Raw genomic sequence first — 57,671 nt, forward strand, 5'->3', positions numbered from 1 at the left:
CGGCGAAGGTCAGCCAGGTGAGGGCGGCGTCCATACTGGGCACCAGCGAGAAGTACATCTCGATGCTGGAGAGGGGCCAAAGGGAGCTCAAGCCCATAAGGAGGGCCTACGAGGCATGGGTCGAGGCGGGGCTCCCGCTCGATTGGGACAGGCAGGCCTTCGAGGCCGAGCGCAAAATGGATTCTAAAAAACACCTTGCCAAATAGGAGCGTCAGCGCGAGGCCCGCCTTTCCGTTGCTCCGTAGGAGCAGGAAAGACGGGCCTCATGCGCGAGGACGTTTTCAAAACCAAGCCCGGTCCCGGCCGGACAGCCCACGAACGCTACAGGTTCTTGACCCCCATCGCGCGCATGGCGTTCAGGATGGCGATGATTGCCACGCCTACGTCGCCGAACACGGCAAGCCACATATTGGCGATGCCCAGCGCCGCCAGCACAAGGATCAGCAGCTTAATGCCCAGCGCAAAGATGATGTTCTGCCAGACGATCGTCATGGTCTTGCGTGCCACGCGGATCGCGCGGGAAATGTTGGACGGCTTGTCGTCCATGAGCACGACATCGGCGGCCTCGATCGCAGCGTCAGAACCCATAGCGCCCATGGCAATGCCAACATCGGCGCGCGTAAGCACGGGCGCGTCGTTGATACCGTCGCCGACAAAGGCGAGCTTGCCCTTGCCCGATTCGGCTGCCAGCAGCGCTTCAACACGCTCGACCTTGTCGCCCGGCAGCAGCTGCGCGTGGAACTTGTCGAGCCCCAGCCGCTTGGCCACCGCAGCAGCCACTTCCTCGCGGTCGCCCGTGAGCATGACGGTGCGCTTGACGCCGGCGGCGTGCAGGTCGCGGATCGTCTGCTCGGCATCGGCCTTTATGGTGTCGGCAATTACAATGTGGCCGGCATAGATGCCATCGACTAGCACGTGGAGGATGGTGCCGACGACCTCGCAATCGGGCGCTTCGACTCCGGCCGCGGCGAGCATCTTTGCGTTGCCAACGACGACGTGCTTGCCGTCGATGGTTGCCGTCACGCCATGGCCCGCGTCGTTGGTGGAGTCGCTTACGCGCTTGGGGTCGACCTCGCCCTGGTAGGCGACACGTACGGACTGCGCGATGGGGTGATCGGAGAACGACTCAGCAAGGGCTGCGACTTCGAGCAACGACTGCTCGGTATAGCCGGCCTCGGGGTGTACCGCAACCACCGAGAACGTGCCGTTGGTGAGGGTGCCCGTCTTGTCAAAGACGACGGTGTCCACGTCGGCGAGCGTCTCGAGGTAGTTAGAACCCTTGATGAGAACGCCCAGCTTGGACGCGCCGCCGATGCCGCCAAAGAAGCTCAGCGGCACGCTGATCACGAGCGCGCACGGGCAGCTGACGACCAGGAAGGTCAGGCCGCGCAGGATCCAGTCGGACCAGGCGCCGGTGACCAAGCCGCCGCCGAGCGCGAGTACCGCGGCAGCGCCGGTGACGGCGGGCGTGTAGATGCGGGCAAAGCGCGTGATGAAGTTCTCGGTGCGCGCCTTCTTTTCGCTGGCGTTTTCTACGAGCTCCAGGACGCGCGCGACGGTGGACTCGCCAAAGGGCTTGGTGGTGCGCACGTGGATGAGCCCCGTCATGTTGATGCAGCCGCTGATGATATCGTCTCCGGTTTTGGCCGGGCGGGGGACCGACTCACCGGTAAGGGCGGCGGTGTCGAGCTGGGTTTCGCCTTCGACGATGACGCCGTCGATGGGCACGCGCTCGCCGGGCTTGACCACGATGACGATGCCGACGGCGATGTCATCGGGGAAGACCTGTTCGAGTGTGCCGTCGGGTTGTTCGACGTTGGCGTAGTCGGGTGCGATGTCCATCATGGCGCTGATCGATTTACGGCTCTTGCCCACGGCGTATGCCTGGAACAGCTCGCCGACCTGGTAGAACAGCATGACGGCGGCGCCTTCGGCCATGTGCGGATCGGTGTCGGGGAAGAGCACCATGGCAAACGCGCCGATGGTCGCGACGGCCATGAGGAAGCTCTCGTCGAAGGCCTTGCCGCGGCGGATGTTATTGAATGCCTTTTGCAGTACGTCGTAGCCGGCAATCAAAAACGGCACGAGGAACAGCACAAAGCTGGCGTAGATGTCGCCCGGGGTGCCGAATGCGGCAGTGAGGGTGCCGAGCTCATCGAGGGCGTACACCACGGCAAAAATGCCCAGCGCTACCAGGATGCGGTTGCGCTTATGCTCGAGTGACTCTTTTTTCTTGCGCTTCTTCTTTTTCTTCTTTGGGTCGGCGGTGGCCATGACTCGTATCCTCCCATTTGAATGTATGAACACTCGCTCATACAATTTCGCGAGCAAAGGCCGCGGTAAGCGCGGCCTTGCGGGTTGGCGTAAACCTGGGCTAGAGAATGATCTCGCAGTCCGGCTCGGCGTCGGCGGTGAACTCCACAACGCGGTCGAGGACCTCGTCGAACTCGGCTTCATCGGCCTCGAGCGTTAGCTTCTGGGTCATAAAGTTGACCGAAACGGACTTGACGCCCTCGAGCTTGGCCAGCTCGTCCTGAAGCTTACGCGCGCAGTTGGCGCAGTCGATCTCGTCGAGCTTGAACTGCTTTTTCATGGTGGGTTCCTTTCTCTGTATTTGCGGCTTGGGTGCAGGCCGCGCTGGTACCGTGGTTGGTCGCTATTCGCAGATGTGGCTCATGCCTTGGTTGAGCATGGTGTAGACGTGGTCGTCGGCGAGCGAGTAGAGGATATTGCGCCCGTCGCGCCGGAATTTAACCAGGTGCGACTGCTTGAGTGTGCGCAGCTGGTGCGACACCGCGGACTGCGAGGTTTCGGTCGCTTCGGCGATGTCTGCCACGCAGAGCTCGCGGCCCATGAGGGCATAGAGGATCTTGATGCGCGTGGTGTCGCTGAAGACCTTGAACAGGTCGGCGAGGTCGTAGAGAAGCTCCTCGTCGGGAAGGTCCTCGGGCGAGCAGGTGGTCGGGATCGCGGGTTCGGTGGCCTCGATGTCGAGTTTCGTTTCATCAACGCGGATGCTCATTGCAATATCCTTTCATATGAACATGCGCTCATATAATTTACTTTCGATTATATGAGTGCATGTTCATATGTCAATACAATTTGCGATAATTTCGATGACTGCTTTCCGCCTCTGCGATTTTCTGTGGGTTGGGAGACATCGACGCAATGCTCGCCAACATATTTCGAGATGTTCGGCCAGCATGCTAAGAAAGCCACCTTGAGAAGCATTAGAACTGTTCATATTTGTACTTTATCGTGTTAAATACCGCGAGAATCAGTCCTTCCTCTACGGGAGTTCCTGCAGAATCAGTTTTATCTAAAGTTATATTGAGCATTGCTGCAGCCAATCTGGCACATCGGTGGCCGAATAAGTCGAAAAATGTAGGTGGACATCCGCAGAGATTGCCTTTAGAAGAGCGAATTCTCAATTAGATTAATAATCGTGTCGTCTTCCGTGCGGTTTTCATCGATTTTTGCGGACATGTCGCATTCCCAAGGCCCATTGATTTCCTCAGCAAGGGCCCCGACGTGTTGCATGTCGTCGGGTTCGGGCACATCGTTGATGCTCGGGTCATCAGCTTGCGGATATTGGCTTGCAATTTCGCGCTTGGCGGCCTCTTCTTCTTTGAGTGTCTCCAGGACGCGGCGACCGTATTCGAAGTAGCGCCGCAAGACAAATTGATGAAGAGTTTCTTGCAGGATGGCGAAGTTATCCGGGAGTCGACCGGGCCATATCTTCTCGCGAATGCGAATTGCTTCCATGACCCGTCTAAAAGCGGACTGCTTGAAAAACGAATGACGATTAACTGTGATAACGGCATATCCCATGTTTCGCAGCGTGTTTCGGCGCTCCTCGTCAATTGACTGCTGCCCGGGCTCGTCGTGGTAAAAGCCGTTGTATTCGATATCGGTCATCGAATTTTCGAGCAGCGCGTCGAGGTAGAAAACCGTCCGTCGCGTTAGGGCGGCGTATCTTTTGGGGACTGGGATCGGATAATCCGTTTTGATAGCGCGTATGGCTAAGCCGCCCATTGACTTGGGCATTGTCAGCATCATGACAAACGCCGTTTCGAGTGGGGAGCGACAGCCTTCGCGTACATAAGAAAGTGCCTTAAGCGCTTTATTAGATCCACGATACCCCGATGCCTCTGAAAAGAAGGCTCTGAGCTCTTCAACGCTGGTTAGGGCTGGGCGCTCGCGATATTGAGTTTCGTCGGACGTTCCAAGCGCGTAGGAGCCGCAGATTTCAAAGTAATACTCAACGAGCTCCGAAAGGTTGAGGTCGGCTGTTGCTTCTAACGCGCACAGCTTGATATCGACGATGTAGACGTTCGGCTCGAGTTCTAGGTAGCTTTCTGCATCAAACGCATAGCGCGTGCAGTGGCAGATGCAGCCCTTGCGGTGCCTTTTGGCATTATTGGAAAACGTCAGCACATGGATGCGTTCAGAATCGACATTCTTTCTGTTGAGCCATGCTCGTGCTGCTTCCAGGTCGGACGTGGTCGGCGCAGACACCCTGATCTTTTCCATAGGTATGGGACCGGTCGCGTAGCTTGCGAGCGAGTTGGCTGTTTGGTATACGGCGCGTGCCGTGGTATGTGACAGAATGATTCCCATACGCGCATGATGGCATAGCGGACGCAGCATACGCCCGAAACTTCGGGCAACGGTATTGGGGCGCGGCTTATCTTCTGCGAACGGTGGGTTTTTGAGCTGTCGTATTGAGGGAGCAGCTTTGGCTGGGGAGGTTTCTGCCGGCTGCCCCTTTTTGATGAACTTTAGTTGCGGATTCGTAGCCCTAAGCGTTTTTGCCGACCGCTCAGATGCCTCACCAACATAATTTGAGTTATTCGGCCTTATCCTATACAAATGGTGCGATCGCAACGTCCTATTCGAATTGATTCAGGTAGATTTATGGGGCTTGGTTGCGAAATTAAGGCGATTTTAGCTTCGATTGCGGTTCAAGGGGCCTTGACTAGTGGTTCAGCTGGCCGAACAACTCAAAAAATGTAGGTGGGCCAACCTGCCGACTATGTGAAGCACGCGTATTTGCTCGTTTTGATGAAAACTAGGGTGCAGCCATAAGGCTGCGCCCTAGTTTACTGCGTGTCGGTGTGCCCAGACGGATTGCGCTGTGCCTGGCAGGCGCTCCCGCAGATGGATCGGTTATTTCGCGAATAGGTTCTTGAGGTTGAACTCGGCTTGAACGGTGCGGAGCATGAGGTCGGTGTCGTCCAGACCCAGATGCTGCTCGCTGGCGTCGGCGGCGAGGGTTCCACGGCGGCGCGCCCAGTTCTCGAGCGCGGCGGGGGCGGACTCGCGGGGGAGCGAGCGGACGTCGGCATCCAGGCTGCGGCAGATCTGGCGCGAGTCGATGACGATGATCTTGCCGGCACGGCGTGCCTCGGCGTAACCGTCCAGGTTGATCTTGAACCAGCTGTCCTCAAAGGCGGCGTTGTGCGCCATGTACGGGTACTTCTTCATAAGCTTGAGCAGCTGCTTCTGCAGTTCCTTGTTCTCGCGGAACGGCTTTTTGCCGTCGATGTCGTCCCAGGTGATGTGGTGGATATTCGACAACGGCACATCCTCGCCGCGGTAGATGTCAGGCAGGCCGCAGTAGTGCGCCTCGGCGTCGTGCGGAATGGCGTCGCTGGTGAGGTCCATGATCTCCCAGCCAACGTTGATGATGTAGCCGCGCTCGGGTGCACGGCCGGTGGTCTCGATGTCGATGCCGAGCACTGTGCCTTGGATAGGCTTGCGGGCGTACGCCACGCCGAGCGCGTCGCGGTCGCCGCGGATCTCGCGCATGACGGACGCGGCGGTGCGTTTTTGCATCTTGCCGATGGCGGCGCAGGTGTCGGCATCGGACAGGCCGCGCGAAAGCGTCGCGGGCGTCACGTTGCGCAGGCGTGCCTCGCCAATCTGGTCGCACAGGTCGCGGTTGCGGTCAGCCAGGTCGCGCACGGTGGCAAAGTCGAAGCTGGGGTCGCCCTCGGCGGTAAAGTACTCGGTTTCGAGCACCTTAAGGGCCTCTTCGCCCTTCTGGCGCTCGGACTCCATGGCGCCGTGATCGCCATAGATAAACATGGGAATAAACGGCTGGCGCTCGTATTCGAGTGCTTGTGAAACGTTCATATAACTGCTCCTTGGATGGGCCGCGTCGTGCGGCTCAGGGTCATTAAGATGTGGCGAGATGATAGTTTACCATGGGCAACTATTGGCATCGCGCCTAGGACAACTACAATACCCTAGTTGACCGCTAGGACTTTTACAATGCTGCCGAAAGACACGAAAGGTTCCATCCGTCATGGATTTGCTGATTGATATTCTGCTCGACGCCGGCAAGGACACGCTCTCGCTGGTACCGTTCTTATTGGTGACATATTTGGCCCTCGAGACCCTAGAGCACGTCGCGGGCGACAGCGTTAACGGCGCCATCAAGCGCGCCGGTGCCGCGGGCCCCGTGGTTGGCTCGTTGCTGGGTATGGTGCCGCAGTGCGGCTTTTCGGCCATGGCGGCAACGCTGTACGCCGGTCGCGTCGTGACCTTGGGCACGTTGGTGGCGGTGTTCCTTTCGACCTCCGACGAGATGCTGCCGCTGCTACTTGCCGAGCAGGTTCCCGTGCAGACCATGGCGATGCTTTTGGCTTCGAAGGCACTGATCGCGCTGGTCACGGGCTTTATCGTGGACGCGGCTATCCGCGGCCTTCGTCGTAACGCTCGCGCGCATGCGGCGATTCGCCGTACCGTGCTGGGGACCGCTTCCAATCCGGCTCATGTGAACTGCGCGCACGACGACCATACCGGGGGCGACATCATTGATGAAGTGGCCGAGGCGGGCGTGAGCGCCGATCACATCCATGAGCTGTGCGAGCGCGACCATTGCGGTTGCGATGAAGACGAGGACGAGTACGAACACGGACATGGACACGATCACGGTCATGGGGGCGAGCATGAACACCATGATGGCCACGGTCACTCCCACTCTCACGAGAGCGCGCCCCTCCTGTCGATTATTCGCAGCGCCATCTCGCACACCGTGCAGGTATCGGTATTCATTTTTCTGGTGACGCTGATTCTGGTCGCCGTGCTCGAGACCTTCGGCGAGTCCGCGATCGAGCAGTTCCTGCGTGGCAACGAGACGCTCGCCGTCCTGGGTTCGGCGCTTGTCGGCCTGATCCCCAACTGCTCGGCCAGCGTCGTCATTACGCAGCTGTACCTGGAGGGCGCGCTACAGCTGGCGCCGATGCTCGCCGGCACGCTCATCTCTGCCGGTGTGGGCTACCTGGTGCTGTTCCGCACCAACCGCAGCGCTCGCGAAAACGCCGTGTTCCTGGTCATGATGTACGTCATCGGCGCTGGCTGGGGCCTCGTCCTATCTGCCTTTGGCCTCTAAGTAGGCCTAACAAAACGGGCTTCAAAATAGCCATGCACGGCGCTTGCACAATGCGGCGACGCATGGCATTTTGAAGCTCGTTTTTTTGTTGAGCCATGGATCCTGAGCGCTCACACAGCCCAAAACAAAAAGGTAGATTTTTAGGCATGTCCCAAAAATCTACCTTGGTTAGCGCAGCAGCTCGGTGAGGTTGCGCTTAAAACGAGCGCGGTCTTCGCTGGTAAATGCCGCCGGTCCGCGAGTGCGTCCGCCGGCGCGGCGCACCTTCTTTTCCTCGTGGCGAATAAACAGCTGCATGTCGATGGTCGCTTTGTCGTAGACGCGCCCGCGCACACCGATGGCGGCAGCATCGCGGCCGAGCACCATGCTCGCCAGGCCAATGTCCTGCGTCACGACCACGTCGCCCGCCTGCAGGCGTTCGACAATGGCAAAGTCGGCGCTGTCGGCGCCCACACTCACGTCGAGCGTCGTGACCCAAAAGCCGCGTCGCGCGTGCTCGGCATCGCGCGGGTCGTCGCGGCGAATGTGCCGTTCCAGGTTTTGCGTGCTGTTGCCGGCGATAACAACGGCGACGCCCGCCCGCCGTGCGCAGTCAATCGACTCGCGCGTGACCGGGCAGGCGTCTGTATCAATAAAAAGCGTTCGTGGCATCTAGTGCACCAGTTTGCCAAATTGAATAGCGCGAACAATCAATGTTACGCCAAACACCAGCAGCGCGGCGCCGCTAAAGATAACGAGCATCTTGGCCGACCACAGCGGATAGATAAACACGAACATGCCGGCGATGATGGAAAGTGCGCCGCTCAGGATGGCGAGGGCACGGTTGGACGAAAGCTCGGACTCCAGAATGGACATGACACCTTCGACAATCCAGCCAAAGCCGGCCACGATAACCACCATCGTGGTGAGCGTCGCGGTCGAGAAGGCCTGGTTGCGCAGGAGTATGACGCCGCCCAAGATAATGAGTAGGTTGGAGATGATGCTCGTCACGCGCCAGCCGGTGGGCAGCAGCGGCTCAAAAATGGCAGTGAACAGCCTAATGGCAGCAGTGATTACAAAGTAAAAACCCAGGACGGTCGTCAAAAAGACGAGGGACTTGGCGGGTGCAAAAAGCAGCGCGATACCAGCAATGAACGCCACGACGCCCGTGATGGCGTAGATCCAGCGCACGGCCTTGACGGCTTTGCCCGCCATGCTTTTCTCGTCAAATCCAAACTGGCTCGATTTTTGGTCATCGTTCTTAAAGATGCCCATAATGTCTCCTTTCCGTGCTGTGCACGTCGCGTTCATTGCTCTCCGTGCGGCGTACGCCAAAAGTGTTGCAACAAGTATCGCCCAAGGGCGCCGATGCATGGGGCGGGAAGGACGAATTGCCGCCCCACATTCCCGAATTGTTACTTTTGTTCCCGCTCCAGTGAGGATTAATCAACAATTGTAGAACATTGCAGCCCTGTTCGTTATTGCCTACGTTTTAGGTTAGATTTTCCTAAGGACAATTGGCTCGTATTGGGGGGTCCTATGAACGAAGCAGTTCCCGCGGCGCCGGTAAGCGCCGAGTCGATGGCAAAGCAGGGTTGCGAAAAGCTCGGCTTGAACGCGTTTGATGCGTTGGTTCGCCGCGCCCGTACGTGCCGTCGCTTTGACGAGTCCATGCGCGTGCCGCGTGAGCTTTTGCTTGAGCTGGCGGAGCTGGCGCACCTGACTCCCTGTGGTGCCAATGCTCAGCGTCTTCGTTTTCATGTGGTGAGCGGTGCCGAGGATTGCGCGCGCGTATTTGATGAGCTCGCGTGGGCCGGTGCGCTTAAGGATTGGCCGGGTCCTGCCGAGGGTGAGCGCCCGACCGGCTACATCGCGATTTTGGCCGAGCGCGCCGTTCCGGGTAAGCCCGCCGCTCCCATTACCGAGGCCGACACGGGCATTGCCGCGCAGACGATGATGCTCGCCGCCCGCAGCGCCACGCCCGAGGTGGCAGCCTGCATGTTCAAGGCCTTTACGCCCCACGCGATCGATGCCATGGGGCTCGATAACGACAAGTATGAGCTCAAGCTGATCATGGCGTTTGGCGTTCCGGCCGAGACGCAGGTGATCGATGCGATCGATTCCAACCCCGACGGCTCAATTAATTACTGGCGCGACGAGGCACAGGTGCACCACGTACCCAAGCGCCCGCTTGCTGACGTACTGGTGTAGCTGAGCGTCGCCGCGGTGTGATCCGGCGGTGAACCACCACAAAGGTGCCTGTCCCCTTTGTGGTGGTACGAGAGGAGGACATGTGGCCGATCTGTATTTGGTGCGGCATGGGCAGACTGAGTTCAATGTGCAGAACATTTTGCAGGGCTGGCACGATTCGCCGCTTACGGCGCGCGGGCGCGAGCAGGCGCTGGCGACGCGCGCGGCGTTCGAGGACCGCGGCGTGACCTTTGACCATGTGTATTCGTCTCCGTTGGGGCGGGCGCGGTGTACGGCAGAGCTAATTGCTGGTGAGGGCCGCTCGATAGAGCTGGTCGATGACCTGCGCGAGTGGCATTTGGGCACGCTGGAGGGTACATCAAATCGCGAGATGCCGCCGCAGCCCTGGGGCGATTATCCGGTGGCCTTTGGCGGCGAGTCGGAAGTGCAGCTCCGAGCGCGCATGGTCGCGGCGCTGTCCCGCATCATGGCCAGGCCGCAGCACGACTGCGTGCTGGCGGTTTCCCACGGCTCAGCCTGCCAGGAGTTTCTTGAGTATGTGACTGGCAGGGGAGAGCTACCCGACAACGGTGCCGTGCTTCATTTTGGCTATTGCGACGGGGCGTTTTCGCTCTTGGGTTGGTAACAAACGAAAGGACCCCCTATGAATAAAGACCTGTATCTGGTTCGTCATGGACAGACGATATTTAATCTCAAGCGCATTATTCAGGGCTGGAGTGACTCGCCGCTTACGCAGTTGGGATGCGACCAGGCGGCGCGTGCCGGCATGTTTTTACGTGCGCGCGGCATTGAGCCCGATCATGCCTACACCTCCACACTTCATCGCACCGAGCAGACTATCGCCAACTTGTGGCCGGGCTTGGCGTACGAGCGCCTGGACGGCCTGCGCGAATGGTTCTTTGGCGACTTTGAGGCCGAGCGCGTGATGCTTATGCCCGAGCGCCCGTGGCGCGATTTCTATCGTCAGTTTGGCGGCGAGGGCCAGATGCAGGTGCGCGACCGCATGGTGACGACGCTGACCGAGCTTATGCAGCGTCCGGACCATACGTGCGTGCTTGCGGTAAGCCACGGATCGGCCATCAAGGAGTTCATGGACCACGTGAAGGGCGCGGCGGCAGACGAGCGCGACCGTGTGCCGGGCAACTGCTCGGTGCTGCACTTTGCGTTTGACGACGAATCCGACACGTTTGAGCTGATTGAGATTTTTACGCAGGAGGATTACGCACGCGAGCTGGGCCTTGAACCGCTTGTGGCTACTGCAGGTCCGCAGCGCGGATAACGCGAGCGTGTCGGCTCGGGTCGCCGGCATAACTTCTCGACGCAAAAGGGGCGGAGATGCATGTACCTGCTGCATCTCCGCCCCCTGTTTGTTGAGCTGCCGATTTTTGTGCTGGGCGGTCTGGTCTTGCTAGAACCGCGCGACCTGGTGCGTGAGCAGACCTGTCGGAACCTGCGGCGCGCCGCCGCTGACCTGCGCAGCGGGGAAGAGCACGGCAACGGTAAAGTTGAACGGCTCCTTGCCGGTGTACGTTCCGGCGGAACGGGCCTCATCGGCCAGCAGCTGCGACGCCCCGGTCAGCGCGGCAGCGTAGGCGGGGTCGTCGGCCAGTGCCGGCTCCGGTGCTTGGTCGAGCATAGCGCGGATGGCCCCGACGGCGTCCTCGCGCTTGACCTCCCACGCGCGGTGCGTAATGCCCGCGGGGTCGGTGACGGCGTAGAGCGACGCGCCCTCTTTGGCGGCGCCCAGGATGATATCCATGACGGGCGAGGCCTCGTAGGCGAGCGACACGGGGCGCGGCTGCACCTTGAGCTCGGCGATCGCGCGCGCGGCGGCGGCCACGTCAGCGCTGACATCGCCCTTGCCACCCGCAAGTACACTCGTCGGGCAGATCGCCACGACACCCGTCACACGTCCCGGCTCGCCCGAGCATTCGTACACGTAATACGCCGCACCCGGGTCCTTGAGCATCAGGCCATCGGCAATGGCTCCGCGCAGAGCATCGTTGCCGCTCAGGATGCTGCCCATTGCGGGCAACGCCTCGAGCACGCGGTCCTGAGCCGGGCGGATGCAGGGAAACGGAAGTGCTTTCATGGGCGGTCCTAACGCACGAGTCGGTTTGTTCGCGGCTTATTATGCCCCAACTTGGCCGCTCGCGTCCCAGAGCACGTTATCGGCGAGCGCGATTAGCACCTGCTGACAACGAACGATATCGGCGTGGGGCACATATTCGTTGGGCTTGTGGGCGAGTGCGAGCGAGCCTGGGCCATAGCTCATGCAGCTACGGTTACCCGTCTTGCCGGCAATGACGGCAGTGTCGGTGTAGCCGGTAAAGAAGCCGACGGTCGTGTCCGCGTCCGTCACGTCATCGGCGGCACGCTTGAGCGCTGCTAGAAGGGGAGAGTTCGGGTCGCGCTCGATGGCGGGGCGGTCGCCCGTCACGGTGTAGCTGCCATGGCAGCCGGGAACGGCGGCTTCGGCGACGGCGATGGCCTGCTCTACCATGCGCGTCGCGGCGGCCGTATCGGTCGGCGGGGTCAGGCGCATGTCGACCCAGACTTTGGCGCGGTCGGGTACGACATAGGGACGGTAGCCACCTTCGATCTGTCCAAACGTGATGGTCGAAGGCCCCAGCTCATCGTGCGCGGGCAGCGCCACAAACGCGCGACGGAGCGAACACACGACCTCGGCCATGGCGGCGACGGCATCCGCGCCCTTCCAGGGCTGGCTCGCATGCGCCGTCACGCCAGCCATTTCAATCTCGAACCACGTACGCCCCTTGTGCGCCACCTGGATCTGTCCGTCGGTGGGCTCGGTGTCCAGCACCCATTCACGCGAGCCGACCCAGCCAGCATCGATCGCGGCTTCTGAGCCGCGCATAAAATCTTCCTCGTCGACCGAGCAAATGAGAGAAAAGCCGCGGTGGGGCAGCGCGCCATCCGCCACCACGCGCTCGAGCGTATGGACCAGAGCGGCAATGGCGCAGGCCAGGCCACCCTTCATGTCGCAGGCGCCACGGCCATAGAGTTTGTCGTTACGCACAACCGTCCCGAGCGGCGGAATGTCCGCGTCCCAGCCATCGCCCAAGGTAACGGTATCCATGTGGCAGATGTAGACGAGCCGTGGCTCGTCGCTTTGGCCCGGCACGGTGACCATAAGGTTGCGGCGCCCGGGGAGTACTTCGAGCTCTGCAATTTGCACGGCATCGAGTACCGGATGGCTCAGCTGCGCTAACCGTTCCTCAACCAACGCTTTGATATAGCGTTCAATCTCGCCCTCATACGCACCTGGGTCGGAACTGTCGATCCGCACGAGTCCTTGCGTAAGCCGCCAAGCAAAATCTGTATCAACCATAGGCACCTCACATATAGTTAGGTCAACATACAGATTGTATGCCAAGAAGCGGCTCGGTGCATTTAATGGAGCGCTCACAAAAACGGGGGCGCCTCTCGTGCGAAAGGCGCCCCCGTGGGCATTCAATGTCAGTGACGGGCAGGCCACATGGGAAACTGCCCGTCAGATCAGCCGGCGCTACTTGATCACGCGTACGCGATACATCGACGGAATCCGCTTGAGCGCCTCGATGGTGCTGCTGTCCAGGTGCTCGTCCGTGTCGAACATGGTGTAGGCGTTCTCGCCGGCGGACTCGTTGGTCATACGCTGCACGTTGGCATTGTCCTTGGCCAGGATCGCCGTGATCTGGCCGATCATGTTGGGCACGTTGGCATGCAGGCAGGCGATGCGGCTCGCGGCGCGCGCCTTGCCCATGCTGCAGGCAGGGTAGTTGACGCTGTGCGCGATGTTGCCGTTCTCCAGGTAATCCTTGAGCTCGCTGATGGCCATGTCGGCGCAGTTGGCCTCGGCCTCGCCGGTGCCGGCGCCCGAGTGCGTGGTGATAAACGTATTGGGCATCTTGACGGTCTTGGGCGTGGCAAAGTCGCAGCTAAACCAGCTGAGCTTGCCCTCGCGCAGGGCAGCGTCGACGGCGTCCTCGTCAATGATGGTTTCGCGCGCGTAGTTGATGAGGACGGCGTTGGGTGCCAGCAGGTTAATCTGCTCTGTGCTGATCATGCCGATGGTGTCTGCCTTGCTGGGCACGTGCACGGTGAGGTAGTCGCAGCCGCGGCACAGATCCTCGAGCGTGCCCACGCGCTGCACCTCGCGGCTCAGCACCCACGCGTGCTCAACGGAAATGAACGGATCGTAGCCGTAGACGTTCATGCCCAGATCGACGCAGGCGTTGGCGACCTTGGAGCCCACGTTGCCCAGGCCGATGACGCCGATGCGCTTGCCCTTGAGCTCGCGGCCCACAAAGGCCTTCTTGGCCTTCTCGGCATCGACCTGAATCTCGGGATCGTCGGCGTTGTCGCGCACCCAGTTCATCGACTGCACCACGCCGCGGCTCGAGAGCACCAGCATGCCCAGGACGAGCTCCTTGACGGCGTTGCTGTTGGCGCCGGGGGAGTTAAAGACGACGACGCCCTTCTTGGCGTACTCCTCGACGGGGATGTTGTTGACGCCGGCGCCGCAGCGGGCGATGGCGCGGATGCCCTCGGGCAGCTCGTAGCCGTGCAGGTCGGTCGAGCGCATCAGGATCGCGTCGGCCTCCTCGGCGGTGCCCACAAACTCGTAGCCCTCGCCAAACTCGACTTTGCCGTCTTTAGTGATGTCGTCGATGGTCTTAATCTTGCGCATGGAAAAACTCCTTAGCAGGTTTTGATCTAAACAGGTTGGTCTGAGGTGGCTGGTCGGCCCGCGTGCTGCGGGCTAGTTAGATCGCGGACTCAAACTATGCTGCGCTTCGAAGTCCTTCATGTACGTGGCCAGCGCCTGTACGTCCTCCATGGTGACGGCGTTGTACACGCTGGCGCGCATGCCGCCGACGAGGCGATGGCCCTTGACGTTTTGAATCTGGTGCTCTGCCGCGCCTGCGACAAAGGCCGCGTCGAGGTCGGTATCGCCGGTACGGAACGTGACGTTGGCGATGGAGCGGCTGCCGGCCTGTGCAGTGCCATGGAACAGCACACTGTGCTCGAGCAGGTCGTAGAGCAGGTTGGCCTTGGCCCAGTTGCGCTCGGCCATGGCGGCAAGTCCGCCGGTCTGCTCAACCCAACGGAACACCTTGCCGCATACGTAGATGCCAAAGGTGTTGGGCGTGTTGAGCATGGAGCCCTTGGCGGCCTGGGTCTTAAGGTCCATGTACTGCGGCGTCTGCGCAAAGGCGGGGCCTTCGGCGATCAGGTCGTCGCGCACGATAACCACGGTGACGCCCGCGGCGCCGGCGTTTTTCTGAGCGCCGGCGTAAATGAGCCCGTAGCGCTCGACGTCGAGCGGCTGCGACAGAAAGCAGCTCGAGACATCGGCGACCAGCGGCACGTCGCCGCAATCGGGCAGCTCGTGGAACATGGTGCCAAAGATGGTGTTGTTCTGGCAGATGTAGACGTAGTCGAGCCCGTCGCCCGCGGCCTCGGCGGCAATGCGCGCGTTGAGGCCAGCCATGGTGGGTATGCGGTCGAAGTTGGTGTCCTCGGAGCTCGCGAGCAGCACGGCCTCGCCGTACTTGGCGGCCTCTTTGTACGCCTTGTTGGCAAAGTTGCCGGTCACGACGTAGCCGGCGCGGCCGCGGCGCATGAGGTTCATCGGGATGCCCGCAAACTGTAGCGTGGCGCCGCCCTGCAAAAACAGGACGCGGTAGTTGTCGGGGATGCTCAGCAGACGGCGCAGGGTTGCCTCGGTGTCGTCGAAGATCTGCTGGTACATGCTAGATCGATGGCTCATCTCGAGCACGGACATGCCGCAACCGCGGTAGTCCATCATCTCGTCGGCGATCTCGGCGAGCACGCTTGTAGGCAGTGCGGCCGGGCCAGCTGAGAAGTTGTGCACACGTGCCATCTTCTAGTTCCCCTCGTAGTCGTTTGAACGTTCGGGATACTTTAGCACAGTGGAGCGCAAGGCGCGACCGTATCACGGTAAAACTCGACTGCGCCGCTATGATTTACAGGATGGTTACATGGGGGAGGGGTGACCTTACCTGATGGCTCGCATCCGATCCGCCTCGGCCTTCGCCTGCTTCCAAGGACGCACGCGGCCGTTGGTGAGGTCGTCGTAGCCACGAGCGATGGTACGTTGAATGTGATCTTCGCGTTCCTGAATGGTAGTTAGCGCGCGTCTGCTCGTCATAGGCCTCGGCATCCATGACGACAAGCGATGCGGACCCGTTTTTGGTTAGGTAGACGGGCTCTTTGGTTTTGTGGCAGCTATCTGCAATAGCGCCAGAGTTGCGCTGCAGATCGGAAATAGGCTTTACGACAGGCATATGAAACTCCTTACATAGAATCATATGTATAACTCTATGTTGAGTGTAGCGGAGGGTGGCGTTAGGCGCGTGCGTGCCTGCATTCGTAAGCGCGGTTGTCTGGCAAGTGTGATTTGGGGCGACCTCGTCAAAGCTTCTGAGCTGCGAAAATGACCGTTAACCGGATTAAATTTTGTTGCTCAACATTTGACACTCTGGGCGTGGTAACTTTTTTATCAACAGGTATGATTATTGTCATGTGCGCCGCGCCTGCCTGCCGGGTTGCGGCGCACTTGTGACAGCCTTTGACACCCTTGGAGCGTGTACTGTGGATGTAACCACAAAAAGCGTTCGGGGGGGGGGTGCTCACTCGCGAGCAATTCCTCCCGCATGAGATGCGCATCGTCGCTGCCCTTCGTATGCAGGGCGCAAGCGACGAGCAGGTCATTGTACGCGTAAAGAGCGAGAACCTCTTTCAATATCCCACGGAGCGCATGGTCGCCAACCGCGCAACCGTGTGCCTTCGCCGCCTTGACGCCATGGTGCCCACGGACGCCGTATGCGCCGCGCGCGGCATCGACCCCAAAACCGCCGTCGAGGCTGCGTCATCCCTAACCAGGCTCATGGCATCCGGCACTCCCACGCAGGCGGACCAGGCCATCTTCTACAGCATGATCTGCCGCTACGATATCGTGCGCGAGCTCGTGCTCGTCGAGATGGGGGAGCGCCTACAAAACTTCGATTATGCCTTTACGGCGGTTGACCTCAACGCCTTTATGACACGCTTTACCACGGAGTATCCGGACGCGGCCCGCTGGACTGAGGCCACGGTCAAGCGCATTAAGGGCTCGCTCCGCCAGACGCTCCGCCATGCCGGTCTTATCGGCGAGGGCCAGGGCCCGGAGTCCGAGCGCCTGTCACCACTCTTCCTCGATTCCGATGTCGAGCGAGCCTTGGTTCAGCTGGGCGAGCAGTCGCTTATCGCGGCCCTTACCGGCAGGGTGGTGATGTAGCGTGGCTCCCGTCAAAAGCGCCGTCGACCCTGTTATCACCCCGGCGACCGATCTCACCACCAATATCGGCATCCATTCCCGCAAGAGCGTCGTGGCGGCGCATGCCCGCTCCGAGCGCGCCTGTCAGGAATTTGAGCGCCGTGCGCAGCTTCTGCGCGAGTGCCTGTGCAGCGAGGACTTTTTGGCCAACAAGGGCATAGGCAATGAGATCGGCTTCCACACTTTTTGCTATGACCCCGCGCTGGAGTTTGAGGCGCGTGCATTATTTGACACCCTTTCACGCGATGCCGAGGCCGACAAGCTTCCATGCACGCTCAAGGTCGTGAACCTTTACGACGCCGTGCTGGCAATTCTCGAAAAGCGCCGTGTCCTCAAGGCTATCCCGCACCAAGAGGAGCGCCGCGGTACCCAGCGCGTGCTCGAGGACGTGGCCAAGTTCGCCTCGCCCGAGAAAGTCGCCGCGTACATCCTTGAGCAGACCGAGCCGCACGCGCCTGGAGACGTCGTTCTCCTCACCGGCGCGGGCGAGGTTTTCCCGTTCTTTCGCATACACACGCTTCTCCACTGCATGCTTGCGGATTTTGATGAGGTGCCTGTGGTCGCCGCCTATCCGGGCAGTTTCAACGGCTCTTCTTTCCAGCTCTTTAACCGTCTGCCGGCCGACAACTACTACCGCGCCATCGATATCTCGTAAGCACGGCTCCCCGCAGGCAAGTCCCTGCCGCTGGTAACAACCCTTTGCCATAACGTTCCCAAACCCAAAGGAGCACCCATGGACAACACGATCATTCGCGACCTCTTTGCAAAAGACATCAACCGCTCCATCAACGGCGTGGTCAAGGTCCAGGATTCAAAAGATGGGTCCATCCGCCAGGAGCTTGACGAGTACGTGGTGACGCGCGAGTTGCAGAGGCACTTTGCCACGTTCTTCAAGGCCTACGGCGATGCTATCGATGCGCGCACCGACAAGATCGGCGTGTGGATCAGTGGTTTCTTCGGTTCCGGTAAATCGCACTTCCTCAAGATGCTGAGCTACCTGCTCGAGAATCGCCAGATCGGCGGCAAGAGCGCCATCCGCTACTTTGACGGCAAGATCGTCGACCCCATGGTCGCGGCTGCCATGGAGCGCGCCTGCTCGGTGCCCACGCAGGCCATCCTCTTTAACATCGATAGCAAGGCGGGCCAGTGGAAGCAGGGCGATACGGCTCCCACGGCGCTGCTTCGCGGCTTTGAGCGCATGTTCTACGAGGCGCGCGGCTTCTACGGCGAGGACCTCAAGCTTGCAAAGCTCGAGGACTACATCGATTCCCTGGGCAAGACCCAGGAGTTCCGCGAGGCCTTTGAGCGCGTCAACGGCGAGTCCTGGCTCCAGGCCCGCGACACCTACAGCTACTTTGAGGACGACGTCGTCGAGGTGCTGCAGAGCGTGCTCGGCATGAGCGAAAAGGCCGCATGGAACTGGCTTGAGGGTTCTGAGGACGAGGTTTTGGCCCCCGATGTCTTTGCCAAAAAGGTCAAGGACTACGTGGACGCTCAGACGGCGGGCCACGGCGGCAACTTCCGTTTGCTCTTTATGGTCGACGAGGTGGGTCAGTTTATTACAAACGACAAGGACCCAAGCCTTATGCTGAGCCTTCAGACCATCGTCGAGGAGCTGGGTACTGCCTGCGGTGGCCGCGTGTGGGTGATGGTCACGAGCCAGGAGGCCATCGACAACCTGAGCCTGCCCGTGGGCAACGACTTTTCAAAGATCCAGGGCCGTTTCAATACCCGCCTTTCGCTCTCCAGCTCCAGCGTGGACGAGGTCATCCAGCGCCGTGTGCTCGAGAAGACCGCGCCGGCGGCCGATATGCTTGCACGGGTCTACGAGCAAGACACCGCCGTGCTCAAAAACAACTTTACCTTTGAGGGTGGCTCGCGCTCCGACCTTGCCGGCTACGCCAACTCCAAGGATTTTGTGGCCAGCTACCCGTTTGTGGGCTATCAGTTTAAGCTCCTGCCCGACGTGATGACCGAGGTGCGCAAACACGGTGTCAAGGCCAAACACATGTCCACAGGCGAGCGCTCCATGCTGAGCGCGTTCCAGGAGAGCACTCAGGCCATCCAGCATGACCAGACCGGTGCACTCGTGCCGTTCTGGCGCTTCTTCAACACTATCTCCAAAGACCTTGAGCACGGCATCATCCAGGTGGTCGATCGCGCGGTCCGCGCGGCCGAGGACGCAAAGGGCCTTGAACCCTACGACGTTCAGGTGCTCAAGCTTCTGTACCTGATTCGTTACATCGGCTACGTCAAGGCCACGGTCGAGAACATCTCCATCTTCATGATAGACGGCATCGACGTGGACAAGCGCGCCCTCAAGGACCGCGTCAAGGAGTCCCTTGCCCGTCTGGAGCGCGAGAACTACGTGGCGCGCCAGGGCGATACCTATAGCTTCCTCACCGACGAGGAGCAGGAGATAGCGCAGGAGATCGCATGCACCTCGATCGATAACGCGCAGGTGATCGAGTCTATCAAAAAGCGTCTGTTCGACAGCATCTATACCGCGCGCAAACTCAACCGCGGGGCCAACGACTTTCCGTTTGACCGCTATGTGGACGGCTCAATCCACGGTACCAGCACGGGCGGCATGGAGCTTTACGTGGCGACTATGGCGAGCGACCTGGGCCGTGCGGACGATACCGAGCTGGCCTTGGCTTCTTCGGGCAAAGCCATCGTGGTCTTGAGTGACGAGGCGGATTATTGGGAGACGCTCGTCAACGCTGCCAAGATCCGTAGGTACGCCAAGACGCGAAATCTCCAGGAGTTTCAGCCGAGTACGCGCCAGATCGTCGAGTCCAAGATGCGCGAGGCGGCCTATAACGAGAAGGAGGCCGATACCCTTTTGAGCGAGGCCGTGCTCCATGCACGTTGCGCGGTCAACGGCCGCATGGTTGAGGTCCGCGCGGCCAAACCCGCCCAGGTCTTTGAGCAAGTGCTGGCGCAGCTGTGCGATGTGGTCTTTGAAAAGGCCGACTATATCGGCGCGCCGGTCACGAGCGATTCCGATATCCGCTCCACTCTGGCGGGCAACGTTCAAGCGGGGCTCGCTGGCATGGGCGCGGGTAACACGCGTGCGCTCAAAGAGGTCGAGGACTACCTCAAAGTTCAGCACCAGCGCCACCTGGATACCGCTATGGGCGATATCCAGCGCCAGTACCAGCAAAGGCCCTTTGGCTGGCGCGAGGTCGACATCGCAAATGTGGTGGCGCAGCTTGTGGTGGAGCAGCGCGCACAGGTGCTGTTTGGCGGTCAGACGGTTCAAGCTAACGACAGCCGCATGGTGGCACTCCTTCGCAAGGATGCCGATAAGGCCCAGGTGCGCTTGCGCATGCGCATAAGCGACCGGTTACTGCGCGCCACGGGCGAGCTCATGCGTGACCTGTTTAATCTCAAGACCGTGCCCTCCAACGAGGATAAGCTCGTGGCCGAGCTCAAGGAGCGCCTTGAGGACTTGCGCGAGGCGTGTCTCGCCATAGCACGCGACTACTACACGGGCATCAAGCCGGCCTACCCGTATCCCGGCGAGAACGAGTGCGAGAAGATGCGCTCGGAGGTCGCCGACGTCCTTAAGGATCAGAGTGAGTCCGAGGCGTTTTTGACTACGTTTACCAAGCATGAGGACCGCTTGCTCAATGCCAAGGAAGATTTTGACAAGGTGGTTGAGTTCTTCGAGTCCAACCAACGAACAGCGTTTGACCACGCCAAGGATTTCTTGAGCCGCACCGAGGGTATCGAGTATGCCTCCGATGACATTCCTAGCGCGGTTGAGAACGTGGCAAAGGTTCGCGAGATCCTCAGAGATCCCAAGCCCTACGGCCGCATTAAAGATCTGCAGCCGCTTATGAATCCCGTCGAGGACGACATGAAAAAGCTGCTGGGTATCCGTCGCAATGAGTTTTTGTGCCGCATCGAGAATGATCTGCAAGACCTGCAGGCGCAGGCTGAGAGTCAAAAGGGCTTTGTCAATCAAGCCAAGGATGCCATAGCGGATGCCGGCGCCAAATACGAGTCGTTCAAAAACCGTGCCCACAGTGCTCAAAGCCTCAACGAGCTGAGCGTTGCTGCGACTAACTGGGGCGACTGGCTCAGCGCGGCAGCCAACGAGATGTACGACGCCGTGGATGAGGCCCGCATGCGTATGGACAACGAGCGCCGCAGCATCGAGGTCACGAGTACGGGTGAGGTGGTCAAGAAGATCTCCAACAAGGGTGCCGCATCGTCTGCGCCCGTGCCCGCGTCCAAGCCCCAGCGCAAGATCAAGACCGTGCGCCGCGCCGATCTGGCCAAGCCGAGTCGTTTCTTGTCCGCAGAGGACGTGGAGCGCTACGTGGACGACCTGCGCTCTCGCCTTATGCAGGAGCTCGCTGCAAACGACGAGATCCGTATCAACTAACCCGCGGAGCCACCGGTACCAAAGCGCGCACCGGTGGCTTATGGCGTTTAGAAAGGCTCATCAACCATGAACGATTCTGCTCTTAAGAGCTTCTGCACCTGGGCCCGTACAGAGCTCATCAAAGGCGTGGAGGCACAGATGGTGCGCTACGGCATCACCGAACCTGCACCCGCGCCCGTTGGGTCCGAGACCGTCAACGGCCTGCCCCTAAGTCCGGCTGAGATTGAGCAACGCGACGAACTGCTGCGCATGCAGGCGGAGGTGGGTCACGAAGCGCTGCGCGACCGTGCGGCCTACACCTGGTTCAACCGCATCGTGGCCATTCGCTTCATGGATGCACGCGGATGGCTTCCCAGCCGTATGCGCATGCTAAGTCGTGCGGACGGCAGCCATGGCAGCGAGGCCGTGGAGAACGCACTGGACGTGGAAATAACGACGGCCGATACCGATCGCATAGCCGAGCTCAAGATGGCGGGCTTGGATGAACCGTTGTGGCGCTACCTGTTTGTTGCTCAGTGCGAGGAGCTTGCCGATTGCCTGGCGGGCGTCTTTGAACGCGTGGGCGGAGCCATGGAGCTGCTGTTGCCCCAGGGCCTCATGATGGCTGACAGTGTGGTGGGCAAACTCAATGCCATCCTCGCTGACGAGGACTGGCGCGAGGGCGTGACCGTTCTGGGCTGGATGTATCAGTACTACAATGCCGACGTTAAAGACGAGTTCTTCAAGTCCAAGCGCAAGGCAGCGGCGGTGGACATCGCGCCCGCCACGCAGCTCTTCACCCCCGAGTGGATCGTGCGCTATATGGTCGAGAACTCGCTCGGCCGTCTGTGGATGCTCAACAATCCGGGGAGTTCGCTACGCGAGCGCATGGAGTATTACATCGAGCCCGATGCTGAGCACGAGGACTTCATCCGCATTTCGAGTCCCGAGGAGATAACCCTCTGCGACCCCGCATGCGGCTCGGGCCATATCTTGGTCTATGCGTTTGAGCTGCTCTTCCATATGTACGAGGAGCGCGGCTATCGTGAGCGCGAGATTCCCGAGCTCATTCTTACTAAAAACCTTGCAGGTATGGAAATCGATTCCCGCGCGGCACAGATCGCGGAGCTGGCGCTTGCCATGTGCGCCCGCGAGCACGACCGTCGCTTCTTTAGGCGTGGCGTTCGCGCCGACGTTACCGTGCTCTCGAGCATCCCGCTAGGGGAGGACGAGCTGCCGGGTAACAAGAAGCTCGCCGAGGAGCTGAGTCATTTGGGCGAGATCGGTTCGCTGCTCAATCCCTCAGAGGACGAGATCGACGAGCTCAAGGCTGCCGCCGCGAGTTGTTCCGATGACCTTTTTGCCGCTACGGCCAAAACTAAGCTCGAAAGCGCTGCCGCCATCTGCGAGAAGCTGTCCCGTCGTTTTACCTGCACCGTTGCGAATCCTCCGTATATGGGCAGCAGCAGCTTTAACCCCTTCATGAGCAAGTGGGTCAAGAAGAACTACCCCGACGTGAAGAGCGACCTCTTCTCCAGCTTTGTCGTTCGCATGTTCAGTCTCGCCAAGGACCACGGCGAGTGCGGAGTCATGTCGCCTTTCGTCTGGATGTTCATCGGAAGCTATGAGAAGCTCCGCAACGAGATTATCGACAACAGAACGCTTACCTCCCTCATTCAACTTGAGTACTCGGGCTTCGCTGGCGCGACTGTGCCCATCTGCACCTACACGTTTCACAACTCACTCATCAAAGGCTACAAGGGAGGCTACGTGCGCCTTTCTGACTTCGTTGGCGCCGCTGTCCAGGCTCCCAAGGCCCTCGAGGCAATCCAAAACCCCGACTGCGGCTGGTTCTACCGCCGCAACGCCGAGACCTTCAGGCAGATCCCCGGCACCCCCATAGCCTACTGGGCCAGTGATGCCCTTGTTGAATCGTTCACAAAAGGAAGGAGGCTCGATGCTGTTGCTACTCCGCGACAGGGCTTGGCGACGAGCGATAATGGCCGCTTTTTGAGGAAATGGTGGGAAGTAGCGCCTTCCAACACATCGCGAGATTGTAGCGGCAGGCCTGAGGCAAAGCAGAGTGGCTCCCGTTGGTTCCCGATTATTCGGGGCGGCTCCTATCGAAAGTGGTGGGGTGACTACGACGAGGTGGTTAACTGGTTTGATGACGGTCGGGAGATGAAGGAAGCAATTCTGTCCAAGTATAGTTATCTCTCTACACCTGATTTTGTGATCAAGAACCAGAACGACTATTTCAAGCCCGCAGTTTCCTGGTCTAAAATTTCTTCCAGCCTCGCCTCCTTTAGGTTTGCGCCTCGAGGGATGCTTTTTGAGGTAGCTGGAGCATGTCTTTTTGCGGAGCCGAACGAGCTCCGATACATCCAGGCTTTCTGCAACTGTTCCATTGCCGAAATTGATTTGGCGTTTATGTCGCCGACTCTAAACTTTGAGGTAGGCCAAATCGGTCAGTTGCCAATCATCCAAGATGAGGCTGCCGAGCCGACTGTCTGTTCACTCGTTGAAGAATCTCGCTCAATTTCAAAGGCGGACTACGATTCGTTTGAAACCTCTTGGGATTTTAAACGTAATCCTCTTGTCTAGGTGATCGCCATGGCTGAAAAGAAGAGGCGCAAGCCTGTCGATAAGACAAAAATTGAATATGTCGAACCTAAGCCAAGCTGGATAAAGGCTGTTAAGGTTAATGACCATAACGATGTCATGGGTTCTATTATTCAGTTTTTTCTGGTTGAATCTCCTTGTAAAGGTGTGAGTAGCAGAGGGATATCGCTTCTCGATTATGGATGGGCCGACTCGCTTCGGATGGGACTCTACACCAACTTTCTCGACACTACCGAAGTGGCCAATCTCTGCGATGGGTCGACGCTATTTACGGCCACACGAAAAGAAGAGATGAAAAATAGGTTTGTTGATGCTGATATGCCTGGCAATTTTGCTTCAACTTGTACCTCAAATCGCGTTGTGGCGCTCATCAACAGCAATTTTGTGCTTGATTTATTTCGGATTATTAGAAATTCGTTGGCACATTGTCGCTTTCAATTGGTCGAAAAGAACGGTGTGGATTTCATTGCTTTTGAAAACGGTATGCCAGGAAAAGATCTCATTGGAGCGGATTCATTTGAGGTGAGTTCTCGTTTATTTCTTAAATGCAGCACTCTCATTGATTGGATTGCTGTGGTTAAGTCCGAGGCTATATATGAGGCGGAAGAAATTGCCCGCAAGAAAGAGACCTCAGAACGGGAGTGGGAAAACAAGCGTCAATTGGTTTTGTCTCGAATCTCGAGTGGGTCCTACTCAAATAAAGATGATCTCGGGAAGGACTGTGAGCTATCTAAGCGTAATTTAGATAAATTGCTTGGCGAGCTGAAGGCCCAAGGGCTTATTGCTTATTCACGTTCTAATCGAAAATGGGAACTTACTGGTGACGCAAATCCGTGAGTAAGAGATGCTTCATCTTTGATTGCAAAGAACGGCGTGTCGAATGAGCTTCTAACGTTTTTTATTGCAAAGAGACTCGCTGTCTCTCGAAAGTGACCTTTTAAATGAAATTAGTCGGCGTTTTTAAATGAGAGGGCGGTCAAATATGGCCACTTTACTTCAAGAAAAATACGAGGCTCGCAAGGCCGAGGTCAACGCTCGCTTTGAGCAGCTTCGCGCCAACGAGGAGGAGCTCAACCGGATCTTTGCCAAGATCTACAACATGGAGGGCGAGGTGCCCATCGAGGTCGAGGACAAGTACGTCTCGGTGGCGCGCATCTTCGATACGGCAGAAGAGATTCCGGAGAGCTACAAGGGCAACAAGTACGTGCGCACCAAGCGCGACGAGATTACCTCGCTCATAAGCTATGCCGTGGGCTGCATGTTTGGCCGCTATTCGCTCGATGTCGATGGCCTGGTGCTGGCAGACCAAGGCGCCACTGTTACCGACTATCTGGCCAAGATGCCCGACCCCGCGCATGTGACCTTTATGCCCGATGCCGATAACGTGCTGCCCATCACCGACGACGAGTACTTTGACGACGACATCGTGCGCTACTTTATCGACTTTGTGCGCACGGTGTATGGCGAGGAGACCCTCGAGCAGAACCTCGCGTTTATTGCCGAGGCCCTTGGCGGCAGGGGAGCCTCGCGCGAGGTGATTCGCGGCTACTTTTTGAAGGACTTCTTTAAGGACCACTGCCAGACGTATAAGAAGCGCCCCATCTACTGGCTGTTCGACAGCGGTAAGAAGAACGGTTTCAAGTGTCTTGTTTACATGCATCGCTACCAGCCTGACCTATTGGCTCGCATCCGCACCGACTATGTGCATGAGCAGCAGGAGCGCTACCGTGCCCAGATCGGCTATGCCAACGATGCCCTTGTTGGTGCCGAGCGCGGCGAGCGCGTGCGCTTGGACAAGCGCGTCAAAAAGCTCAACGACCAGCTCAAAGAGACCATTGGCTACGAGGAGAAGCTGCACCACTTGGCAGACCAGATGATTAAGATCGACCTGGATGACGGCGTCAAGGTCAACTACGCCAAGTTTCAGGATGTGCTAGCAAAGATTAAGTAACTGCAGATACGGTAAGGATATTCATGCCCAAGATCGATGTAGAAGAACAGCTCAAGTTGCGGTTTTTGCAACCGTTGCTCGCATGCATGCCCCGCCGTGTGGTGGTTTGGCACGATGCGGACGGCGAGTTTGCTCCTGAGTTTGAACGTTTGGCCGCCGAGGGCTTCGACGGTGCGGGGACTGATGACAGCGTTATGCCCGCTCACGGTGACTTTGAGCGCCCAGTGCGGTTTGTTGAAGCCTGCGAGGGCCGCATGTTTGCCGTCAAGAAGCTCGTCAACCGCGATGACCTTGTGAGCGATATCTTGCTGTATCGCCGTTGCCCGCGCGGCAGGCTTGAGGGTGATTGGCTTGCCGATGTTGAGCTGTATGCCGATCAGTTCCAGGCTGACTATCTTTCGCTTTTGGCCGATCAGCTAGGCATCGAGAATATCGACGCCGTGCGCGAGAGCCTGCGCGAGCACAAGACGTTCTTTGATGCCAAGACCCGCTGCGCTAAGTTTGCCGCGTGTGTTCCGCATGCCTCGAGCGCATCCGATATCGAACTCGGCATCCTTACGGTGATTTTTGGCGGTAAAGAGCTTGGTGACGCGCGCCCCGCGTTTGTGCTGCGTGGCTGTATGACCATGCTGCTGCACGAGGGTCCCGAGGCGCTGGCCGAGTTGGTGGACAAGTACTGCGTGCATGATGTACTCTCTGCCTTCATCGTGCGTTGCTATGGGTTTGATGGGCCGCTTTACGAGCGTGACTCATTGCTTATGCTTGCATCCCATGTGCTCCTTACGGCGGCATCCACCGCGCTTCCCGAGGGAGCGCTCAAGGGGCTTGAGAGCCATGTGGCTCCCGCCTACGGGCCCTATTGCCTTGAGGCGGTGCGTACGTGGGACCAGACCGCCGATACCCAGGCATCGAGCGAGGACCTATTTGAGATTTGCCGTTTGGTTGAGGACGCCCGCGGACTCTTTGCACGGTTCGAGACCTTGCCGATCGATGTGCTGACCTCGCTTGATGTGTTTCCGTGCGTCAATGAGGCTGTGCTCTCGCAGCTGTTCTGCTCGTTTGCGCAAGGTGCAGACCGTGTTGAGGATGCGCGTGCCTTTGTGGCGCGTCGCTGCGACCTAAGCTGGTACCGTCGTGTCGAGAGCTACTTTGACCTGCTTGTCGCTGTGGCCGATATGTGCGCGTTTAGGCAGACGCACGCGGGCGGGTTCCATCTGGCGCAGTCCCAGCAGGTGTGGGATGCCTATTCGTCCGATTGGTATGCCATGGACGCTGCCTATCGCCATATGTGCACCGCGTATCTGCGGGCACGCTCCGTCGAGTGCGATGCGCTCGAGGAACCTGCCCGCGCCGTGGCGGACTGGGCGGAGAATCTCTACAGCAACTGGTTCTTGGCGGATGCCAATGCCTGCTGGGCGGCTGCTGCGCAAGGGGAGTGGGCCGATTGCGGCTACATCGATGGTCCCGCACGGCAGGATGAGTTTTACTGGCATGTGCTGCCCGCCTTTGTGGGTTCTGCCAAAACAACGGTCGTTATCGTGAGCGATGCGCTGCGCTATGAGGTTGCCCGCGACGTTGCGGCGCTGCTCGAGCGCGAACGCGGCGGCAACGTCAAGGTTTCTAGCATGCAGGCGGTCTTTCCCTCCATTACCGAGGTGGGCATGCCTGCGCTGCTGCCGCACCAGGTGCTTGAGCTTGCAGAGGATGGCGCGTTTGTGTTGGCTGACGGCATGCCCACTGCGACGACTCCGCAGCGCGAGGCCGTACTTACCCACGTTGAGCCCACGGCCCGCGCTTTGCGCTCGAGCGCATACCTCAACATGGCGGGAACCGAGCGCAAGGCGCTGCTCAAAGACTCCAGGCTCGTTTATCTCTACCACAACAAGATCGACGCCACGGGCGAGAAGGCAGCTACGCAGGATGACGTTTTCGATGCCTGCGCGGACACCGTGGAGGAACTTGCCGCGTTGGCGCGCCGCGTGTGCACCGACGCCCCGGGCGCGCGTGTTGTTATAACGGCGGATCACGGCTTCATCTACACGCGTCGTGAGCTCAACGAGTGCCAGATGCTCGGCAAGCCAGACCTACCCTTCCTTGACGCTCCTGTCATGCACGGCAAGCGTCATCTGGTGGTGCCCAACGAGGCCGTGGCCAAGCTTTCGGAAGAGGCATGCGAGGTGTTTGTTAATGTTGGCATGGGACGTTTAGGTGCCGGTTTTGAGGGATTTGCCCCGCGCGAGAACGTGCACTTCAAGCGTCCCGGTGGCACTAACAACTACGTCCACGGCGGCATGAGCCTGCAGGAGCTTTGCGTGCCCGTTATCGGATTTTGGCGTGCGCGCTCGGGTTCCAAGGACTTTGTCGATACGCGCGTGGCGACGCTGCGCGTGCTAAGCGAGGGACGCCGAGTGACCAACTCGCTCTTCTCGGTCAACTTGATCCAGGAAGAACCCGCCCAAGGCAAGGTCTTGCCGTGCGAGTATGAGCTGGTGTTTACCGACGCAAGCGGCAACGAAGTGAGCGATACGGTCAAGGCGCATGCCAACAAGACTTCCGTTAATTCGCAAGAGCGCGTAGTGCATGCCAAGTTTGCGCTGCGTGCGGCGGATAGATTCTCGGCAAAGGGTCCGTACTATCTGGTCTGCCGCGAGCGCGAGACGGGCAAGATCGTTTGGCGCGAGACGTACACCATCGCTGTTTCGTTTGCCCCTGTTGCTGACTTTGGTTTTTAGGAGTGTGCCCTATGTTTGATAACCATGACGACGATCTGTGGGAAGTTCCCTCGATTGATGTGGATGTGCCGGTGGAGGGTGTGGTGCCTGCGGAGGCCGCACCTGCTGCGGAGGCCCCGGCGACTGAGGCTGTTGCGCCTGCCCCGGAGCCGGTTGCTGCCGCGCCCGTTGAGGCTGCGGTGAACGCCGAGGACGAATTCTCGACCGACGGTTATGATCAGGCTGTGGCCGAGGCTCCTGAGGACGACGGCTACGACATGGATGGGTTGGACGGCAAGCTGCTTGAGCACTTTGCTGGCAAGATCGTGCGCAAGGACCTGACGGCCCTTATGAAGCGCGGCGCCAACGTGCCCACCTTTGTGCTGGAGTACCTGCTGGGTATGTACTGCTCAACCGACGACGAGGATGCCGTGGCGGAGGGCCTGGGGCGCATCCGCAAGATCCTCACCGATAACTACGTGCGTCCCGACGAGTCCGAGCGCATTAAGTCCAAGATTCGCGAGCTGGGTCGCTTTACCATCATCGATAAGGTGACGGCCGAGCTCGACGAGTACAAAGACATCTACGTGGCGTCGTTTGCCAACCTGACCATTGAGCCGTTTGTGATGCCTGCCGAGTACGTGCGCGACTATTCCAAGATTCTCCAGGGTGGTATTTGGTGCATTATGAGCATCGAGTATCGTCGTCCCATGGAAGAGGAAGACGAGTTTGGCATGGAAGTCTTTGGCGACGATGCGCCTCGCCGCTCCAAGGCCAAGCGCAAAAAGCGCGGGCCCGAGGACTCTCCGTTTAGCGTGGCGTCGCTCACGCCCATCCAGATGCCCAACCTGGACCTGGACGCCATGATCGAGGAGCGTCAGTATTTCTCGCGCGACGAGTGGCTCAACATGCTGCTGCGCTCTGCCGGCTATGAGCCCAGCGAGCTTTCGGAGAAGGAGCGCCTGCACTTTATCGAGCGCATGGTGCCGCTGATCGAGCGCAACTACAATCTGTGCGAGCTTGGTCCCCGCGGCACCGGCAAGAGCCATATCTACAAAGAGGTCTCGCCTTACGCCATCTTGCTTTCGGGCGGCCAGACCACCACGGCCAACCTGTTCGGCCGCATGAACTCCATGCGCGCCGATCGCGTGGGCTTGGTGGGCCATTGGGATTGCGTGACGTTCGACGAGGTCGCCGGCATGCGCTTTAAGGACACCAACGCCGTGCAGATCATGAAGGACTACATGGCCAGCGGCAGCTACGCGCGTGCCCGCGACCAGATTAACGCCGATGCCTCCATGGTCTTTGAGGGCAACATCAACGACACCGTGCAAAACGTCCTTAAGACCACGCACCTGTTTGACCCGTTCCCGCCGGAGTTCAACAACGATTCGGCCTTCTTCGACCGTATCCACTATTACCTGCCGGGCTGGGAGATTCCCAAGATGCGGTCGAGCCTGCTGACCGGGCATTATGGCCTGATCACCGACTGCCTGTCGGAGTTTTGCAAGGAGATGCGCCGCAAGGACTTTACGCACCATATCGACCGTTACTTCCGCTTTAACAGCGACTTTAACAAGCGCGACGAGATCGCCGTGCGCAAGACCTTTAGCGGCCTGGCCAAGCTCCTGTTCCCCGACGAAGCCATGGACAAGGACGACGTGCGCTGGCTGTTGGATTACGCCATCGAGGGCCGTCGCCGCGTAAAGGAGCAGCTCAAGATTATGGCGGGCGTCGAGTTTATCGACGTTAACCTGGGCTATATGGATGCCGACAACCCGCAGGATGTGCATGTGGTGCGCGTGCCCGAGCAGAGCGAGGACACGCTGATTCCCGACGGGCCGCTGCTGTCCGGCCACGTGTTTGGCGTGGGCAGGTCGCAGGGCGGCGAGGTTGCCGTGTACAAGCTGGAGAATAAGGCCGTTGCCGGCGAGTGCAAGTTTAAGCACGAGGGCGTGGCCTTTAACAAGCCGGTGCGCGATACGCTGGAAGCCGCGTTCGACAACTTTGTGAACCTGGCGAACCGCGTGGCGCCGGGCATGCACATTGGCTCCAAGGATTATCTGCTGTTCTACAACGACCTGCAGAGCAAGGGCCTGTCCGAGGAAGTTTCGCTCGCCGAGTTTGTGGGCCTTTGCTCTGCGGCGTGCAACCGCCCGGTGATGCCCGCGCTGGCGATTCCGGGAATCTTGCGCATGTCGGGTTCTATGGACGAGATCCGAGGGCTCGAGGACATTATGCGCGTGGCCAAAAACGCCGGCGCCAAGCGCGTGATTTTGCCGCTGAGCGCCATCGCGGGCTTGCAGAGTGTTTCGTCCGAGATTATTTCGGGACTGAGTCCGGTGTTCTACATGGATGGTGACCCGGTTGATGCCGCGAAGAAGGCGCTGGATCTGTAGGAGTGCGGGCGTGCGGGCTTGCGTGCGCGTGGGCCCGCGGGCGTGTTGGCGTGTTCGAGTAGGGAGGCCTTGCCATGGCGAGCGAGCGTTCTGTTGGCGAGTTGCTCGACGAGCTGTTTGGCTTTGAGTCAGTAGCCAAGCGTCAGACGGCGCTTGAGCAGTACGATCGCGGTGAGCTGGTGCGCAGGGCGCGCTCCCGCGAGCTGCTGGGCGTGCTTAGGGGCGTCGAGGCTTCTGAGCACGCTGCGCGCGAGTCTGCCGTGCGGGCTGTTGACGGGTATGTTCGCCGTGTTGAGGGCGCCGCGCTTGCACGCGCTCGCAAGCGGGCGGGCATTGTTGGTCCGCTGCGGATGGAGCGCCGCTATGCTGCCTTTTTGCGCATGGAGGACAAGGCCGAGTTGCTGGCCCGTTTGGAGCAGACGCTTGCGTTTATCGAGGTAAAGCTGCGTGCGAATACGGCGGAAAAGGTGCGCGCGGCGTACGATGCTGCGGGGGCTATGGTGCTGCAGGACGTGGCACGCCTGAGTGACGTGCGCGTTGTGGATGCCGTGCCCCTGGATGCCGATCTGCTATGTACGCAGTTGGAGCAGTTGCGTTGTGCCGCCGACGCGACGGACCTTGCGGGTATGATCACAGCGACGTTTGAGTCCGAGCTGAGTGCGACGGGGTCGCTGGGCACTGACGGGTTTACGGGCGATTTGGCTGGCGATGTTGCTGGTGACGTGGCGTTGGAGCGTGAACTTACCAACGTGCGCGGCGCTGCGCAGCGAGCGCGCTTGGCGGCGCAGGCGTATCGGGCCGAGCGCGCCACCCGCGTTGCGGGGAGCACGGTGGAGCCGGTATCGTTGCCCGAGTCTGCGTGCGCTGCGTGCGAGACGGCGTGCGATGCCGGGGAGCTTTCCGAGTTGCTCGCTCAGGTTAAGAAGTCGTTTGAGACCTACCGTCGTGTTGTTGCCGACGGCGGGTTGTTCTGCGCGTTTGGCACGGGCTCGCCGCACGGCATTTGTTGTGGTACGAGCTATTTGGACTACGATTCTCGGCTTGATGAGGACGTGCTGGTGGGCGAGTACGATGGTGCAACCAGGCATACTGTTCGGCATGAGGTTGCGATTCCCGAGCTGGTGGATGGGGCTTCTGCCGAGGGCGGCGATTCGCTCAAGGTTGCCGTGGCGCGCATGCGCGAGTTTAACGGGCGTCGCTACGATGGTGTGCTGGATGAGGATCCTGCGCGCCATGTGAATGCGTTTTGGTATGGACTTAAAAAGCTCAGCCAGTATTGCGAGGCCGCCGTGCGTGTGGATGAGCGTGCTTGGGATTGCTTTATCGATAAGGTGCAGTTCGCCTACGATGAGCCCGTGGGACGTTTGGCTGCACAGATGGACGACAAGCAGGTTGCGGCTTTTGTTGCTGCCGTGGATGAGCTTGGCGCTGCTGAGTAGGGGTCCTGGCCTGGTAGGAGGTTTCATCATGAAGATCGAAGTTGACGTAGATCAGCTGCGCGAGAGCCTGCTCGACCGCGCGGGGTCTGCGGCGGGCGTGGGCTTTCCGGCCGCCATGCTCGACGTGATGGATATCGAGGATGAGTCGCCCCAAGAACTCCTAGATCGAGCCGAACGCGAAGGCCTCGACCTCCGAGACTTTGCCGTCGATGACGACTGCGGAGCGTCTGACGACTGGTGACCCCGGGTCAGTTCATCCTTTTCTTCCTGAGATATAAGAGAAATCCCTTTTTGAACGTCCTTCGGGTTCCAAAAAATAGCCGATCAGTCTTTGTATCTTCCTTGCTGTCAAACTTGATAGCCGTTAGCTCGATCGTACAGATGTAGTCAGCAACTTGGAATAGCCGGTAGGCTCGTGGTGTGGCTTCTCGGTATACGATGACATCCCTTGCTAGAACGTACTCAAGCGCAGAATGAATGACCTCCGTTACAATCGGTTGGCCGTTGTCGTAGTAAATCTTAACGGTGTCGTATCGCTGGAAGAATTTCAGATGGTCGAAAAGTTCAACTGTGAGGTCTCGCCTCATTCTCTCCGCGAGACCGTTTTGATTGCCGGCGAATTCGCTCATTCGGTATTGCAGACAGAGATAGCGTATGGGGAGATGCTGAATGAACGCGCGAAATGCGCTCAACATGTGCCTTCGCTGCTCCTTGGGAAGATCTTTGTAGTCGCCGTTTCCATTCAGTAGGGGTCCTGCATGAAAAGGCGTATTGGGAAGCGAGGACTGCGACAGGGCGCGCTCGTAGCGGTCAATGCGTTCAACGATTGCATCGTTTTGATCGTGAAAAACGAGGGTGACGAGGTAGTAGTTGGAGACGCCTCCGAGGTCGCCAGATTCGTCAACAAAGACGGAGAGTTCGCTCATGATGGGCCTCCATTTTTGCAAAAAAATGCCGGGGGTAAGACCCCGGCTCTTGGAGGCCCCTCTTTTGGAGGGAACCGTATTCTTTATACCATGAGATAAGGGGTGCTTTCAAGTAATATTATAATAAGCAAACATATGTTCGTCAAACTACCTGCGAAAAGTCCTTAGCCGTCCAGAGGTGGGTAGAGCGGCTCGTAAATTGCTGACGCAATGGGCCGGCGTTTTCCCGAGAAGTATTTAGTCTTGACTCGCATAAAAAATGCCGGGGGACATCCCCCGGCTCTTGGAGGTCCCTTTATTCGAGGGTACCGATTTCTTTATAGCATGAGATCGGACGGCTTTCAAATGGCGCCATGTGGATGGGATGGGATGGCGCGCCTGATAAAGCCCTCAATGAATGGCATCTAACTAGCGTTCGTGATATAAAGAAATCGGTCATCTCAAAAGAGAGGGCTTCCAAGTGCCGGGGACGTTTTCCCCGGCTTTTTCATTTCGGTGTCAATTCAAATGTTTTTCAACCCATCCCCACCCATAAGTTGCGGTGAAATAGGGACTGAAATGGCTGTTCAGAAGCCTATTCAATCCCTATTTCACCGCAACTTATGGGTGGGGATGGCTACGATGCTAGTGTGGCGATGACGGCTTCGTCGCCGGCGTATATTAGGGTGTTGCCGTCGGGGATGATCGTCTGGCCGTCGCGTTTGAGCATCACGACGATAAAGGGATGCTTGCCTTGCGGCACATCGCGAAGACGCTGGCCGGCCAGGCGACCGTGGGGGGTTACGGTGACCTCGCGCAGCGTAACCTCGGCACGCTCTTCAAACGTCGGCGCGGCCATCACCAGCAGGTCACCTTCCTCGATGACGGTATCGCCGTTGGGCAGCACCGGGTGCGCCCCGTCGCGCAGCACCAGGACCACGAGCATGTCTGTGGCGCTGCCAATGTCCGCGAGCGAGCGTCCGGCAAACGGATGTCCAGCGCCCACCTTGAGCTTTACAAACGACATGCCGTCCTCGTCGCGGTAGTCGTTAAAGGTGCGGTGCACGTCGCCGGTCGCATCGATCATATCGAGCTTCTTCGCCAACGCCGGCAGCAGCGAGCCCTGCACCACAATGCTCGACACGGCAATCACAAACACCAGGTCAAATAGGTCGTGTCCGCCGGGAACGCCGGCCACCACGGCAAAGAGACTAAAGACGACCGAAGCTGCTCCGCGCAGGCCCGCCCAGCTTACGAGCGCGACCTGGCGGGGGTTCGTCTTAAAGGGCGCCAGGAGCACGCCGACGGCGATGGGGCGGCTCACGAAGAGCATGAACGCCATGAGCGCCAGGCCCGGCAGCAGCATTTGCGGCAGGCGTGCGGGTGTAACGAGCAGGCCCAGCAAAAAGAAGATGGTCATCTCTGCCATCTCGGTGAGGGTGTCAAAGAAGTGCGCCATCTCGACTTTGCCGGTGATGTCGCTGGCACCCAGCACAATGCCGGCCAGGTATACAGCCAAAAAGCCGTTGCCGCCCAGATAGCTTGGTAGCGCGTAGGCAACGATCGCCACGGCGAACAAAAAGATGGTCTGCGCGCCCTCGGCCGTTGCGTGCGCGCGTTCAATCAGGCGGCCCGCCGCCCAGCCGATGGCGAGGCCCAGGCCCACGCCCAAGATAATCTGCTTGGCCAGCAGTGCGGGAATGTTGATGTCGCCGCCGGCCGCGAGTGTGGCGAGCACGGCGGTGAGCATATAGGCGACGGGATCGTTGGAGCCCGATTCGACCTCGAGCAGCGAGTCGGTGCCGCCCCTCAGCGACAGGCTGTGCTCACGCAGTACGCTAAAGACGCTCGCCGCGTCGGTGGATGCCACGACCGATCCCAGCAGCAGGCCGCCGATCCAGTCGAACCCCAGCGCGAAGTGGGCGAACACGCCGGTGATGCCGGCAGTGATGACGACGCCGAGCGTGCTCAGCAGCACCGCCGGCGCAGCGACGGGCTTGGCGCGGTCGATATTGGTGTTAAAGCCGCCGTAGAACATGATGAACAGCAGCGCCGTGCTGCAGACGGTTTCGGTAAGCGCGTAGTCGCTAAAATCGATGTGCGCCGGGCCGTTGACGCCCAACAGCATGCCCAGCGCGATAAAGATGAGCAGGGTGGGGAAGGGGAGTTTTTTGCCGACGGGTTTGATGGTCAGGCACAAAATGATGACGAGGCCGATAAAAAGAAGGATCTGGTTCATGGATGGTGTCCGCTCCTGGGTGGTTGGCGTGGCACGGTCAGTTGTCTGCGGTTATTTGTACCCAAAGATGGTGGGTTTATGGGGTTGGATTGCAGGCGTGCGCGATATCGTCATAGACGGCTGCCGTCTTTGCCTCTGCTCGGAAACCCTTTCCAGCTTTATTGCAACGGAGTACAATGGGTAACGTTTAAGTTCAACTTGAAGTTTTAGTTGCGGCGCCGGGCTTCGGCCGCAATGCAAGGAGAGGCGTACCATGGCGATCTATGTGACATCTGATGCTCACGGGCACGTGCGTGCGCTTGACGAGGCCCTGTCTAAGATCTCGTTGACGTCCGACGACACGCTGTACGTGCTGGGCGACATGATCGATCGCGGGCCCGATCCGGTCGGCGTTATTAAGCTCGTGCGCTCGCTGCCCAACGCCCACGTGCTCAAGGGCAATCACGAGCAGATCATGCTCGATGCCATCATTGGTCAGGATCCGCTCGATGCCGAGACCTGGGATATCAACGGTGGCTGGACGACGCGCGAGCAGCTCAACGACATGGAATTTGAGGCATATGAGGAGCTCGTGCGATGGATGGCCGCGCTGCCGCTCTACGCGGTGGTCGAGACCGAGGAGCGCCCGTATCTGCTGGTACATGCCGGTATTGAGACCGAGGCGGCGCAGGCGTTTTTGCTTGAGCATGGCGTCGATTGTGCCGATGGCGTCGGAGCGGTGGGTGCCGATCGCGAGCTGCTGCAGCAGATGCTCGCAGTGCAGTCGTCCGATGACCTGCTGTGGATTCGTCATGGCTATTGGGATGCGTCGACCGGGCTGCTTTCTGCCGAGGGCAAGGGCCCGGTCGTGGTGAGCGGTCACACGCCCACGGTATCGCTTGGGCGCTATTGCGAGGTCGGTGGTCTGGCGGGGCTCGATGAGGAATCGGGACGCGGGCAGATCGTGCGCTTGGGCGGCGAGGACACTGCCGGCGTGCCCGATCGCATCGACATCGACTGCGCCGCCGCCACCGGCTCCGAGTTCGGCCGCGTGGGCATCCTGCGCCTGGACGACGGGGCCGAGTTCTACGCGAACATCAACCCGGGCGAATAACCTTGTTCCGCCGATCTACCGTAGCTAATTTGGGACGGGGCTTTTTGACTACTTTCGGAGAGTAGCGCCTTCTTGCTCGGTAAGCGCTAGAAATGAGGAGCGTCTGCGTCCTCGACAGCGCGAAAATGCTCGAAAAACCGTCGCAACGGAGTCAAACGACGTCGCGGCGGTTCTTTTTTGGCTGCCCGCTGGCTAAGTGAGTAGACTTTTTTGGAAATGCCGAGCACCCAACATATTTGCCTCAATAAAACCGCTGGTCACGGACTTGTGCTTTGTCGGTGTGGTCCGGGATTCGGTAAAAGTCTACTCACTTAGTTTTGCGTGTCCGCAACGAGACTCCAGCCGGGGTGATTCCACCGCAAATTAGCTTCTCCCATCGCCGCAATTAGGCGCCGTACGGATTCCGGTCCCTCTCTATGCGTTGGCGGATGTGGGCGTACTCGATAATCAACAGTACCAGCAGTAGGGCCATGATGGCTAGGTAGCTCACGACGGCGCCCATCAGGCCGAGCAGATTGATCAGAATCACCGGGAGCACCACGCTCACGGCAAAGCAGATCAGGTAGATCTTGGTGACATCTCCAGCGTGGCGCAGCACCGTGATGATGGCGTAGATAAAGTCGATGGCCGCGGTGACGCCGCCGGCGACGACCATCAGCAGCGCCAGCGTACGGTAGCGTTCAAAGCTGAGACCGTACATAAAGCTCATGAGGGGAATACCGGGACCTGCCATAAATGCGGCGCACACGCCGGTGATGACCACGATCAGCGCCATAACGGCAACAATAATCAGGTCAAAGCGGCGACGCTTGCGCGGATTCGCCCAAATGCTCGACAGACGCAGGAGCTGCGGTTTATAGATAAATCCAATGCTCAACAAAATTCCCTGCGCCGGAAAGAACAGGGCATTAAAGTACAGCTGATACTTGTAGGCCAGCGCGCCTTCCATCACAAACTTGGGCATGCTCTCAATAAGGTTGAACAGGAACAGTGCACCAAAGAGCGGGGCGCACTGGACAAACAGGTGGCCGACCTCGCGCAGGCTCACGTGGCGCGATTTTTCGGTCTCGAGCAGGGCGAGCGGGGCGGTGACCAGCACGAGCGAGGCAATCGCGGTGACACCCATGGCCATGGCCGCGATGGGCATGCTGCGCGTGAGGAACAGTGCCACGCTAAAGACCGCGATGACGCCGGCGGAACGCAGCGTTTGGCTCATGCCGGCCAAATAGAGCTTGTCGGCCTGCTGCAGGCGGCCCTCGTACACGTCGGCGATGCCGTCGATCACCTTATAGAGGTAGACGCCCAGGCCGATCGTGGCCATCTGCGCATCGTAGCCGCGTGCGCTGCTGTACGTGAGGCCGCAGCCTAGTGCGAGCGCTCCGCAAAGCCAACGGTTGAGCTGGTAGGAGGCGAAGGAGGTTTTTTCGTCGATGTCCGAGACCTGAAAGTTGCGCACGCCGTAGTTGCACGCGATCATGATGAGCGTGCCGGTAACAAAGGCGATGGAGAACTTGCCGGCCTCCTCGGCGCCCACGAGCTGCGTAGACACGATGGTGAGCAGCGGAAACGCCATGCCCCATACGGCGGTGCCCAGGGTGTTCCAAAGATAGTCGCGACTGGTGGCGTGCTCCTCGTATTCCGCTTCCTGCATGGAGAAGCCGCCGCCGTAGACGGCGCCGAGCAGACGGTTCCACCAAGCGTTGACCATGCGGCGGACGGGGCCGGGCTCCCGATCGCGTTCGCGCCGGCGACGGCGCGTGGCCTGGCTGCTGTCGGGGCCGCCGGCGTTGCGCTGGCTCAGCTCCTGGATGCGCGCGAGCTCTTCGGCCGTGTGGGAGGCGGGGAACAGGCCGTTCTCGATGCGGCCGCCCTGGGCCTTCGCGGCGCCGTCTTTCGATGCAGCGGGGTTGGAGATGCCGTTACGGCGGGCGATGGCGCGGCGAATGCTATCGAGGGGCGTGATGCTCAAAGCGGGGTCCTTTCTATTGCTGCGCTCTAGTATAGACACCGCGGTGTCCGCTCGTGTTTTTGAACAGGTTGTTCAATAATTTCGGCGGCGCCATTCGGTAGTCGGCACTTAGGGACGTTCCTTATGTGCCGGCACTTTGGGAACGTCCCTAAGTGCCGGCATCCGGGGGCGCTCCTTGAATGTTGCCTGTTCAAGAGTGTTCCCAATGACTAGGCGTTTAAAAACGTCCCCAATGACTAGGCCGCTTGCCTGCGATTTTTGACCGTTGGGCGGGCTTGCCGCCCTTGCCGCAAAAACGTTTTTGCATATCGGGTACAACGGGCTTTACGTGAGTAAAGTGCGCGTCGCGTCCACGTGTCGCGTTTTTAAAGGAGGCCCCATGCCTGGTGTTACCCCTGCAGAAGTTCTGTCCAACTTTGGTATTACGCTCGTTGAAGATCCCGCCGAGAATCAACCCCGTCTGCTGGTGGACCTGCCGGCGGCAGAGCTTGTCGAGCACGCTATTCGTCGCAAAGAGGGCCGTATGGCTTCTAATGGCGCGCTCGTGATCGAGACGGGGGAGCGCACTGGTCGTTCGCCCAACGATCGTTTTATCGTTGACACCCCCGATGTTCACGACAAGATCGCCTGGGGTGCGGTCAACCGCCCACTGTCCGTCGAGAGCTATGAGGCCATCAAGGCCGGCATCGTCGACTATCTCAACGAGCGCGACGTGTTCGTCACGCGCGGCATGGCGGGCGCTGACCGCAACCACACGCGTCGCCTGCTTGTTGCCTGCGAGCGTGCCAGCCAGGCACTCTTCATTAAGCAAATGCTCGCCCGTCCGCTCGCCCGCGAAATCGCGCGCACCGGCGAGCCCGACTTCTGCGTGCTCGCAGCGCCCGGTTACCAGTGCGATCCTGCCATCAAGGGCCTCAACTCCAGCGCCGCCGTGGTCATCAACTTCCAGGAACGCGTGATTCTGGTCGCCGGCACCGGCTACTCCGGCGAGATTAAAAAGTCGATCTTTAGCGTCATGAACTATCTGCTGCCCGTCGAGGATGACGTGCTGCCCATGCACTGCTCGGCCAGCATGGATCCCGTCACGCACGAGACTGCCGTGTTCTTTGGCCTGTCCGGCACGGGCAAGACCACGCTTTCTGCCAACCCCACGCGCCTGCTGATCGGCGACGACGAGCACGGCTGGTCCGACATGGGCATCTTCAACATCGAGGGTGGCTGCTACGCAAAATGCGAGGGCCTGGACGCCTTCCACGAGCCCGAGATCTTCAACGCCGTCCGTTTTGGCGCCATTTGCGAAAACGTGGTGCTCGACGAGAACCGCAAGCCCAACTACGACGACATCTCGATCACGCACAACACGCGCGTGGCCTATCCCGTGGAGCACATTCCTAACGCGTGGACTAAGGGCATGGGCACCACTCCGAGTGTCGTGCTGTTCCTGACTTGCGACGCTTTTGGCGTGCTGCCACCCATCTCACGTCTGACGGCCGATGCCGCCATGTACCACTTTGTGACGGGCTTTACGGCTAAGATTCCCGGCACCGAGGTCGGCGTCACCGAGCCCACGCCCACGTTCTCCTCGCTGTTTGGCGAGCCGTTTATGCCGCTCGACCCCATGGTCTATGCCAAGATGCTCGGCGAGCGTATCGCCGACGGTCGTACGCGCGTGTACCTGGTCAACACCGGCTGGATTGGCGGCGGTTATGGTGTGGGCCATCGCATCGAGCTTGCCTACACGCGCGCCCTGGTGGCCCGCGCCCTCGACGGTACCATCGAGGACAGCGAGTTCTTGCACGACGACATCTTTAACGTCGACATTCCCACGACGTGCCACGGCGTGCCCGATGGCATCCTGGTGCCGCGCCAATACTGGCAGAGCACCGCGCGCTATGACGAGGCCGCGCACAACCTGGCGGTGATGTTCGAGGAGAACTTCGAGAAGAAGTACTCGCACCTGCCCGAGTCCGTCAAAGCCGCCGGCCCGCACGCCCAAGTACACGCCGACGCTCGTCATCGCGGCCGCGGGCTGCTGGGACTTCGCCACTAGCTTCGCCGTGAGTCCATATCCACCACAAAGGGGACAGGCGCCTTTATGGTGGTTTTGCTCGCGTGGATGACTCGGGTTACAATACGCTTGACATATCGTCCCCTTCTCCGGATGGGGACAGCGTAAGCGCTCTTGTGGCGGCACCGTAGGACTTTGAAGGTGGCCGCTGTGAGGGCGCTTCTTGTTTAGGCGCCCTCGCTCGGGCGTACGCTATGAAGGGAGAGCATATGAAGAGTTTCGTTGCCGAGGATTCGTTTTGGGAGCTGTTTCCGCAGGCGGCGGTCGGCGTCGTAGTCGTAAAGGGCATGAAGCCCGCGGCCCAGATTCCCCAGGAGGACGTGGATGCGATCGCCACGTTGCTCAATCGCGCCAATATCGATGCGGAGCGTCACCTGACAAGCGATACCATCAGCGAGAACGCGCCGGTTAAGGCATGGCGCGAGGCGTATCGCCTGTTCAAGACCAAGAAGGGCGCGCGTTGCTCAGTTGAGAACCTGCTCAAGCGCGTGCTCAAAGGCAAGCCGGTCGGCCACATCACACCGGCGGTGGATATCTACAACACGATTTCGTTGACTTATGCGCTGCCCGTTGGCGGCGAGGACCTGCATGCGATTGAGGGAGATCTTCGCTTGAAGGTGACCGATGGTGGCGATGCGTTCTTGCCGCTTGGCGAGGAGGCGGACGATCCGACGCTGCCCGGCGAGCTCGCTTACATCGACGATGCGGTCGCTGTGTGCCGCTGCTGGAACTGGCGCGACGGCGTTCGCACGGCGCTGTCCGATGATTCGGCCGATGCGTTCCTGGCGATTGAGTGCGTGGAGCCCGAGCGGATGGGGGATTGCCAGGCCGCGATCGATCGCTTAGCCGAGCTGCTCGAGCGCTATCTGGGAGCGACGGTTGTCATTAAGACGCTTGTGACCCGCGACAATCCTTGCGTGGAGCTGTAGCGGCGCCTAGAACCTATTGATGCCCCAAACCACCACAAAGGTGCCTGTCCCCTTTGTGGTGGTTTTTATGTTGATGGGTTAACAAATGGGGTATTTGGGTACGGGTGTCGCCTTATGCGACTAAGATGTTTACCCGTAAGCATTATGCAAGCGAAAGGCGGTCGTCTCCCATGCAGCAGAACGACGAGACACGTTTCGAGGACTTTGTCGGACTGATCAGCGGGCTCTACAAGGAGATTCAGCGCATTAAGACATCCGAGGGCGCAAGGCTGGGCCTCAAGGGCTCCGACGTTATGTGCCTGTACTATCTTGAGCGCAGCAAGGACGGCCTGACTGGCGCTGACTTGGCTCGCATGGCAGGCGTGACCCGCGCCGCCGTCTCGCGTACGCTCGCGCATCTGGAGGAGGGCGGCTACGTCGAGGTCGACGATTCGGGCGATGCCGCCGTTAAGTATCGTGCCCCGGTGCGCCTGACCGCTCTGGGTGGCGAGAGCATGAGCGAGGCCGACCGCATCATTCGCGAGGTGCTCGATACCACCGGTAAGGCTATGGGTGTGGAGCAGCGCGAGCAGATGTATGCGTCGCTGCGCACGATTCTCAACACCCTGCGCGAGATCTAAGGCCGCCAAGGCTTTTGCTTCCAATTAACAACTGCATAGTCCTGTTTGAGCGCGTATACCGTGCCGGGGCCTTGCTGTCAAAATTCCCTGCGCGGGACCTGCGCAAGAAAGGATTCGCTATGTCCGTCCGCATTATTACCGATTCCGCAAGCGATATGTCGCCGGCCGAGCACCCAGCACTGGCCGTTTTGCCGCTGTCCGTCACCTTTGGCACCGATGTGTACATGGATGGCATCGACATCGATCACCAGCGCTTTTACGAGATGCTCGTGGAGCGCGATGAGCTGCCCAAGACCGGCCAGGTCAACCCGTACGCGTTTTCGCAGGCGATTGCCAAGGTTCGTGAAGCCGGCGATGAGGCTGTGATTATTACCGTGGGCGCTAAGCTATCAGGCACCAATCAGAGTGCCCGTACCGCACTTGCCGAGGCGCCAGGTGGCGACGTGTTCGTGGTAGACAGCAACAACGTCACCCTGGGCGAGCGCGTCCTGGTCGAGTATGCGCTGCGCTTGGTGGACGAGGGCCACAGTGCGGTCCAGATCGCGGCGGCTGTTGAGGCCGTGCGCGACCGCGTGGTGGTTATCGGCCTGCTCGAGACGCTGGAGTACCTGGTGCGCGGCGGTCGTCTGTCTGCTGCGGCCGGCGCCGTGGGCACGCTGCTCAACGTAAAGCCTGTGGTGGCTGTCGAGGACGGTCTGATCGTACAGCTGGGCAAGGCGCGCGGTTCCAAGAACGGCCGCAACCTGCTGAACCAAAAGGTCGAAAAGGCGGGCGGCATCGACTTTTCCATGCCGCTGGCGCTCGGCTATACGGGTCTTTCGGATGCGGTGCTCAAGAAGTATATCGAGGACAGCGCGGCACTTTGGGCTGGCCACACCGAGAGCGAGTTGCCCGTTCACACCATCGGCGCCACCATCGGTGCCCACGTAGGCCCTGGCGCCGTAGCCGTAGCCTTCTTCCAGCCCGCCAACTAACTGACCTGCCATAAACCACCACAAAGGTGCCTGTCCCCTTTGCGGTGGTTTATGCTTTTCCGGGTGGAAGGGAGCGAGCAATGGCGTCTGAGGGCTTTTTTGAACGGGTGTACGAGGTGGTCGAGCAGATCCCCGAGGGGATGGTCGCCACGTATGGTCAGGTGGCGCTGCTTGCCGGTCGACCACGAAGTGCGCGGTATGTGGGGTATGCCCTGCATAGCAATCCGCGCCCCGGCGAGATTCCCTGTCACCGCGTGGTGTTTGCCGACGGGCGCATATGCGAGGGTTTTGCTTTTGGCGGTCCCGATGCTCAACGTGAGCTTTTGCTAGGGGAGGGTGTGGCGTTTAAGGACGACATGCACGTCGACTTGGCCGCCTGTCGCTGGCTTGCCGGACTCTAACGGCTCTGTCGTGGCGAAAACCACCACAAAGGTGCCTGTCTCCTTTGTGGTGGTTTAGTTTACTTGGGCTAACTTATGGAGAAGCTATGGCGGCGGATATTGATCCTGCAAAGTAAACCACGGTGAACTATATTGGTTTCAGCAACGGAGCAGACAATAGGCGATGAAAAAGCCTGCCCTGTTGAGTTTGATTCGCATTCCTCCCCTCTGTGCGATTCAACGGTGTACTTCGGGAACAGGCCCGCTGGCAACTAACTGCCGGCGGGCCTGTTCCTGTTTGTCGGGGGAGTGCGATGGACGGAGCCGAAGCGGTCCGGCTCCAAAAAAGGCGGACGCCGTAGCGCCCGCCCTAAAGCAATCGAAAGCTCAAGCCAGCAAATCGGTCTAGTACACCATGCCCATGGCGTCCTGAACCTCTGCCAGGGTCTGATCGGCGATCTCGTTGGCGCGACGGTTGCCCTCGTGCAGGACGTCCTTCACATAGTCCAGATCGTTCTCGTAGCGCTGGCGACGCTCGCGGATCGGTGCGAAGTACTCGTTGACGGCCTCGGTCACGTACTTCTTGAGCTGGCCGGAGCCGCCCATGCCAATCTCCTCGGCAATCTCGACCTCGGAACGGCCGGTGCAGATGGCGGCCGTCGAAAGCAGGCCGGACACGCCGGGGCGGTTCTCGGGATCGAACGTGATCATGCGCTCGGAGTCGGTCTGGCTCTTCTTGATGCGCTTGGCCGTCTCCTCGGCGGTCATCGAGATGTTGATGGCGTTGCCGTAGCTCTTGCTCATCTTGCGACCGTCCAGGCCGGGCAGCAGCGGGGTTTCGGACAGCAGCGCGTCGACCTCGGGGAACACCTTGCCGTAGCGGTTGTTAAAGCGGCGGGCGATGGTGCGGGTGAGCTCGATGTGCGGCAGCTGGTCGCGGCCGACGGGCACCACATTGCCCTTGCAGAACAGGATGTCGCAGGCCTGGTGCACCGGGTAGGTGAGCAGAAGGCCGGTGAGCTCGTGCCCCGAGGCCTCCATCTCGGCCTTGACCGTGGGGTTGCGCGCCAGCTCGGCCTCGGACACCAGCGACAGGAACGGCAGCATGAGCTGGTTGGCGGCGGGCACGGCGGAGTGCGCGTAGATCATGGTCTTGTCGGGGTCGATGCCGCAGGCAAGGTAGTCCATGACCATGTTGTACACGTTGTCCTGGATGTGCTCGGTGGTGTCGCGGTCGGTGATGACCTGGTAGTCGGCGATGAGTACGTTGGTCCTGGCGCCCATGCTCTGCAGCTCCACGCGGCCCTTGAGGGTGCCAAAGTAGTGACCCAGGTGCAGACGGCCGGTGGGGCGGTCGCCGGTAAGCATGGTGAACTTCTCGGGCGTCTTGGCCAGGCCCTCGCGAATGGCGTTGCTCTTTTGCAGCGCGACTTCGTAGCTGTTCTCGTTTGGCATGATTGCTCCTAACGTTCGTTCGCAGGTTTTGATGATAGCGTGTTTATTGAGAGGGGTGGGCGTGAGTGGGTGAGGGACTGCCAGGGGCCGGCTTTCAAGTCCGCCGCGGCGTTCGCGCGAACGGCTGCCAACGCCTTGGCACATCCTCGGCAGCTTGCCCTAGAGCTTGTGGTGGCGCTCTTCTTTGCGCTCCTCGGCTGCCTGCTCCTCCTGCTTAAAAGCGGGGTCGTCGGGGGTGACCAGCTCGTCCTCGTGCGTGCGCTTGTTGTAATGGTGGCGCAGCACGGGTTCAAACAGGTGCAGGTGCTTGGCGAAGGCAGCCGAGCCAATGGCGAGCACGGTAAAGATGAGCACGCGCATGGGCACCTCGACCTGGTTAATCGCGGCGGCGCCGGCCGAAAGCATGATGCACCAGGCATAGATGAGCAGCACGGCCTGTTTTTGGTTGTAGCCTTCTTGGATCAGGCGGTGGTGGATGTGGCCCTTGTCGGCCTGCCCGATGCTAATGTGGGCGCGCTTGCGGCGCACGATGGCGCTAAACGTGTCGATGATGGGCACGCCGGCAACGATGAGCGGGATGATAAGCGAGGTGAGTGCGGCGGTGCGGCTCACGTTGAGCAGCGAGATGGAGCCCAGCGCAAAGCCCAGCAGCAGCGACCCCGAGTCGCCCAAGAAAATGCTTGCGGGGTTGAAGTTGTAGCGCAAAAAGGCCAGACAGGCGCCAAAGAGCGCAATGGAGAGCGCGGCGGCGTCGATGCGGCCCGAGAGAACGGCCATCGAAAACATGGTGAACGACGCGATGCCGCAGATGCCCGTGGCCAAGCCGTCGAGGCCGTCGATGAGGTTAATGATGTTGGTGAATGCCACCAGATAGATCACGGTGATGGGGTAGGCGAGCCATCCGAGCATGATCTCGCCGGGGGCAAACGGGTTGACGATGACGCCGATTTTTAGGCCGCCGATACAGGCGATAAGCGCGGCGAGGACTTGTCCGGCCAGCTTTTGCTTGGGCGTGAGCTGGAAGACGTCGTCGATAGCGCCGGTCGCAAAGATGACGGTAAAGGAGAGCGCCAGCATGGGATAGCTAATGTGAAGGCGCGGGTGCGGCACCAAAACGGGCGGCCAGCCTAGGTACCAGGTGCCTAGGATTTGCACAATGCAGGCAACGACCAGGCCCAAAAACACCGCCGTTCCGCCCAAACGCGGGATGGGCTTGGTGTTGATGCGGCGCTTAGAAGGATAGTCGACGGCATCGAGCTTAATTGCCAAGCGCTTGACCAGGGGCACCGCGAGAAAGGTCGTGATAAAGGCCGCCGCTGCCACGCATAGATACGGTATGTAGCTCGGGGATGAAGCCATGAATCTAAAAACCGCCAAGCGTCGAAGGAAAAGGTCAAAGGTTGCTACGCGGAAATGGCATAGCTGTCCCATGATACTCGACCGAGGGGGGTGCGGAGGTTTGCACCGTGCGATTATCACGCGCATACCAGATATTGGAATGTTGTCGATGGCTTGTCGGGATGCCGACGGGGATCCATATGGACTGTATGGTGATTTTCGGCAAAAGAAAACCACCCCCCACGTTACGAAAATGAACCCACCTAAAACAGGTGGGTGCCCTCATCGACTGTTCCAGCGTCCTTAACAACGAAGGATACCTGTACTAGGCACGACTGTGTGGGCTCCCTAAATAAACGCGACGGTTCACCCAGTTGCTCCGCGGGGGGCGGAATACCTACATCATAAAGCGGCACTTTATCGATTCCAGTCTTGACATTACAAAAATCGTGTCGGACGATTACGGCGCCTTAGGGACGGAGCCGTCTACCCGGTCTGGCCCTTTACGTTTGAGCTGCTGAATCGTTGTTTTGGAGCATGTTTTTATGCCGACGTCGTTGACCGAACTTTTTTCGCCCGCCTGCCATTTGTGTCCGCGCCGTTGCGGTGCGGCGCGCGATGAGGGCGCGCACGGCGTCTGCGGTGCTAACGACACGCTCAAGGTGGCCCGCGCCGCGCTTCATATGTGGGAGGAGCCGCCTATCTCGGGCGAGGCCGGTTCGGGCACGATCTTCTTTAGCGGTTGCTCGCTTAAATGTATCTACTGCCAGAACCACGAGATCTCGACCGGCAATTTTGGCCTTGAGATTTCGCCTGAGCGCCTGGTCGAGATTATGCTGGAACTGCAGGACCAGGGTGCCAACAACATCAATTTGGTGACGGCGACGCACTATGCGCACCTGTTGCCTGCCGTGATTGCCGCGGCACGGGCGCGCGGACTGGTTATCCCGATCGTCTACAACACGAGTGGTTACGAGCGCGCGAGTGCCGTGGCGGCGCTGGGCGACCTGGTCGATGTGTGGCTTACCGACTTTAAATATGCCAATGCCGGGCTTGCGCAGTCGCTCTCTCATATAAAGGACTACCCACGTGTGGCCGTGTCAGGCCTGGCTCAGATGGCGCGCGAGATCGAGCGCCGCGGGGGAGAGCTGTTGGATGAGGGCGGGCTCATGAAGCGCGGCATGATTGTGCGCCATCTGGTACTGCCGGGACATGCAGACGATTCGTGTCGCGTGCTGGACCTGGTGTGGCAGACGGTGGGCGATGTGCCGATCTCGGTCATGAACCAGTACACGCCCAATGCACTTATGCGCGAGCAGGGCGGCGACCTGGCGCGTGCCGTGACGCGCGAGGAGTACGAGCAGGTGCTCGACCATGCCGACGACCTGGGCTTTACGACGATGTTCTGGCAAGAGGGCGGCGCGGTAGACGAGAGCTTCACCCCGGCCTTCGACACCACCGGTGTTCTCACCAGTGCAAAGTAGTGCGTTCGTCGATGAATTTTCTGGGACGGGGATAAAAAATCATCGAGAGCATCGCCTGTTCGAAAAGTTGCCAAAATAGCCGCGCCCCAAAAAGACTGGTTATTGGGCGTTGACAGTTGGCGAGCCGTAGGTAAAATATCGACTTGTCCTGGGGACGTAGCTCAGTTGGGAGAGCGCTGCCGTCGCATGGCAGAGGCCGAGGGTTCGACTCCCTTCGTCTCCACCCTTGGATTTGATAAGCCGCTGACATTGTGTCGGCGGCTTTTTTTAAAAGAAAGGGCTATACCATGGCCGAGCTTGAGTCCCAACCACTGTCTGCCGAGGAGCGCGCCGAGTTGGAGGAGCTCCGCGCCGAGAAGGCTCGTCGCGAGGCCCAGGAAGAGGCCCGTCGCGAGCGCGAGGAGCTGGCTGCCCTGCGCGCCGAGCGTGCGAAGGCCGAGGAGGTCGCCGCGAACGCCGCATCCGAGCGCAAGCCCGCGCCCGCACCCAAGCCCGCTGCCGCGAAGCCTGCACCTGCCGCGCCCAAGCCTCAGCCTAAAAAGGCCGCTCGTCCCAAGTTCGTCGAGCCCAAGTCGAGCCGTGACGAGATGACCTTTGCCCAGCGCATGGTTACCTCCAAGGAGCCTACGGGCGAGAACGAGATCCCTGGCATGGCGCCGGCTCAAAAAATCATCATTGTCCTTGCCCTCATCGCGTTTGTCATCTTTATGGGCTACACGATCCTGACCAGCATGGGCCTGCTCTAACCGATTTGCATCGGGCATCATGTCCGCATGCTCTGCTCTCGTCCAACCCTCAAATTCTGCACCACACATCCGAAAGGTCGCCCCATGGCTTTGACCGACATCTCACATCCCACCGACATTGCAATGCTCACCGATCTGTACGAGCTCACTATGGCCCAGGGCCTGTGGGAGAGCGGCAAGGCCAATGAGCAGGGTTGTTTTACCGCGTTTTACCGCGACCATCCCTTTGGCAGCGCCTATGCCGTCATGTGCGGCACCGCCGAGCTGCCCGAGCTGGTCGAGAATCTGCGCTTTACGCCCGAGGACATCGACTACCTCGCCTCGCTCCAGGCCCCGGCCGGCGGTGCGATGTTCAAGTCTGGATTCCTCGACTACCTGCGCGATTTTCGTGCGCATGTAAACATCGACGCCGTGCCCGAGGGCGAGCTCGTCTTTCCGCGCGAGCCCATGGTGCGCGTCACCGGCCCCGCGCTGGAGTGCCAGCTGCTCGAGACGGCGCTGCTCAACATCGTCGGGTTCCAGACGCTTGTCGCCACCAAGACGGCGCGCGTGGTGCTCGCCGCCGACGGTCGCCCTGTGGCGGAGTTTGGCCTGCGTCGCGCCCAGGGTCCCGATGGCGGCCTGGCCGTTGCGCGCGCGAGCTACGTTGCCGGCTGCTCCTCTACGTCCAATGTACTCGCCGGCCGCCGTTACGGTATTCCCGTCTTTGGCACGCATGCGCACAGCTGGGTGATGAGCTTCGATTCCGAGCTCGAGGCCTTCCGCGCCTTTGCCAAGTCGAGCCCCAAGAATTGTACGCTGCTCATCGACACCTATGACGTGCGCGAGGGCTGTGAACATGCCATTACGGTTGCCAAGGAGATGGAAGCGGTGGGCGAGCGCCTGTCGGCCATTCGCATCGACTCCGGCGACCTCGCCAAGCTCTCCAAGTATGTGCGCGGCCGTTTTGATGCCGAGGGCCTGCCCTATGTGGGGATCTCGGTTTCTAACGATCTGGATGAGTACACGATTCAGTCGCTGCTCGACCAGGGCGCGCCCATCGACAGTTTTGGCGTGGGTACCAAGCTCGCGACCTGCTATGACCAGCCGGCGCTGGGTGGCGTGTACAAGCTTTCCGCCCGCCGTGCGAGCGAGACAGATCCATGGACGCCGGTGGTCAAGCTCTCCGAGCAGCCCTACAAGCGCACGATCCCGGGTGTGCAACGCGTGCGCCGTTATTACGACGGCTTTGGCGGCCCGGTCTGCGACATGATCTACGACGAGGACCATCTGGCGGGGGAGGGCGCCGCGCGCGGCAATACCCTCGTGGCCGTGAATGATGCCGCCCTGGTGACCGACGTGTCCGAACTTGAGTATCGCGAGCTGCTGGTGCCGATCGTGCGCGATGGCAGTGCGGTGGCTCCGCGTGAGAGCATCCAGGACGCGCGCGAGCGCTGTGCTTGGGCGCTCGATCATCTGGACGCAGCTTTCAAGCGCTTCCTGTACCCGCAGACCTATGTGGTGGGCATGGAGCAGGGCCTGGCTCAGGTGCGCGACGAGCTCGTGCGCAAGAACATGGCCGCGGCTTCTGCCTTTCCTTGGGCTCACTAATTCCTTGGGCGGTAGGGGCGAGTCACGCTCCCTTGGCCGCCAACTCGGCCGTTCGCTGAACAGTTGATTGGTTTGACGTATGACGACTTCTTATAAAACGATGGTGGTAAAGATCGGTTCGTCCACGGTGGTGGGTGCCGATGGCAAGGTCAACCGCGCCTTTATCGGCGGACTTGCCGATCAGGCCGCAGCGCTGCGCAAGCTCGGCTGGCGTCTGGTCGTGGTGAGCTCGGGCGCTATCGCCTGTGGCTATCCCGTGTTGGGCTTCGACCGCAAGCCGGTCGGCGACCTTCCGAGCCTGCAGGCTTGCGCCTCGGCTGGTCAGTGCATCATCTCGTCGGCCTACGACGAGGAGTTCCATGCGCGCGACCTGCTCACCTCGCTCGTGCTGCTCACGCGCCACGATACGGCCCGCCGCACGTCTTACCTGCACGCGCGCGACGCCCTGCTGCGCCTCGTGGAGCTTGGCGTGGTGCCGGTCGTCAACGAGAACGATACCGTCACCGTCGACGAGATTAAGTTCGGCGACAACGACACGCTGGCGGCGCTCGTGAGCTGCTTGGTTTCCGCCGACCTGTGCGTGACGCTGTCCGACATCGACGGCCTCTACACCGCCAATCCGCACGAGGACCCGACGGCCGAGTTTGTCCCGGTCGTGCATAAGATCGATGCCAAGATCATTGCCTCGGCGGGTGATTCTTCGACCTCGGTGGGTACGGGCGGCATGATCACCAAGATTCGCGCGAGCCGCATTTTGATGACGGCGGGCATTCAGAGCGTGATTTGCTCGGGCGAGGAGCCCGATGCGCTCGTGCGCCTCGCCCGCGGCGAGAGCGTGGGCACGCTGTTCGATCCGCCGGCGGAGCGTCTGGATATCGCACCCCGCAAGCTGTGGATCGCGCTGGGCGACAAGGCCCACGGTTCGGTAACGGTCGATGATGGTGCTGCGAAGGCGCTGGTCAGCCGTGGTTCTTCCCTGCTTGCGGTGGGTATTCGCGAGGTTGATGGCCAGTTTGCCGAGGGCGATGTGCTCGATGTGTGCGATCCGAGCGGTATGGTTGTCGCCCGCGGTATCGCCGAAGCCGATTCGGACGTGCTGGAGCTTGCTGCCGGTCGCCGCCAGGACCAGATTGCCAGCAACCGCCTGCTCGCTAACCTGGCCGAGAAGCCGGCGATACACAGGGATAACTTGATCGTATTTGCATAAAGAAAGACAGCGCTGCGGATCGTTTCCCGCAGCGCTGCCTTTTTCGTGCCGGCACTTGGGGGCGTTCCCTTTGTGCCGGCACTTTGGGACACTCCTTTGCTAGAAGATCTGGCGCAGGTCTCCGCGGTTGAGGGCTTCGTCGAAGAGGTGCTTGAATACCACGCTGCCGTGCAGACCGTCGTGCTCGAACTCGTTGGTTACCCAGGCATGCGAGTTGCCCACGCGTCTGAGCGTATCGAGCTGCAGGCCCGAATCGACGTACATGTCGTCGAAATACACCGCGGCCTGGAGCGGCACCTCGTTGCAGGCCAGGCGCTGCGAGTCGTAGATCTTGTCCCAGCTGGTGTCTTCCATCAGCAGGTCCATGGCGGGCTTGAAGGGCTTGAGCTCGGGCATCTGCTCAAACATCCACGGGAACATGGCCTCGCCGGTAAACATGAGCGGGCGCGCGAGCGTGTCGAACTCGGCGCGGTGTGCCTTTTCCTCTGCCGCGGCCCAGCGAATGGGCATGGTGTCGCCGTCGGCGTAGATGAACTCCTGCAGCGTCCAGTACAGCGGATTCGTGCGTGTGTTGGTGCGCTCGAATGCGCGCATCAAAAAGCCGTCGGATACCGAGGAGCCGCAGCTCAGCGTGCCGTTGCCATCAACAAACGCGTGGTCGATAATCCAATGCATGCGCTCAAAGCTCGGCTTCATGCCAAAGTCGCTGCCCATGAGCTGCAGGCGCTCGACCGTCATCGGCGAGCCGTCGGGTAGCACGGGCTTTTGCTCCTCGATCGCATCTGCCAGGGCCGCCACGCGCTCGACGTCGGCGGGGTAGCGGTCGTAATACTGTTGAGTCTTGCCTGCCATGCGCGGGAAGGTGTGCGCGTAGACCTCGCTGGCGCTCGCCGGCACGTGCGGAATGCCGCCGCAGGTAAAGCTTGCCGCCACGCCCTCGGGGAAGAGCGACAGATAGCTCAACGTCAAAAAGCCGCCGTAGCTTTGGCCGAGCGTGACCCACGGCTTGCCGCCAAAGCCCACTAGGCGCAGGTACTCAAAATCGCGCACGATGGAGCTGGCGAGGTGGCGCTTGAGGAAGTCAGCCTGCGAGCGCGCGGCATCGGAGCCGGCCGCCGTCGCGCGCTCGCCCAGTGCGGCAATCGTGCGCCCGTCTACACAACTGCTGCGCCCGGTGCCGCGCTGGTCGGGCAGGACGACGCGGAAGTGCTTGACGGCCTCCTCGATCCAGCCGTCGCTTGTGGGCGACAGCGGACGCGGGCTCTCGCCGCCGGGGCCGCCCTGCAAAAACAGGAGCAGCGGCAGATCGTCGTTGATGCGGTCGGGCGCGCAAACCACGCGGTAGAAGAGCTTGATGCTCTCGGGCGCGCCGGCGATGGGTGCCGGCATAGCGCCGCGGCGCATGGTGCTGCCGACGGCCAGGAGCATCGGCTCCAGGCCGCGCCAGTCAAGGGGGACGTCGATGCTGTGGTCCTCGACATAAAGGCCGGGGACGTGGTACGAAGTGATGAGGGCCATGTGAGTCTTCCGTTCGTTGCGGTGTTTCGGGTTGACCAATTCTACCGCCGTGGGCGAGGCCATGCGCAAATCGGCTACCATGGTTGCAAACTTCTAGGAGAAAGGGCCGCCCATGTCGGTCGATATAGCCACGTATGTCCACGATCTTGCCGTTGCCGCCAAGGCAGCGTCGGCATCGCTTGCCACGGCGAGCGATGAGCAGCGCCAGGAGGCCGTGCGCGCCATGGCCGCAGCACTGCGCAACGGTGTCGACTCCATCGTCGCCGCCAACGAGCTCGATATGTCTGCCGCGCGCGATGCGGGTACCTCGGCCGGACTGCTCGATCGCCTGCTGCTGACGCCCGAGCGCGTCGAGGGCATGGCCGCCGGCCTGGAAAAGCTCGCCGAGCTGCCCGATCCCGTGGGCCGCGTGCTCGACCACCGCGTGCTTGCAAGCGGCGTGGACCTGACCCGTGTGAGTGTGCCGTTGGGCCTGGTCGCTATGGTCTACGAGGCGCGCCCCAACGTGACGGCCGACGCCGCAGGCATCTGCATCCGTACCGGCAACGCCTGCATTCTGCGCGGCGGCTCGCTGGCTTATCACTCGTGTGCCATGATCGCCGAGCTGCTGGCCGATGCGCTCGAGGCCAAGGGCTTCCCGCGTGAGGCCGTGTCGATGATCGAGTCCACCGACCGCGAGGCCACTGGCGAGCTCATGAAGCTCCGCGGCATTGTCGACGTACTCATTCCGCGCGGCGGTGCAGGCCTGATTCAGCGCTGCGTGCGCGAGTCGCTTGTGCCGGTGATCGAGACGGGCACTGGCAACTGCCACATCTACGTGCATGAATCCGCCGACTTTGATAAGGCGCTCAACATTATCGTTAATGCCAAGACCCAGCGCGTAGGCGTGTGCAATGCCGCCGAGTCGCTGCTGGTCGACCGTGCCGTGGCAGATTCGTTTTTGCCGGCGGTCGTTGCCGTGCTGCACGACCACGGCGTGCTCATTCACGGCGACGAGGCCACGTGCGCCGCATGCGCCGACGCTGGGCTTGCCGAGGGTGATGACTACGTTGCCGCGACTGAGGAGGACTGGGGTCGCGAGTACCTGGCGCTCGAGATGAGCGTGAAGGTCGTGGCAAACGAGGACGAGGCCATCGCACACATCAACCGCTACGGCACGATGCACTCCGAGGCCATCGTTGCCGAGGACACGGATGCTTGCGAGCGCTTCCTGGATGCGGTCGATGCCTCGGCCGTGTACTCCAACGCCAGCACTCGCTTCACTGACGGCGGCGAGTTTGGCCTGGGTGCCGAGATCGGCATCTCGACCCAAAAACTCCACGCCCGTGGCCCCTTTGCCGCCGAGGCCCTCACCACCTACAAATACAAGCTCCGCGGCACCGGCCAGGTCCGCCCATAACGCCCGCGTAAAGAAAAACCACCACAAAGGTGCCTTTCCCCTTTGTGGTGGTTTTAGGTGGCGTGGGCGGTTAGGCCTGGAAGGTATCGCGGTCGGGGGCGAAGGACTGCATGGCCGCGATGGTGCGGTCAAAGAGCTCGGGGAGCTCCCAGCCCAACATCTCGGCACCCTGCGAAATCACGTCGCGCGAGCAGCCGGCGGCAAAGCGTTTGTCCTTGAACTTCTTCTTGAGCGACTTGGTCGTAAAGTCCATAACGCTCTTGCTCGGGCGCATGATGACTGCAGCGCCGATCAGGCCGGTGAGCTCATCGCAGGCAAACAGGATCTTTTCCATCTGCAGCTCGGGTTTGGGCAGCGAGGTATTGAAGTCCGACGTGTGCGTCTGGATGGCGCGAATGAGCTCGGGAGACGCACCTTCGCCCTTAAGAATCTCGGCAGCATAGATGGTGTGGTTCATGGGGTCGTCCTCATGCTCCTCCCAATCCAGGTCGTGCAGCAGACCGACGATGCCCCAAAACTCCTCGTTCTCGGGGTCGAACTCGCGCGCAAAGTAGCGCATAGTGCCCTCGACCGTCTCGCCATGGGTGATATGGAACGGGTCCTTGTTGTGCTCATTGAGCAGTTCGAACGCGCGGTCGCGGGTGATTCCGGCGGTAAGCGGCTCTGCCATAAGAGACTCCTTGTGCTCGTGGGTATCGATGAGAATGAATACTACTAGAACAAGAAAACCACCACAAAGGTGCCTGTCCCCTTTGTGGTGGTTTTTGGCGCGGATGGGTTAGTTGAGGGCGGCTTGGGCTAGGCGAGCTTCGGCGTCCTCCTCGGTGACGCCCAAGGCCACGGCGAACTCCTCGATGGAGCGGCGCTTGGCCTCCTTGAGTACGCGCATGTAGTAGGAGCTGGGTTTTTTATCAGCTTCCTCGGCCTGGCGAATGCGGTGCATCATGGTCTTTGCCACGCGGACCGTCTCGGGTGCGCCCAGCTTGAGCTGCTGCTTAAAGTGCGTCTCCTCAAGCGAGCTGTTGCGCTCGGTAAAGGTGTCGCACTCCAGCTCGTCATAGTGGCTCAGCAGGTGCTCGGCATCTTGCTGAGAGATGGCGGCGTGCAGACGGTCGGCCTGCGCCACGGGGTACATGAGGATCGTCTGCGCATGTCCCTGCTTGGTCTCGAGCAGCAGCATGGGCTGCGGTGTGTCGTCCCTAAAACCGACGACGGTGCAGACTCCCTGGCCCGGATGAATGACGTGTTGACCGATTGAGAACATGCTACCTCCAACTTATACGAATTTACGTATGTCTAGAATAACACGCTGACGTGCGCAAACCCGTACTTTATGCAGGAAAAGCACACAACTCTGATAGGTAAGAGTATTCGATAACAGACGCAGCTCATTCACACCTTTATGCATTTTCAACGCCTGCATAATCTGCAGGCAGACCGGCATCTTTGAGTGACTCCATACAAGCTGTAGTCATTTTTGTGCATATGCAATATCTATTAGCTTTACCCTGCGACAGTGCCCGTCGCTTGTGATAGAGTGTTACAAACTCTGGCTTTTGCCCTACGAGTGACCAAGAGCTCGGGGGCTTTAACACAAGGAGGATCTATGCCCGAGAAGATTGAAGAGCTGGTACGCGCTGCGCTTGCTGCGGCCCAGGAGGCCGGCGACCTTTCCGCATTTGAACTTGACGATTGCGCTATCGAGCGACCGGCTGACACTTCTCATGGCGAGTGGACCTCTACCATGGCCCTGAAGTCCGCCAAGCTGGCCCACTGCGCCCCGCGCAAGATCGCCGAGGCCATCGTTGCCCATATGCCCGAGGACCCCGCGATCGAGAAGGTCGAGATCGCAGGCCCCGGCTTCATCAACTTCTACCTCTCCGTTGCCGTCAAGAATGCCATCTTTGGCGAGGCTCGCGAGAAGGGTATGGACTTCGCTAAGTCCAACGTCGGTGGTGGCCTGAAGACCCAGGTCGAGTTCGTTTCCGCCAACCCCGTCGGCCCCATGCACATCGGCCACGGCCGCTGGGCCGCGCTGGGCGACTCGCTCTGCCGCGTTATGGATCACGCCGGTTACGACATCCAGCGTGAGTTCTACATCAACGACCACGGCTCTCAGATGAACACCTTCGGCAACTCCATCAGCACGCGCTATATGCAGCTTGCCGACATCATCGCCAAGCAGGGCGTGGATATCGACGAGGCTCACAAGCTGCTGATCGCCGACCGCGACGCCTTTGTTGCCGACGAGAACGACGAGCATCCCGAGACCCATCCGTATCAGGACAACTTTGCCGAGACCCTGGGCAAGGACTCCTACGGCGGCGACTACATCATCGACGAGGCCGCCGAGTTCTGGCGCACCGACGGCGATAAGTGGGTCAACGCCGATCCGCAGGAGCGCATGGAGAGCTTCCGCGAGCGCGGCTATGTAAAGATGGTCGACAACATGCGCGACCTTTGCCATGCCGTTAACTGCGACTTCGATCGTTGGTTCTCCGAGCGCTCGCTGTATGTGAAGGACACCGAGGGCGAGACCGCCGGCACCTCCGCCGTCGACCGCGCTTTTGAGAAGCTCGACAAGATGGGCTATCTCTACACCAAGGACGGCGCCCTGTGGTTCCGCTCCACCGACCTGGGCGATGACAAGGACCGCGTTCTGATCAAGTCCGATGGCGAGTACACCTACTTCGCCTCCGACGTTGCCTATCACTGGGATAAGTTCCAGCGCGTCGACCACGTCATCGACATCTGGGGCGCCGACCACCACGGCTACATCGAGCGCGTCCGCTGCGTCTGCGATGCCTTGGGTTACCCCGGCAAGTTTGAGGTTCTGCTGGGCCAGCTCGTCAACCTGCTGCGCAACGGCAAGCCCGTCCGTATGTCCAAGCGTAAGGGTACCATGGTGACCCTGCAGGAGCTCGTCGACGAGGTCGGCTCCGACGCTGCCCGTTACACCCTCATCTCCAAGAGCTCCAATCAGATGGTCGACTTCGATATTGAGGCCGTCAAGAAGCGCGACAACTCCAACCCGGTGTACTACGTGCAGTACGCTCACGCCCGCGTGTGCTCCATCCTGCGCCGTGCCGCTGACGTTACGCCCGAGCAGGCTGACGAGATGGGCATGAAGGCCGTCGCCGCCAAGGCCATCGGTGAGAACGTCGATTACTCGCTGCTGACCGACCCGACCGAGCTCGCCCTTTCGCGCAAGCTCAACGAGCTCACCGACCTCATCGCCAGCTGCGCTCGCGACCGCGCCCCGTTCCGTCTGACGCACTTTGCTGAGGAACTCGCCGGCGACTTCCACAGCTTCTACGCTGCCTGTC

The 57,671-nt window shown here is 60.1% G+C and carries 47 protein-coding genes and 1 tRNA gene (1 of these 48 running past the window's edge); 28 read left to right on the forward strand and 20 right to left on the reverse strand.

Translation table 11 applies throughout. The annotated features are described in order from the left end of the window. Window positions 1-206 (forward strand): hypothetical protein (locus RX395_RS05915; RefSeq protein ID WP_316366192.1); only part of this gene is annotated, 206 nt, incomplete at its 5' end. Between the two features lie 115 nt (window positions 207-321). Here RX395_RS05915 and RX395_RS05920 read toward each other — a convergent pair. From RX395_RS05920 to RX395_RS05940, 5 genes are all read right to left on the reverse strand, one after another. Next, window positions 322-2,274 (reverse strand): heavy metal translocating P-type ATPase, encoded by a 1,953-nt coding sequence (locus RX395_RS05920; RefSeq protein ID WP_316366194.1) that lies wholly within the window; start codon window positions 2,272-2,274, stop codon window positions 322-324. 100 nt (window positions 2,275-2,374) lie between these two features. Further along, complete coding sequence (locus tag RX395_RS05925) at window positions 2,375-2,593, reverse strand: cation transporter (protein ID WP_117735568.1); 219 nt, start codon at window positions 2,591-2,593, stop codon at window positions 2,375-2,377. Between the two features lie 63 nt (window positions 2,594-2,656). After that, the gene (locus RX395_RS05930) at window positions 2,657-3,022 is read right to left on the reverse strand and encodes an ArsR/SmtB family transcription factor (protein WP_035137284.1); all 366 of its coding nucleotides are present in this window, start codon (window positions 3,020-3,022) and stop codon (window positions 2,657-2,659) included. A gap of 389 nt (window positions 3,023-3,411) precedes the next feature. Continuing rightward, window positions 3,412-4,533, reverse strand: a complete 1,122-nt coding sequence (locus RX395_RS05935; protein ID WP_316366197.1) for a hypothetical protein — start codon at window positions 4,531-4,533, stop codon at window positions 3,412-3,414. A 636-nt stretch (window positions 4,534-5,169) separates the two neighbouring features. Next, window positions 5,170-6,138 carry a 3'-5' exonuclease gene (locus tag RX395_RS05940; RefSeq protein WP_316366199.1) on the reverse strand — a complete coding sequence of 323 codons (969 nt, stop codon included), beginning with the start codon at window positions 6,136-6,138 and terminating at the stop codon, window positions 5,170-5,172. A 172-nt stretch (window positions 6,139-6,310) separates the two neighbouring features. On the opposite strand from RX395_RS05940, the gene RX395_RS05945 reads away from it, so the two are divergent. Then, on the forward strand, window positions 6,311-7,399 hold the full coding sequence (locus RX395_RS05945; RefSeq protein ID WP_316366200.1) for a putative manganese transporter: 1,089 nt from the start codon (window positions 6,311-6,313) through the stop codon (window positions 7,397-7,399). A 168-nt stretch (window positions 7,400-7,567) separates the two neighbouring features. Here the strand turns inward: RX395_RS05945 and RX395_RS05950 are convergent, their stop codons facing one another. After that, complete coding sequence (locus RX395_RS05950; RefSeq protein WP_316366202.1) at window positions 7,568-8,050, reverse strand: YaiI/YqxD family protein; 483 nt, start codon at window positions 8,048-8,050, stop codon at window positions 7,568-7,570. Then, the gene (locus RX395_RS05955) at window positions 8,051-8,653 is read right to left on the reverse strand and encodes an HdeD family acid-resistance protein (protein ID WP_316366204.1); all 603 of its coding nucleotides are present in this window, start codon (window positions 8,651-8,653) and stop codon (window positions 8,051-8,053) included. It abuts the gene before it with no gap. Between the two features lie 264 nt (window positions 8,654-8,917). On the opposite strand from RX395_RS05955, the gene RX395_RS05960 reads away from it, so the two are divergent. The 3 genes from RX395_RS05960 (at window position 8,918) to RX395_RS05970 (ending at window position 10,868) form a co-directional block, all read left to right on the forward strand. Further along, a complete protein-coding gene (locus tag RX395_RS05960; protein WP_316366206.1) occupies window positions 8,918-9,589 on the forward strand; it encodes a nitroreductase family protein in 672 nt (223 codons plus the stop codon). Between the two features lie 82 nt (window positions 9,590-9,671). Next, window positions 9,672-10,214 carry a histidine phosphatase family protein gene (locus tag RX395_RS05965; RefSeq protein WP_316366207.1) on the forward strand — a complete coding sequence of 181 codons (543 nt, stop codon included), beginning with the start codon at window positions 9,672-9,674 and terminating at the stop codon, window positions 10,212-10,214. An 18-nt stretch (window positions 10,215-10,232) separates the two neighbouring features. Further along, entirely contained in the window at window positions 10,233-10,868 is a 636-nt protein-coding gene (locus RX395_RS05970; protein WP_148332808.1) for a histidine phosphatase family protein, read from the forward strand. Window positions 10,869-10,997: 129 nt separating this feature from the next. Here RX395_RS05970 and RX395_RS05975 read toward each other — a convergent pair whose 3' ends face one another. The 5 genes from RX395_RS05975 to RX395_RS10260 all read right to left on the reverse strand — a co-directional run bounded on the left by RX395_RS05975 (window position 10,998) and on the right by RX395_RS10260 (window position 15,927). Further along, a complete protein-coding gene (locus RX395_RS05975; RefSeq protein WP_316366210.1) occupies window positions 10,998-11,681 on the reverse strand; it encodes a DUF1015 family protein in 684 nt (227 codons plus the stop codon). Window positions 11,682-11,720: 39 nt separating this feature from the next. Beyond that, the gene (locus tag RX395_RS05980; protein WP_316366212.1) at window positions 11,721-12,941 is read right to left on the reverse strand and encodes a M20 family metallopeptidase; all 1,221 of its coding nucleotides are present in this window, start codon (window positions 12,939-12,941) and stop codon (window positions 11,721-11,723) included. Between the two features lie 177 nt (window positions 12,942-13,118). Further along, window positions 13,119-14,282 (reverse strand): phosphoglycerate dehydrogenase, encoded by a 1,164-nt coding sequence (locus tag RX395_RS05985; protein ID WP_316366214.1) that lies wholly within the window; start codon window positions 14,280-14,282, stop codon window positions 13,119-13,121. 72 nt (window positions 14,283-14,354) lie between these two features. Then, complete coding sequence (gene serC, locus RX395_RS05990; protein WP_316366216.1) at window positions 14,355-15,479, reverse strand: 3-phosphoserine/phosphohydroxythreonine transaminase; 1,125 nt, start codon at window positions 15,477-15,479, stop codon at window positions 14,355-14,357. 103 nt (window positions 15,480-15,582) lie between these two features. After that, window positions 15,583-15,927, reverse strand: a complete 345-nt coding sequence (locus RX395_RS10260; RefSeq protein ID WP_394815230.1) for a type II toxin-antitoxin system Phd/YefM family antitoxin — start codon at window positions 15,925-15,927, stop codon at window positions 15,583-15,585. A gap of 317 nt (window positions 15,928-16,244) precedes the next feature. Here RX395_RS10260 and RX395_RS05995 point away from each other — a divergent pair, with 317 nt between their 5' ends. The 10 genes from RX395_RS05995 (at window position 16,245) to RX395_RS06040 (ending at window position 32,672) form a co-directional block, all read left to right on the forward strand. Then, a complete protein-coding gene (locus RX395_RS05995; RefSeq protein ID WP_316366217.1) occupies window positions 16,245-16,895 on the forward strand; it encodes a DUF1819 family protein in 651 nt (216 codons plus the stop codon). A gap of 1 nt (window position 16,896) precedes the next feature. Then, on the forward strand, window positions 16,897-17,589 hold the full coding sequence (locus RX395_RS06000; protein ID WP_316366218.1) for a DUF1788 domain-containing protein: 693 nt from the start codon (window positions 16,897-16,899) through the stop codon (window positions 17,587-17,589). A gap of 78 nt (window positions 17,590-17,667) precedes the next feature. Continuing rightward, window positions 17,668-21,330 carry a BREX system P-loop protein BrxC gene (gene brxC / locus RX395_RS06005; RefSeq protein ID WP_316366220.1) on the forward strand — a complete coding sequence of 1,221 codons (3,663 nt, stop codon included), beginning with the start codon at window positions 17,668-17,670 and terminating at the stop codon, window positions 21,328-21,330. 66 nt (window positions 21,331-21,396) lie between these two features. Further along, complete coding sequence (gene pglX / locus RX395_RS06010) at window positions 21,397-23,913, forward strand: BREX-1 system adenine-specific DNA-methyltransferase PglX (RefSeq protein WP_316366222.1); 2,517 nt, start codon at window positions 21,397-21,399, stop codon at window positions 23,911-23,913. Between the two features lie 9 nt (window positions 23,914-23,922). Further along, window positions 23,923-24,768: a hypothetical protein gene (locus RX395_RS06015; RefSeq protein WP_316366224.1), complete on the forward strand. Its 846-nt coding sequence runs from the start codon at window positions 23,923-23,925 to the stop codon at window positions 24,766-24,768. Window positions 24,769-24,913: 145 nt separating this feature from the next. After that, window positions 24,914-25,882 carry a BREX-1 system adenine-specific DNA-methyltransferase PglX gene (locus tag RX395_RS06020; protein ID WP_316366226.1) on the forward strand — a complete coding sequence of 323 codons (969 nt, stop codon included), beginning with the start codon at window positions 24,914-24,916 and terminating at the stop codon, window positions 25,880-25,882. A gap of 23 nt (window positions 25,883-25,905) precedes the next feature. Further along, window positions 25,906-28,614, forward strand: coding sequence for a BREX-1 system phosphatase PglZ type A (gene pglZ, locus RX395_RS06025; protein WP_316366228.1), 2,709 nt, complete (start codon window positions 25,906-25,908; stop codon window positions 28,612-28,614). Between the two features lie 11 nt (window positions 28,615-28,625). Beyond that, window positions 28,626-30,992 (forward strand): protease Lon-related BREX system protein BrxL, encoded by a 2,367-nt coding sequence (gene brxL, locus RX395_RS06030; RefSeq protein WP_316366230.1) that lies wholly within the window; start codon window positions 28,626-28,628, stop codon window positions 30,990-30,992. Between the two features lie 74 nt (window positions 30,993-31,066). After that, window positions 31,067-32,431 carry a hypothetical protein gene (locus RX395_RS06035; protein WP_316366232.1) on the forward strand — a complete coding sequence of 455 codons (1,365 nt, stop codon included), beginning with the start codon at window positions 31,067-31,069 and terminating at the stop codon, window positions 32,429-32,431. A gap of 28 nt (window positions 32,432-32,459) precedes the next feature. Continuing rightward, window positions 32,460-32,672: a hypothetical protein gene (locus tag RX395_RS06040; RefSeq protein ID WP_316366233.1), complete on the forward strand. Its 213-nt coding sequence runs from the start codon at window positions 32,460-32,462 to the stop codon at window positions 32,670-32,672. A gap of 7 nt (window positions 32,673-32,679) precedes the next feature. On the opposite strand, the gene RX395_RS06045 is transcribed toward RX395_RS06040, so the two are convergent. Next, entirely contained in the window at window positions 32,680-33,357 is a 678-nt protein-coding gene (locus RX395_RS06045) for a DUF3800 domain-containing protein (protein ID WP_316366234.1), read from the reverse strand. A gap of 616 nt (window positions 33,358-33,973) precedes the next feature. Next, window positions 33,974-35,575, reverse strand: coding sequence for a potassium/proton antiporter (locus RX395_RS06050; RefSeq protein WP_316366236.1), 1,602 nt, complete (start codon window positions 35,573-35,575; stop codon window positions 33,974-33,976). A 253-nt stretch (window positions 35,576-35,828) separates the two neighbouring features. Between RX395_RS06050 and RX395_RS06055 the strand changes: the two genes are divergently transcribed. Then, a complete protein-coding gene (locus tag RX395_RS06055; RefSeq protein ID WP_022095029.1) occupies window positions 35,829-36,668 on the forward strand; it encodes a metallophosphoesterase family protein in 840 nt (279 codons plus the stop codon). A 385-nt stretch (window positions 36,669-37,053) separates the two neighbouring features. On the opposite strand, the gene RX395_RS06060 is transcribed toward RX395_RS06055, so the two are convergent. Next, entirely contained in the window at window positions 37,054-38,637 is a 1,584-nt protein-coding gene (locus tag RX395_RS06060) for a lipopolysaccharide biosynthesis protein (protein ID WP_316366239.1), read from the reverse strand. A 379-nt stretch (window positions 38,638-39,016) separates the two neighbouring features. On the opposite strand from RX395_RS06060, the gene pckA reads away from it, so the two are divergent. The 5 genes from pckA (at window position 39,017) to RX395_RS06085 (ending at window position 43,629) form a co-directional block, all read left to right on the forward strand. Beyond that, window positions 39,017-40,687, forward strand: coding sequence for a phosphoenolpyruvate carboxykinase (ATP) (pckA, locus tag RX395_RS06065; RefSeq protein WP_316366241.1), 1,671 nt, complete (start codon window positions 39,017-39,019; stop codon window positions 40,685-40,687). 227 nt (window positions 40,688-40,914) lie between these two features. Beyond that, complete coding sequence (locus RX395_RS06070; RefSeq protein ID WP_316366242.1) at window positions 40,915-41,634, forward strand: B3/B4 domain-containing protein; 720 nt, start codon at window positions 40,915-40,917, stop codon at window positions 41,632-41,634. Between the two features lie 170 nt (window positions 41,635-41,804). Beyond that, window positions 41,805-42,254: a MarR family winged helix-turn-helix transcriptional regulator gene (locus RX395_RS06075; protein ID WP_022093866.1), complete on the forward strand. Its 450-nt coding sequence runs from the start codon at window positions 41,805-41,807 to the stop codon at window positions 42,252-42,254. Between the two features lie 119 nt (window positions 42,255-42,373). Continuing rightward, the gene (locus RX395_RS06080; RefSeq protein ID WP_316366246.1) at window positions 42,374-43,228 is read left to right on the forward strand and encodes a DegV family protein; all 855 of its coding nucleotides are present in this window, start codon (window positions 42,374-42,376) and stop codon (window positions 43,226-43,228) included. A gap of 80 nt (window positions 43,229-43,308) precedes the next feature. Further along, a complete protein-coding gene (locus RX395_RS06085; protein ID WP_316366248.1) occupies window positions 43,309-43,629 on the forward strand; it encodes an MGMT family protein in 321 nt (106 codons plus the stop codon). A gap of 384 nt (window positions 43,630-44,013) precedes the next feature. Here RX395_RS06085 and trpS read toward each other — a convergent pair whose 3' ends face one another. Both trpS and RX395_RS06095 read right to left on the reverse strand, forming a co-directional pair. Further along, window positions 44,014-45,063, reverse strand: coding sequence for a tryptophan--tRNA ligase (gene trpS, locus RX395_RS06090; protein WP_316366250.1), 1,050 nt, complete (start codon window positions 45,061-45,063; stop codon window positions 44,014-44,016). Between the two features lie 159 nt (window positions 45,064-45,222). Next, window positions 45,223-46,422: an MraY family glycosyltransferase gene (locus RX395_RS06095; protein WP_316366252.1), complete on the reverse strand. Its 1,200-nt coding sequence runs from the start codon at window positions 46,420-46,422 to the stop codon at window positions 45,223-45,225. A gap of 524 nt (window positions 46,423-46,946) precedes the next feature. Between RX395_RS06095 and RX395_RS06100 the strand changes: the two genes are divergently transcribed. The 5 genes from RX395_RS06100 (at window position 46,947) to proB (ending at window position 51,428) form a co-directional block, all read left to right on the forward strand. Continuing rightward, the gene (locus RX395_RS06100) at window positions 46,947-47,885 is read left to right on the forward strand and encodes a radical SAM protein (protein WP_316366254.1); all 939 of its coding nucleotides are present in this window, start codon (window positions 46,947-46,949) and stop codon (window positions 47,883-47,885) included. 150 nt (window positions 47,886-48,035) lie between these two features. Beyond that, window positions 48,036-48,108: transfer RNA gene (locus RX395_RS06105), tRNA-Ala, on the forward strand. Window positions 48,109-48,172: 64 nt separating this feature from the next. Beyond that, window positions 48,173-48,631 carry a hypothetical protein gene (locus RX395_RS06110; protein WP_316366256.1) on the forward strand — a complete coding sequence of 153 codons (459 nt, stop codon included), beginning with the start codon at window positions 48,173-48,175 and terminating at the stop codon, window positions 48,629-48,631. An 84-nt stretch (window positions 48,632-48,715) separates the two neighbouring features. Next, window positions 48,716-50,221, forward strand: a complete 1,506-nt coding sequence (locus RX395_RS06115) for a nicotinate phosphoribosyltransferase (RefSeq protein WP_196032717.1) — start codon at window positions 48,716-48,718, stop codon at window positions 50,219-50,221. Between the two features lie 79 nt (window positions 50,222-50,300). Next, window positions 50,301-51,428 (forward strand): glutamate 5-kinase, encoded by a 1,128-nt coding sequence (gene proB, locus RX395_RS06120; RefSeq protein ID WP_035137237.1) that lies wholly within the window; start codon window positions 50,301-50,303, stop codon window positions 51,426-51,428. Between the two features lie 99 nt (window positions 51,429-51,527). Here the strand turns inward: proB and RX395_RS06125 are convergent, their stop codons facing one another. Further along, window positions 51,528-52,946 carry an alpha/beta fold hydrolase gene (locus RX395_RS06125; protein ID WP_316366260.1) on the reverse strand — a complete coding sequence of 473 codons (1,419 nt, stop codon included), beginning with the start codon at window positions 52,944-52,946 and terminating at the stop codon, window positions 51,528-51,530. 112 nt (window positions 52,947-53,058) lie between these two features. Between RX395_RS06125 and RX395_RS06130 the strand changes: the two genes are divergently transcribed. Next, window positions 53,059-54,345 carry a glutamate-5-semialdehyde dehydrogenase gene (locus tag RX395_RS06130; RefSeq protein ID WP_316366262.1) on the forward strand — a complete coding sequence of 429 codons (1,287 nt, stop codon included), beginning with the start codon at window positions 53,059-53,061 and terminating at the stop codon, window positions 54,343-54,345. Between the two features lie 70 nt (window positions 54,346-54,415). Here the strand turns inward: RX395_RS06130 and RX395_RS06135 are convergent, their stop codons facing one another. Together RX395_RS06135 and RX395_RS06140 are read right to left on the reverse strand one after the other, a co-directional pair. Further along, entirely contained in the window at window positions 54,416-55,015 is a 600-nt protein-coding gene (locus RX395_RS06135) for an HD domain-containing protein (protein ID WP_138375338.1), read from the reverse strand. A 108-nt stretch (window positions 55,016-55,123) separates the two neighbouring features. Further along, entirely contained in the window at window positions 55,124-55,609 is a 486-nt protein-coding gene (locus RX395_RS06140; protein WP_022094807.1) for a CarD family transcriptional regulator, read from the reverse strand. A 342-nt stretch (window positions 55,610-55,951) separates the two neighbouring features. Between RX395_RS06140 and argS the strand changes: the two genes are divergently transcribed. Continuing rightward, window positions 55,952-57,671, forward strand: the 5' portion of a protein-coding gene (argS, locus tag RX395_RS06145) for an arginine--tRNA ligase (RefSeq protein ID WP_055286535.1). 134 nt of this gene lie beyond the right edge of the window; 1,720 of the gene's 1,854 nt are visible here — the first part of the coding sequence; it begins with the start codon at window positions 55,952-55,954; the stop codon falls past the right edge of the window.

Source organism: Collinsella aerofaciens, assembly GCF_032584215.1.
Taxonomy (GTDB): domain Bacteria; phylum Actinomycetota; class Coriobacteriia; order Coriobacteriales; family Coriobacteriaceae; genus Collinsella.

Excerpts from the sequence above, each read along its gene's own strand:
- RX395_RS05920 (WP_316366194.1), bottom strand. The coding sequence starts at position 2,274 with ATGGCCACCGCCGACCCAAAGAAGAAAAAGAAGAAGCGCAAGAAAAAA.
- RX395_RS05925 (WP_117735568.1), bottom strand. The coding sequence starts at position 2,593 with ATGAAAAAGCAGTTCAAGCTCGACGAGATCGACTGCGCCAACTGCGCG.
- RX395_RS05930 (WP_035137284.1), bottom strand. The coding sequence starts at position 3,022 with ATGAGCATCCGCGTTGATGAAACGAAACTCGACATCGAGGCCACCGAA.
- RX395_RS05935 (WP_316366197.1), bottom strand. The coding sequence starts at position 4,533 with ATGGAAAAGATCAGGGTGTCTGCGCCGACCACGTCCGACCTGGAAGCA.
- RX395_RS05940 (WP_316366199.1), bottom strand. The coding sequence starts at position 6,138 with ATGAACGTTTCACAAGCACTCGAATACGAGCGCCAGCCGTTTATTCCC.
- RX395_RS05945 (WP_316366200.1), top strand. The coding sequence starts at position 6,311 with ATGGATTTGCTGATTGATATTCTGCTCGACGCCGGCAAGGACACGCTC.
- RX395_RS05950 (WP_316366202.1), bottom strand. The coding sequence starts at position 8,050 with ATGCCACGAACGCTTTTTATTGATACAGACGCCTGCCCGGTCACGCGC.
- RX395_RS05955 (WP_316366204.1), bottom strand. The coding sequence starts at position 8,653 with ATGGGCATCTTTAAGAACGATGACCAAAAATCGAGCCAGTTTGGATTT.
- RX395_RS05960 (WP_316366206.1), top strand. The coding sequence starts at position 8,918 with ATGAACGAAGCAGTTCCCGCGGCGCCGGTAAGCGCCGAGTCGATGGCA.
- RX395_RS05970 (WP_148332808.1), top strand. The coding sequence starts at position 10,233 with ATGAATAAAGACCTGTATCTGGTTCGTCATGGACAGACGATATTTAAT.
- RX395_RS05975 (WP_316366210.1), bottom strand. The coding sequence starts at position 11,681 with ATGAAAGCACTTCCGTTTCCCTGCATCCGCCCGGCTCAGGACCGCGTG.
- RX395_RS05980 (WP_316366212.1), bottom strand. The coding sequence starts at position 12,941 with ATGGTTGATACAGATTTTGCTTGGCGGCTTACGCAAGGACTCGTGCGG.
- RX395_RS05985 (WP_316366214.1), bottom strand. The coding sequence starts at position 14,282 with ATGCGCAAGATTAAGACCATCGACGACATCACTAAAGACGGCAAAGTC.
- serC (WP_316366216.1), bottom strand. The coding sequence starts at position 15,479 with ATGGCACGTGTGCACAACTTCTCAGCTGGCCCGGCCGCACTGCCTACA.
- RX395_RS10260 (WP_394815230.1), bottom strand. The coding sequence starts at position 15,927 with ATGATTCTATGTAAGGAGTTTCATATGCCTGTCGTAAAGCCTATTTCC.
- brxC (WP_316366220.1), top strand. The coding sequence starts at position 17,668 with ATGGACAACACGATCATTCGCGACCTCTTTGCAAAAGACATCAACCGC.
- pglX (WP_316366222.1), top strand. The coding sequence starts at position 21,397 with ATGAACGATTCTGCTCTTAAGAGCTTCTGCACCTGGGCCCGTACAGAG.
- RX395_RS06015 (WP_316366224.1), top strand. The coding sequence starts at position 23,923 with ATGGCTGAAAAGAAGAGGCGCAAGCCTGTCGATAAGACAAAAATTGAA.
- RX395_RS06020 (WP_316366226.1), top strand. The coding sequence starts at position 24,914 with ATGGCCACTTTACTTCAAGAAAAATACGAGGCTCGCAAGGCCGAGGTC.
- pglZ (WP_316366228.1), top strand. The coding sequence starts at position 25,906 with ATGCCCAAGATCGATGTAGAAGAACAGCTCAAGTTGCGGTTTTTGCAA.
- brxL (WP_316366230.1), top strand. The coding sequence starts at position 28,626 with ATGTTTGATAACCATGACGACGATCTGTGGGAAGTTCCCTCGATTGAT.
- RX395_RS06035 (WP_316366232.1), top strand. The coding sequence starts at position 31,067 with ATGGCGAGCGAGCGTTCTGTTGGCGAGTTGCTCGACGAGCTGTTTGGC.
- RX395_RS06040 (WP_316366233.1), top strand. The coding sequence starts at position 32,460 with ATGAAGATCGAAGTTGACGTAGATCAGCTGCGCGAGAGCCTGCTCGAC.
- RX395_RS06045 (WP_316366234.1), bottom strand. The coding sequence starts at position 33,357 with ATGAGCGAACTCTCCGTCTTTGTTGACGAATCTGGCGACCTCGGAGGC.
- RX395_RS06050 (WP_316366236.1), bottom strand. The coding sequence starts at position 35,575 with ATGAACCAGATCCTTCTTTTTATCGGCCTCGTCATCATTTTGTGCCTG.
- RX395_RS06055 (WP_022095029.1), top strand. The coding sequence starts at position 35,829 with ATGGCGATCTATGTGACATCTGATGCTCACGGGCACGTGCGTGCGCTT.
- pckA (WP_316366241.1), top strand. The coding sequence starts at position 39,017 with ATGCCTGGTGTTACCCCTGCAGAAGTTCTGTCCAACTTTGGTATTACG.
- RX395_RS06070 (WP_316366242.1), top strand. The coding sequence starts at position 40,915 with ATGAAGAGTTTCGTTGCCGAGGATTCGTTTTGGGAGCTGTTTCCGCAG.
- RX395_RS06075 (WP_022093866.1), top strand. The coding sequence starts at position 41,805 with ATGCAGCAGAACGACGAGACACGTTTCGAGGACTTTGTCGGACTGATC.
- RX395_RS06080 (WP_316366246.1), top strand. The coding sequence starts at position 42,374 with ATGTCCGTCCGCATTATTACCGATTCCGCAAGCGATATGTCGCCGGCC.
- RX395_RS06085 (WP_316366248.1), top strand. The coding sequence starts at position 43,309 with ATGGCGTCTGAGGGCTTTTTTGAACGGGTGTACGAGGTGGTCGAGCAG.
- trpS (WP_316366250.1), bottom strand. The coding sequence starts at position 45,063 with ATGCCAAACGAGAACAGCTACGAAGTCGCGCTGCAAAAGAGCAACGCC.
- RX395_RS06095 (WP_316366252.1), bottom strand. The coding sequence starts at position 46,422 with ATGGCTTCATCCCCGAGCTACATACCGTATCTATGCGTGGCAGCGGCG.
- RX395_RS06100 (WP_316366254.1), top strand. The coding sequence starts at position 46,947 with ATGCCGACGTCGTTGACCGAACTTTTTTCGCCCGCCTGCCATTTGTGT.
- RX395_RS06110 (WP_316366256.1), top strand. The coding sequence starts at position 48,173 with ATGGCCGAGCTTGAGTCCCAACCACTGTCTGCCGAGGAGCGCGCCGAG.
- RX395_RS06115 (WP_196032717.1), top strand. The coding sequence starts at position 48,716 with ATGGCTTTGACCGACATCTCACATCCCACCGACATTGCAATGCTCACC.
- proB (WP_035137237.1), top strand. The coding sequence starts at position 50,301 with ATGACGACTTCTTATAAAACGATGGTGGTAAAGATCGGTTCGTCCACG.
- RX395_RS06125 (WP_316366260.1), bottom strand. The coding sequence starts at position 52,946 with ATGGCCCTCATCACTTCGTACCACGTCCCCGGCCTTTATGTCGAGGAC.
- RX395_RS06130 (WP_316366262.1), top strand. The coding sequence starts at position 53,059 with ATGTCGGTCGATATAGCCACGTATGTCCACGATCTTGCCGTTGCCGCC.
- RX395_RS06135 (WP_138375338.1), bottom strand. The coding sequence starts at position 55,015 with ATGGCAGAGCCGCTTACCGCCGGAATCACCCGCGACCGCGCGTTCGAA.
- RX395_RS06140 (WP_022094807.1), bottom strand. The coding sequence starts at position 55,609 with ATGTTCTCAATCGGTCAACACGTCATTCATCCGGGCCAGGGAGTCTGC.